We start from the raw sequence: 45359 nt of genomic DNA, 5'->3' as shown, positions 1-45359 counted from the left end.
CGTAGCCACCTACCGCTATTTCAAGGACATCGAGAAGGACAATCTGATCTCGAAGTAGCCGGAGTTAAGGGGGGGGGTCCTCCTTCCGGAAGGGAGCCAAACGCTCCTCTCCGAAGCATCCAGCCACAGAAAAACCCCGCAAGGCATCAAGCCTCGCGGGGTTTTCGTTTGCAATCAAACGGATGACGCTACTCCTTCACCAGTTCGATGTGGTCCAGACAGAAATAGGCGGGATCAAAGTCCTTCAAAGGATCAATGCCCTGCGGAGTAAACGTCAGTTTGTCGACACTGCCCAGCGAGGAGAGATCCACCTTGACCCAACCGGCTTCAACCGTGCCGTTCTTCACCAACGTCACATCCACCGTGCCGGTCGAGGCATTGTCCAACGAGCCGGTGATCCGATAGCTGAACGTACGATCCTTGACCGCCGAGGAATCGTACTTGTAGTAGGTATCCAGCAGTGTCGAGGGCGCCATGTAGAGATATGCCACCTTGCGGGGTGAAATGAATTCGATCGTGGGAGTCGTGTGGAGGTAGCCGGGCATGCTGCTGTAACTGTAATAAGCCACAGCAAACGTCTCGGTCGAGCAGGCTCCCGATTCCGCATAAACTGAGAATTGATTGGCGAAATCGTGCGAGGTCGCCGTCGTATTATAGTTCTGCGACAGCACGAAACCGGCCCAGGTATCCCACTTATAGCTGCCGCCATCCGAATAATAGGATCCGAACCAGACATTGTCATCGGGCGTGCCGAAGAGCGGAAGATCGATGTACGTGGAGCCGGACTGATCCTGCTGGCCGTAGAACGAAACATACGACTTGCCCCAGAAGACGTTTTTGTGGGTCGCGGCCGCATCGCCTCCGACCACCTCGACATCACCCAGAACGAGCAATTTGCCTTTGATATCTATCAACCCTTCGGACGTCTCGAACGAAATGACATCATACTCCTGATAGGGGTCAATAACCCGTACGACACACGAAGCCGAAACCGTGCCGCATACCGCCTCGACGGTTGCCGTTCCCGCAGCCACGGCCTTGACCAAGCCCGTTTCCGAAACCGTTGCGACCGACTCCTTGTCGGAACGCCAAACCACACGATCCGTCGTATTGACCGGAGCGGGGGTTGCCGTCAACTGAAGCGTCTGGCCGATATCAAGCGTCTGCTCCGTAACATCCAACGATACACCCGTAGCCGGAACCTGCGCAGTTCCCTCCTTGTCGTCATCCGAACAGCCGACAAAGACCATCGAAGCCATCAGTGCGACAGCCGATGCCAATAGAATTCTTTTCATGTTGTTGAGTGAATTAAATATGTGCATAAAATAAAAAATCCGATCCCGGACCTCCCCGAAATCGAATCTCTATCCATACACAGCTTGAAACACACGCTTCCTGCGCCCCTCAGCCGATTTGCACGATGTTCCGTTCTCCGCAGATACACCCCGATAAGATTCAATCCCCGACGGGAAGTGCAAGGCAGGTCTTCTGGCTCGTCCCGGTTGCAACGCCTTCCCGGTCCTGCGGGACCAGTGGCCAAAGCGTGTCGCAACCTCCTTACGGGACTTACAGCAGCGGGAACTGCTGCCGATTTTCACGGCATTCCCTTTTCATCACGCCGGGTCTGCCCGACCCTTTGTGAACCTTTGCGGTGCAAAGTTACAAAATAAATTCGTATCTTTGCCCCGCAAACCTAAAAAACATGAAATCATGAAGCACGCTTACGTGTTCCCGGGCCAGGGCGCCCAGGCCGTCGGGATGGGCAAGGACCTCTACGACAACGTTCCCGAAGCAAAGGAACTCTTCGAGAAAGCCAACGAAATACTTGGATTCCGCATCACGGACATCATGTTCGCCGGAACCGACGAGGAGCTCAAACAGACCAAGGTTACCCAACCGGCCGTATTCCTCCACTCGGTGATCATGGCCAAGGCCCTCGGCGTAAAACCCGATGCCGTTGCCGGACACTCGCTCGGCGAGTTCTCGGCACTGGTCGTTGCCGGAGCCCTTTCGTTCGAGGACGGTCTGAAACTCGTCTCCAAACGTGCCATGGCCATGCAGGCCGCCTGCGAGGCTCAGCCCGGTACGATGGCTGCCATCCTCGGTCTGGAGGACAAGGTCGTCGAGGAGATCTGCGCTTCGACCGACGGTGTGGTCGTTGCCGCCAACTACAACTGCCCGGGACAGTTGGTAATCTCGGGAGCCGTCGAGGCTGTCGAGGCCGCCTGCGAGAAGGCCAAGGCTGCCGGCGCCCGCCGCGCCCTGCGTCTGCCCGTCGGCGGTGCGTTCCACTCGCCGCTGATGGAGCCCGCCAAGCAGGAGCTCGAAAAGGCCATCCACGAGGCTCCGTTCCAGACCCCCTCGTGCCCGATCTACCAGAACGTAGACGCAAAACCCTATACCGATCCGGCCGCCATCAAGGCCAATCTGATCGCCCAGCTGACGGCCCCCGTGCGCTGGACCTACATCGTCAAGAACATGCTGGCCGACGGCGTGACGGAGTTCACCGAACTCGGCCCCGGCACGGTGCTCCAGGGTCTGATCCGCAAGGTCGACGCCAACGCCACCGTCGAGTCGAAATCGACGCTGTAGTGCCTCCGCGGTTGAGATCCGCGCAAGACAAGAAAATAACGACCTGTAATTCAGGTCGTTATTTTTTTATTGTCCCAAAAGGCGAAAACTTTATTAAATTTATTAAAAACTTTGCATTATTTAAATATTCTTATTACATTTGCATAATTACTAAAAAACAGCCTGAAAGGATGACATCACTCACCGAATTTTTCAACAAACACGAAGACGAGGCCCTGAAGGGCATTTCTCACAAAAACAGCATCATCAAGCGCAATATCATCGCGCACATGGCCGTCAACGGCGAATGTACGCTCTCGGAGCTGACCAAGGAGCTGCACATCAGCGTCCCCACGATCACCAAACTGGTTCAGGAGCTCGTCGAGGAGAACATCGTCACCGATCTGGGCAAAGTCGAAACCCCCGGAGGCCGCCGTCCCAACATCTTCGGTCTGGCCAATTCGGCCATCTACTTCGCCGGAGTCAACGTCGGCCGCGACAACATGCGCTTCCTGATCACCGACCTGCAGAACAACATCATCAAGGAGGAGAACGACTTCACGTTCGAACTCATCGACCGCCCGCAGTGCATCGACCGCATCTGCTCGAACATCGAAAACTTCATCGCCAACTGCGGCATCGACCGCGGCAAGATCCTCGGACTGGGCGTCTGCATGACCGGCCGCGTCAACCCTGCCACGGGCCGCAGCTACAAATACTTCACCTCGAGCGAGCAGTCGCTGCGTGACATCATCGAACAGCGGGTCGGCATCCGCGTGCTGCTCGAAAACGACACCCGCGCCCGCTGCTACGCCGAGTACACCTGCGGCAAATCGAAGGACGAAAGCAACGTCCTCTACCTCCACATGGGCCGGGGCGTGGCCATCGGCATCGTTGTCGACGGACAACTCTACTACGGCAAGAGCGGGTTCGCCGGCGAATTCGGCCACATCCCCTTCTTCGACAACGAGATCATCTGCTCGTGCGGCAAAAAGGGCTGCCTCGAGACCGAGGTCTCGGGTATCGCCATCGAGAACAAAATGTGCCAGCTGATCGAGAAGGGGGTCAACACGATCCTCAAGGAGAAATACGACCAGCAGAAGAGCATCCACATCGACGACATCATCAATGCCGCCAAAAACGACGACAACCTCTCGATCGAACTCATCGAGGAGGCCGGTGAGAAGGTCGGCAAGGCCGTGGCATTCCTCATCAACACGTTCAACCCCGAGACGGTGATCGTCGGCGGAAACCTCGCCGCGGCAGGCGATTACATCATGCTGCCGCTGAAGTCCGCCACGAACAAATACTCGCTAAATCTGGTCTACAAGGATACGAAGTTCCGCGTCTCGAAGATGAGCGAAAACGCCAATGCCTGGGGTGTGGCCATGCTCATCCGCAACAAGGTCATCGGACTGCGATGACGCTCGAGGGGGAGCTGATCCGGCTGCGGGCCGTCGAACCCGAGGATGCCGAACTGATCCACACGTGGGAGAACGACCCGGACGTCTGGGCCGTCAGCGGCACCACGGAACCCTTCTCGCATGAACAGATCCGGCAATTCGTTGAGCGGCAACTCCGGGGCGAAGATCTCTTCCGCTCGGGTCAGTTGCGCCTGATGATCGAGGTACCGGAGAGGTCCCGCACGATCGGGACGCTCGACCTGTTCGAATACGACCCGTTGCACGGACGCGCCGGACTGGGAATCCTGATCTACGACGCAGAGCAACGGGGCAGAGGGTATGCAGCCGATGCCGTAGAGACATTCTGCCGTTATGCACGCGAGGGGTTGCGGATGCACCAGTTGTGGTGCAACGTCGGAGCCGACAACGCGGCAAGCCTCGGACTCTTCCGCAAACTGGGATTCCGGGAGGTTGGCACGAAACGCGACTGGCTCTGGACGCCCGACGGCTACCGCGATGAGATCCTCTTCCAGAAAATCCTCGACTGACCGGAGGGAGGGGAAGTGGAGCGGCAGAACTCGCGGTCCCGGACGACGGCAGAGCGGATGCGGCCGACAGCATCAGAAACAGACGCGGCCGACAGCATCAGAAACAGACGCGGCCGACAAAATCGGGAACAGACGCGGCCGACAGCGGCACATGGAGTTCCGAAACCGATGACAGATATACAGCGAGACAAAAAAATCCCGACCCTTGTGAGGTCGGGATTTTTCATTGCCACACGGCGCAGGACTACTCCAGGCGACGCGAACCGTCGGAGATCACCACGTCGTAGATCTTCGGTTCATGCCCGTACTTGGCATTAAACTTCTCTTTGGCCGTAGCGATGAAATGGTCGTAGAGCGAGTTCTTCACCAGATTGATCGTGCAACCGCCGAATCCGCCGCCCATGATGCGCGAACCCGTCACACCGCACTCCTCGGCCACCTCAACCAGGAAATCCAGCTCTTCGCACGACACTTCGTAATCCTTCGACATGCCCCAGTGGGTCTCGTACATGCGTTTGCCTACGGTCTCGTAGTCGCCCTTCTCCAGCGCATCGCAGACATCCAGCACACGACGCTCCTCCCCGATCACGTAGCGGGCCCGCTTGTAATCCTCTTCGGAGATCTGCCCCTTGATGGCATCAAGCTGCTCCATCGTGGCACCGCGCAGGAACTCCTGCCCCAGGGCCTTGGCCACCCGCTCGCACGAAGCCCGGCGATCGTTGTAGGGCGACCCCACAAGTTCGTGTTTCACACGCGAATCCACCAGCACGAGGCGGTAATCCTTCGGATCGAACGGGAAATAGGCATACTCAAGCGAACGGCAGTCCAGACGGATCAGATTGCCCTTCTTGCCGAAGACCGAGGCAAACTGGTCCATGATGCCGCAGTTCACACCGCAATAGTTATGCTCGGTAGCCTGGCCGATCTTGGCCAGTTCGAACTTGTCGATGCCGCAGTGGAAAAGGTCGTTCAGCGCAAAGGCGAAGGTCGACTCCAAAGCCGCCGACGACGACATGCCGGCACCCAGAGGCACATCTCCGGCAAACACCGTGTCGAAACCGCCGATTACGCCGCCGCGTTTCTGCACCTCGCGGCAAACGCCGAAGATATAGTGAGCCCAGCTTTCGGCCGGTTTGTCCTCCTCGCGGAGTCCGAATTCGGAGCGCTCGTTCAGGTCAAGGGCAAAGGCGCGCACCTTGTCCGTTCCGTTGAGGCGGATGGCGGCCACGATCCCCTTGTCGACAGCTCCCGGGAAAACGAAACCTCCGTTGTAGTCGGTATGCTCGCCGATGAGGTTGATACGTCCGGGCGAGGTGAAGAGAATGGCTCCGTCGCCGAACAGTTCGCTGAACTTGCTGCTTACTTTTTCTTTCATGCTCATGGTTCTATCGTAGTTTTAAGTGATTCGAATTGTACGAAGATAGTAAAAAATCTGCAGTTTCGTATATTTCCCCTACCAAATAATCATAAACGAGATTCAACCCGAAGACGGAGCAACAGCCGGGGAGAGTGACAAAGGTGTGAAAAAGCGGCGAACAGCAGGTTTCGACTTGTAATTCCGGAAATATTCGTTACCTTTGTATATATTTCATTTCAAAAGCACCAACCTTAACTTTTCTGCGATATGCTCAAAACTCTTGCCCTGACCGCCGCCCTGCTGTTTGCCGGGGGCGTCGCTGCAGCCCAACCCAAAGTCATTGCCCACCGGGGCTACTGGACCCTCCCGGGTTCGGCTCAGAATTCGCTGGCTTCGTTCAGCAAAGCCGATTCGGTCGGAGTCTTCGGTTCGGAGATCGACGTCTGGCTCACCTCCGACAACCGTCTGATCGTCAACCACGACCGCATCTACAAGGGGACCGACATCGACATGGAACGCGACAAGGCCAACCTGATCACGCAGGTGGTTCTGCCCAACGGTGAACGCATCCCGACGCTGGACGCCTATCTCAAACTGGTCGCCTCGAAGCCCGACACTCGGCTGATTCTCGAGATGAAGTCGCTTTCGGACCTCAACCGCGAGGATCTGGCCGCCCGGAAGATCGCCCAGGCGCTGCGCAAACACAACCTGCTGGAGCGCACCGACATCATTGCCTTCTCGATCAACGCCTGTCTGGCCTTCAAGAAGCTGCTCCCCGATACGAAAATCTACTACCTGAACGGCGATCTGCCGCCCAAGAGCATCAAGGCGCTGGGGCTGGCCGGCATCGACTACTCAATGGGGGCGCTGCGCCGGAATCCCCAATGGATCAAGCAGGCCCACGACCTCGGGCTGGAGGTCAACGTTTGGACGGTGGACTCGGAAGAGGATCTGAAATACTTCATCGAACAGGGCGTGGACTACATCACGACAAACTACCCCGAACGGCTGCAGGCCCTGCTGAAGGAGTAGAACAACCGGAATTCAAAATAAGAGCGGCTGATGCGGCCGCTCTTTTTCATATCCTGTCCGTCCTGTGCCGGGCAAAGGCCGACGCCCGGGATTCCGACCGTCAAGGCTCCACAACCCGGGATTGCGACCGTCTCAAGGCCCCACAATCCGGAATCCCGACCGTCAAGGCTCCACAACCGTCACCTCCACCCCGCGCTCACGCAACCGGTCCAGATAGAGCGGTTGAATGCCGCTGTCGGTGATGATCCGGTCGACGGCCTCCAGATCGCAGATCTTGCTGAAGCCCCGACGCCCGAACTTCGAACTGTCGGCCAGCACAACGACCTTCTGTGCCGCCTGAATCATGGCGTTGTTGAGCGAAGCCTCGAGCATGTTGGTGGTCGTCAGTCCGAATTCGAGGTCCAGTCCGTCGACCCCGATGAAGAGTTTGCTGCAGTTGAAATTGCGCAGCATCGACTCGGCAAAGGGCCCGACCACCGAAACCGAACTGCTGCGGGTGATGCCGCCCAGCTGGATAACGTCGACATCGGGTTCCTGCGAGAGGATCCGCGTCACGGGCACGGCGGCCGTAATGACCGTCAAATGGCCCTTGGGACGAATCTCCCGGGCCAGGAAGGCCATGGTCGTTCCCGAGGCGATGATGATCGAATCGTCGGGGGAGATCAACGCGGCGGCCGCGGCGCCGATGGCCCGTTTCTCGGCCACGTTCTTCTTCTCCTTCTCATTGACGTGACGATCGCTGATATAGGGGCTGATCAGAATGGCACTGCCATGCGTTCGATAGAGCTTCTTCTGTTGCTCGAGATAGGAGAGGTCCTTGCGGATGGTCACCTCCGACACGCGGAAGAGTTCGGAGAGCTGGGTCACCGAAATCGATCCGTTCTGCTGCAGAAGGGCCAGAATCCGGCTGTGACGCTCCGGCAGGCTCAACAAGGGTTCTTCACCAGGTTTATTCATGGGTGATGGTCTGTTTTATGAGACAATATACAAAAAATATCCCGAAAAACATGCACAAAATCGAGAAAACGGCCAATACAACTGACGTTGAAGACCATCCGGATGATTTCAAAATAAAAGACACTTCGTTTTGATATTGCGAAAAACATTTGTATTTTTGTTGCGAAACGAAATAACCCCGGCGGCCGAACTTCCCGTCCCGCTGCCACCCGAACCTTAACTACCATGTGGAAACTGCTGCAACCGCCTGCCTATAAGGCGGAAATGCCTGCCGACCAGATCGACCGCAAATACCACAAGCTGCGTCTGCAGGTCTTCATCGGCATCTTTATCGGTTATGCGGGATTCTATCTCGTCCGCAAAAACTTCTCGATGGCCATTCCCGAGTTGGCCGCCCTGGGCTTCGACACCAGCGAGCTGAGCATCGTCCTGTCGATGAACGCCGTGGCCTATGCCCTGTCGAAATTCCTCATGGGCAGCGTCTCCGACCGCAGCAATGCGCGGGTCTTCCTGCCGCTCGGACTGATCCTCACGGCCCTCTCGATGATGTTCATGATCGTCCCGGTGACGCTGCTCGGTCCCGAGCACAAACAGCTCGCCATCATCATCATGGCCATTCTGAACTTCCTGGTCGGATGGTTCAACGGCATGGGCTGGCCCCCGTGCGGACGGGTCATGACCCACTGGTTCTCGCAGAACGAACGCGGCACGAAGATGTCCATCTGGAACTGCGCCCACAACGTCGGCGGAGCCCTCGTCGGACCGATGGCCGTCTACGGAGCGCTGTGGTTCGGGTCGTGGTTCTACGGCGCGCAGTCGGAGCTCTACTTCCTGATCGGCACCTATCTCTTCCCGGCCGTCGTGGCCATCTTCATCGCCCTGCTGGCCTACGTCATGATCCGCGATACGCCGCAGTCGTGCAGCCTGCCCTCCGTGGAGAAGTGGCGCAACGACTTCCCGAAAAACTACAGTGCCAAGCAGGAGGAGGTGCTCACCACCCGGGAGATCTTCTTCAAATACGTTCTGAACAACCGCCTGCTGTGGTTCATCGCCATCGCCAACGCCTTCGTCTACATGGTGCGCTACGGCTGTCTGGACTGGGCCCCGACCTATCTGCGCGAAGCCCAGGGCTACGACATCAAGCAGGCCGGCTGGGCCTACTTCGCCTATGAGTTCGCCGCCATTCCCGGAACGCTAATCTGCGGCTGGATGAGCGACCGCTTCTTCCACGGACGCCGCGCCCTGCCCACGATCCTCTTCATGGCCATCGTCGCGGTCTTCATCTTCCTCTACTGGCAGTTCTCGTCGAACTATGTCATCGTCACCATGTCGCTCATCGCCATCGGCTTCTTCATCTACGGCCCGGTGATGCTCATCGGCGTGCAGGCCCTCGACCTGGCACCGAAAAATGCCGCCGGGACCGCAGCCGGATTGACCGGATTCTTCGGATACTTCCTCGGAACGGCCATTCTGGCCAACATCGTGCTGGGAACGGTGGCCGACCGGGCCGGCTGGGACTGGACCTTCGTGCTGCTGATCGGCGCCTGTCTGCTGGCCATTCTCTTCATGGCCTTCACCTACCGCAAGGAGAAAGAGCGCGACAAAAACCGCTGACACGGCCGCCGCACAACACGTCTCCGGCAAACCGACTGATACGCGAAAGCCTCCCGACGGTGCGTCGGGAGGCTTTTTCGTCTTTTTTTTGGGGGGGGGTGAATCGGCGGGGAAACTCGGCAAGAAAGAGACGAGAGGACAAACGGAAAGGAGCCGGCAGGAGTTGGCAGGGAGAAACAGACAGGGCCGAGCCGGTGGAAAGAACCGGCGGATCAGAGGATCGTATAGCGCCGCAACTCACGGCTGAGTTCCTTCTCGCGGCCGCCGGTCAGACGGTCGAGCAGAGCGTGGAAACGCGGCGAATGGTTGTGGTGGACCGTATGGCAAAGCTCATGCAGGATGACAAAATCCCGCAGCACCTCGGGCAGCGTCATCAGGTAGAGGCTCAACGAGATGTGGTTCTGTCCCGAACAACTCCCCCACTTCGTGCGCGAAGCGCGGATCGTGAGCTTCTCACAGCGCAGGCCGGTCGCCTCCGTCAGGCGGGCCATGCGGCCCGGGAGATCCGCCTTGGCGGCCCGCCGTAACTCCTCGATGCGGGTTTTCTGCTCCGCGGGCGGGAGTTGCGGCGGCAGGGCGGCACGTCTGCGGGCCAGCCGCTCCCGGGTGGCGAGAATCCAGTCGGCCTTCTCGTCGAGGAACGCCAGCGCCCGCCGCCGCGACACCCCGAAGGGGTAGGCGAGCCGCACGGCTCCCGTGGCCCGCACGCGAATCGAAACCCGCCGGGCCCGGGGTGACTGCGCAAGGGTCACCTCTCCCAGACGCGGATGGTCGATCACCTCGGTTATTTCAACCCATCCGGCGCGCCCTGCCGCCCCGCTCTTCCGGCCCCAACCGATCATCGCAACCACAGGGAATGCACCGAGAGCGAGTTAATGACATCAACCGAGTCGCGACGCTCTACCGAAAGCTGTTCGAAGAGGATCCGGCACCGTTCGTCGCGATAATCCAACAGCCGCAGCGTCTGTTCGCGGGTCAGCGCCACACCCGCCGCAGGGTCGAATCCGCTTGCCGACAGCTGCTTTTGCAGCAGTTCCGCCAACGGAATCTCCACGACAGGCTGCCGCTCCCCGACCCGGAAGCGCAGCGTATCGTTCTCGATGATGCAGCTCTCGGGATTCCAGACGGACAGATTGACATAACAGCGCGTGTAACGACCGTCGATATCGAACCGGGCGTTGTGGGGCAGATAGGCATCCACGGAGGAGGATGGCGAGATGGTCTCCGCAACAACCTGCGTCCACCCCCACTGCACGTAGTCGCGCATCGACTCGGGAAGAGTAGCCACCCAGTCGTCCGTGGAGCGAAGACCGAAGCGGGCAAACGTGGCGCTGTCGCGTTCGACATACTGCAGCGCCTCATACAGCTCGCGGAACTCCTTGCGGCGGGCCGTATCGGCCATCGCGACGGGAGCGAGCGAGAGGTGTCCCCGTTCGTCGAGACGCCCCAGCGCGGAGGCAAGGCGTTCGACGCGCCGCGTCTGCGACTGCAGGGCCATGCGTTCGGGCTTCAGAGCCGGAATGTAGGCCACCGCGGCAAAGACCGCCATGGCGAAGAGCACCACCCAGAGGTAACGCCCCGCACGGCGCCAGAGAAAGAGTCCGATGCAGAAGGTCATCACCACGCCGCAGGCCACAAGATAGATGCGCGGCACGGTCAGTCCGTACTCACCGACACGCCGCACCACCCCGACCCAGAACAGCACGAGAATGGGCAGCGACACGAGGCTGAAACGGTCGTAGAACCAGTCGAAGGTGCGTTTGGCCAGAGGCAGCCGCAGCGCCTTGACCAACAGGGTCGCTATCGTGAATCCGAAGACCAGATAGGCCACCCCGCCCTCGGGCAGCGACCACGTCACGAGGATCTTCAACAGATAGAGGTAGAGGACGGCGGCATAGATGACGACGGCCGGCGTGATGATTCCGTTCATCAGCACCTCCAGGACGCGCGACGAGCCCATGCGGGCCTCCTCCCAGCGGTCGAGCATCATCAGGAAGAGGGCCGGGACGGCGAAGAACTGCACGACGAAAAAGAGATCCGTCGTCAGGTGCATGACCCAGCGGGCTTCGGCGAATCCGAAGATGTAGGCCGCCGACCAGAGGATCGCCTCGAAGAGTCCGTAGGCGACATAGGCGAAGAGCATGGCCAGCACCGCCGCCCGCAGACAGACCAGCGCGTCGGCTACGAAACGGTCGTTTGCCGCGGCCCGGCGCGAGGCCAGCAGCGCCAACGGCGTGAGGATGAACAGCGTGATGACCGCCTGCGCCGAGTCCAGCCATCCGGCGAGCCCCGACCAGAGGTACAACGGCACCAGCGGGACCCATGCTACCCAGTAGATGCGGCGCCATACGGTCTGCCCGACCAGCCGGTTGACCACCAACAGCAACAGGGCGCCCCATTCCATCACCACCAGACGCGCGACAGGGGGTTCGTGCCTGGTTTCATAGCTGACGATCAGCGTCACGGTGAGAGCCAGCAGCAGAAGCAGCTCCAACGGATGACGGTGCACAACGGTTTGAAGCCCCTCGCGGAGCTCCTTCAATCGGGTACGGAAATTCCATTTCATGGCTATGTTTTTTATGATGGCACGAAATGAGGCCCCCAACGGGGCGACCGGTCCGCAGCCGAACGTCGGCAAATCACGGCTCCCGACACGGCGCGGCTCACGGCGGGCCGTAGTCTACTCGCCGATGCGCTGACGTACGACCTCGAACAACATCACGGCCGCTGCGGCCGAAACGTTCAGCGACTCGATATGACCGATCATCGGGATGGCCAGCTGTTCGTCGCAGAGTTTGAGCACCTCGCGCGAGATGCCCGTATCCTCAGCCCCCATGACCAGCACGGTCGGGCGGCGGAAGTCGGCGTCGTAAAGCAGCTTGCGGCTCTTTTCGGTGGCGGCGACCACCTGGAAACCCTCCGCCTGCAGCTGTTTGAGCGTGTTGCGGACCGACCCCACGCGGCAGACCGGAATCGTCGTCAGCGCCCCGGCCGACGAACGGATCGCCTCGGCATTGACCGGTGCGGAGTTCTTCAGGGGCGTGATGAGGCCGTGGGCCCCGGCACACTCGGCCGAACGAGCGATGGCCCCGAAGTTGCGTACGTCGGTCACCCCGTCGAAGAGGACCACCAGCGGCGTCTCATCCTCGGGAACCCGTTCGAGAATGTCCGACAGTTCGACATACTCGATGGCGGCCGTCTGAGCAACGACCCCCTGATGGTTGCCGCGCGTCAGGCGGTTCAGCTTCTCGACGGGCACCTCCTGCCAGCGGATGCGGTGGCGGATGCACAAGTCGCGGAACTCCTGCATCAACGGCCCCTCGGCCCCCTTGCGGATGTAGAGTTTTTCGATCTGCCGGCCGGCTTCGATCGCCTCGGCCACGGGACGGATCCCGAAAATCAGATTATCCATTGTATTGTTCTTCGGTGATTTCCAATTCATAGGAGGCCTTCTCCCACTCGTGCATCTGGTGGTCGTAGCGGGCCTTCAGATCGTTGTATGCCTTGTAGTCGGCCTCGTTGTAGTCGGTTGCCGCAGCGAATTTCGCATCCCACGCGGCGATCTGCTTCTCCAGATCGCCCAGCTCCGTCTCGATCGTCTCGACCGCCTTGCGCAGTTTGCGCAGCAGCTTCTCCTGCTCTTTCTTCTGTTCGTAGGAGGCCTTGCCGGAGAGGGCCGCCGGTTTCGCATCCGCGGCGCTTGCCCCCTTTGCCGCCTCTGACGCCGCACCCGTACCGGATGCACCTGCCGGAGCAGCTTTCGGCGTCGTTTTCGGCGTTCCCTTGGCTCCCTTGGCCGGTGTATCGCGCCGCTCAAGCTCCTGCAGCGACTCCAGCTTGCGCTTTTCCAGAAAATAGTAGATACCCCCGAGATACTCCTTGACGCCGCCGTCGCGGAATTCATAGACCTTGTCGACCATACCGTCGAGGAACTCACGGTCGTGCGAAACGACAACCACCGTGCCGTCGTACTTCAGAATGGCATTTTTGAGGATATCCTTCGAGCGCATGTCCATGTGGTTCGTGGGCTCGTCCAGCACCAGCAGGTTGCGCGGCTCGAGCATCATGCGGGCCATGGCCAGACGCGCCCGTTCGCCGCCCGAGAGGACCTTGACCTTCTTGTCGATATCCTCGCCGCGGAAAAGGAAGGCCCCCAGGATGTCGCGCAGCCGCGTGCGGATGTCGCCCACGGCCACCCGGTCCAGCGTGTCGTAGACCGTAAATTCGCCGTCCATCAGGTCGTCCTGATTCTGGGCGTAGTAGCCGATGTTGACGTTGGCGCCGATGCGGACCGACCCCTCGGTCGGGGTCAGCTGCCCAATCAGAATCCGGGCCATCGTGGTCTTACCCTCACCGTTGCGCCCGACAAAGGCGATGCGGTCGCCCTTCTCGATGGTGAAGTTCGCCCCGCTGAAGACGTGTTTCGCGCCGAACGACATGCCGACGTCGTTGATCTCGGCAACGATCTGTCCCGAACGCGGCGCGGGCGGGAACTTGATGTTGAGCGTCGCCAGATCCTCGTCCTCGATCTCGAGCCGCTCGAGACGTTCGAGCTGTTTGATGCGCGACTGCACCTGGTTCGACTTCGTGGGCTTGTAGCGGAACTTCTCGATGAACTCCTCGGTCTTCTCGATCATCCGCTGCTGATTCTCGTAGGCGGCCAGCTGCTGCGCCCGGCGCTCGGCCCGCAGCACGACGTATTTCGAATAGGACACCTTGTAGTCGGTGATCTTGCCCAGCGAGAGTTCGATCGTACGGTTGGTGACGTTGTCCAGGAAGGCACGGTCGTGCGAGATGAGCAGCACCGCCCCGTTGTAGTTTTTGAGGTACTCTTCGAGCCACTGGATCGACTCGATGTCGAGGTGGTTCGTAGGCTCGTCCAGCAGGAAGATCGACGGCCGCCGCAGCAGCAGTTTGGCCAACTCGATGCGCATGCGCCAGCCGCCCGAGAACTCACTCGTCGCACGGTTGAAATCCTCACGCTTGAATCCCAGTCCGAGCAGCGTCTTCTCGATGTCGGCGTCACGCGTCTCGCCGCCGAGGATATGGTACTGATCCTGTGCGTCGTTCAGACGGTGCAGCAGCTGTTCGTAGGCGGGCGATTCGTAGTCGGTGCGTTCGGTGATCTGGCGCGTGAGATCCTCGATCTCGGCCTCGAGGCGCAGCACCTCCTCGAAGGCCTTGGCCGTCTCCTGGACCAGGGTCGTGGTATCGGCCACACGCATCGTCTGCGGCAGGTAGCCGATCGTGCAGTCGCCGTTGAGGGTCACCGCACCCGACGTGGGCTGTTGTTCGCCGGTGATGATGCGCAGCAGCGTGGTCTTGCCCGCACCGTTCTTGCCCACCAGACCGAAGCGGTCCTTCGGATTGATCAGAAATGAAATATGGTCGAAGAGGGTCCAGCCCCCGTAACTGACGGTCAGATTGTCGATGGATATCATACGTTACACACTATCTGGGGCGAAGCCGCACGGAGCCGCTCCGCAAATCACCGCAAAGGTAACGATTTTCCGGGAATTCCGGCAACGACAGTTGCAGGGCTCCCCTTTTTCGGGCAAATATTCCGCCAAGCAACGCATGCGTCGTCCCGTCTGACCTCATCGGTTTGCGTCGGCGCCGAACTCCGGAATCCGTCGTCTCCCGGACACCCGGTGATTCCCTGTTCCCGGGCAATTTTAGCCCCTGCGGGCATCTTTTAGTCTCGATCTGTGATCCGATCAGTGTCGGCCCCCGCTCCCAACCCGCTCCCGGTCAGGCCTTTGCCCCGGTCGGCACCGGTCTGGCGATGGGTTTCCGCTTCCGGTCCCCGCTCCCCAGCCCGCTCCCGGTCAGACTCCGGTCAGGCCCCAAGAATCCGACGGATCTCGGCCTCCGGGTCCCCGGCCTTGAAGACGGCACTCCCGGCCACCAACACCTCGGCCCCGGCCTCGAAAACCTCGCGGGCATTCGCCGCCGAAATACCGCCGTCGACCTCGATGACGGTATCGAGCCCCAGCTCGCGGACCAGTGCCCGCAGCCGGCGGATCTTCTCAAGCGACCCCTCGATGAAGGACTGCCCGCCGAATCCCGGCTCGACACTCATCACCAGCACCAGATCCACCGCCGGCAGCACCTCGCGCAGCGCCTCGACCGGCGTGGCGGGTTTGATCGAGACGCCGACCTTCGCCCCGGCACGGCGGATCAGCGCCGCACAAGCCGCCGGATCCTCCGCCGCCTCCAGGTGGAAAGTGACCAGATCGGCCCCCGCCTCGACAAAACGTTCGACATACCGCTCCGGGGAGACGATCATCAGATGCACGTCGAGGAACTTCGACGTCGCCTTCCGGATGGCCTTCAGCACGGGGAATCCGAACGAGATGTTCGGGACGAAGACGCCGTCCATGACGTCGATATGAACCCATTCGGCGGCGCTGCGGTCGATCATCCGCGTGTCGCGGTCCAGATGGCCGAAATCGGCCGAAAGCATCGAAGGTGCTACTATGCGTTGCATGGAATCGTTTTTCAGGGATCGCGGCGGAGGGCTTCCCTCCCCGCGGCCGCATTTTCAAACAAAGATAGAAAAATTTCCGCAGTTCCGCAGAAAATCCTACCTTTGTAGATATGAATTCCACCCTGCTTTTTCTTGCCATCCTGCTCGGACTGCTTGCCGCCGTTCTCGGAGTCCTTCTTTCCCGCCAACACCGCCAAAACACCCGGCTGGCCCGGGAGAAGGCTGCCTCGGACGAGGCGCTGGCCGATGCGCGCCAACGGCTGACGGCCGCCGAAACCCTCCGGAATCAACTTACGCAAAGCCGCGACGAGGCTCAGAACGAGCTGCGCACCCTGCGCGAGGAGCACCTCCGCACGCAGACCTCGCTGGCCGCCCTGCGCGCCTCCTCCGAGGCCGAAATCGCCGCCCTGCGGACGAAAAATGCCGAAGAACGCGAAGCCGAACGTACGGAACGCGAGAAACTCGAGGAGCGTTTCCGGCTGGAATTCAAGAATCTGGCCACGGAGATTCTCGGCGAACAGTCGCGCGAGTTCAAACAGACCAACAAGGAGTCGCTCGACATCCTGCTCAAACCCTTCCGCGACAACATCACCGAATTCCGCGAACGGGTCGAGCGCATCTACTCCCACGAAAACGAACAGCGCGGCGAACTGAAAAACGAACTCAAGCGCCTCATGGAGCTCAACCAGCACATCTCGGCCGATGCCCGCAATCTGACCGATGCGCTGAAGGGCAACTCGAAGGTGCAGGGTGACTGGGGCGAGATGCTGCTGGAGACGATTCTCGACAGCTCGTCGCTCTCGAAGGGCATCCACTACGAGACGCAGTACAACCTCAAGGACGAGGAGGGTCGCAACCTGCGTCCCGACGTGGTGCTCCATCTGCCCGAGGGCAAACACATCATCATCGACTCGAAGGTCTCGCTCACGGCCTTCGTCAACTACACCGCAGCCCAGAGCGAGGAGGAGCGCCAGCGATACATGGCGGCCCACGTCGCCTCGGTGCGGCAGCACGTCAAGGAGCTGGGAGCCAAAGAATATCAACTGCATCTGAGCCGCATGTACAATCGACAGACCCTGCCCGATTTCGTCATCCTGTTCATCCCCAACGAGCCGGCCTTTCTGGCCGCCCTGCAGAGCGACCCGAAGATCTGGTCCGACGCCTACGACCGCAAGGTGATCATTTCGTCGCCGACGAACCTCTTCGCGCTGCTCAAACTCGTGGCCGACCTCTGGAAATACAACGATCAGGACAAGAACACACGTGAAATCGCCACCTGCGGGCTGAAGCTCTACGAACAACTGGTGGCCTTCACCGCATCGCTCGAAAACGTGGGTGCCTCCCTCGGCAAGGCGCGCGACGCCTACGAGGATGCCTACAAGCGGCTCTGCACGGGCAACGACAACATCATCCGCGTGGGCGAACGGCTGCGCCGGACGGCCCGCCTGCAGACCAAACGCCACCACGCGGCCCGCACGCTCGAACTCGCCGGCAGCGAGGACGTCGAACCGGAAACCGGACAAGACGCCGCTCCGTCGGACAGCGGCGCCCTGCCGCCTAGGGAGGACACGAACGAATAACCGCCCGAGGAGGACGTGAACAAATGCCCCCGAGGAGGACGTGAACAAATGCCCCCGAGGAGGACGTAAACAAATAGCCGCCCGCAGAACGGACTCTCCGCCGCCGGGAAGATCCGAAACACACGACGCGGCCCCTGTAACGAACCCCAACTCAAATCATTTATATATGAAACGTTTTACCACATTCCTGGCGGCCCTGACGCTGATGCTTCCGGCCGCCGCGGCCAATCCGAAGGCCGATCCGCAGGCGGTCGTCACGACCGGAAACGCCCGTTTCACCGTGCTCACTCCGCAACTCATCCGCATGGAGTGGAGCCAGGACGGGCGCTTCGAAGATCGTGCGACCCTGACGTTCATCAACCGGGAACTCCCCGTTCCCGAATTCCGGGTGCGCGACAGCCGCTCGAAACTGACCATCGAGACCTCGGCCCTGACGCTCACCTACCTCAAGCAGGGGCGGTTCACGGAGCAGAACCTGAAGGTGACCTTCCGCCTCAACGGCCGCGACGTAACGTGGACTCCGGGCATGGAGGATCCGCAGAACCTCATGGGTACGACCCGCACGCTGGACGGCTGCGACGGCGACAAACTCGGACGCGAGCCCATGGAACCGGGCCTGCTCTCGCGCTCGGGCTGGGCCGTGGTCGACGACAGCAGCCGCCATCTGTTCGTCGCCGACAACTCTCCGTGGGGAGAGTGGGTTGCCCCGCGCCCCGCAGGCGACCGTCAGGACCTCTACCTGTTCGCCTACGGCCACAACTACAAACAGGCGCTGGCCGATTTCCAGCAGATTGCCGGACGGGCTCCCCTGCCGCCGAAATACACCTTCGGATACTGGTGGAGCCGCTACTGGCAATACTCCGACAATGAATTCCGCGATCTGATTGCGAAGCTCCGTTCGATGGACATACCCATCGACGTGCTGATCGTCGACATGGACTGGCACGAGACCTGGAGCCTGCGCAAGAAAAATCCGCCGAAGGACGAGTACGGACAACGCATCGGCTGGACGGGTTACACCTGGCAGAAGGAGCTGTTCCCCTCGCCGGAGAACTTCCTCCGCTGGGCCAAAACCGAGGATCTGAAGGTGGCCCTGAACCTCCACCCGGCATCGGGCATCCAGCCCTACGAGGATGTCTACGAACCCTTCACCCGCGAGTACGGCTGGAAAGAGACGGGCAAAAGCGTCCCCTTCCAGATCGACGAACGCAAATGGGCCGACGCCTATTTCAACACCGTACTCGGACCGATGGAGAAGCAGGGTGTCGACTTCTGGTGGCTCGACTGGCAGCAGTGGCGCGAATCGAAGTTCACCCCCGGGCTTTCGAACACCTTCTGGCTGAACCACACCTTCTTCCGGCATGCCGAGATGATCAGTCCCGACAACCGGCCCTTCATCTACCACCGCTGGGGCGGACTGGGTTCGCACCGCTATCCGCTGGCCTTCTCGGGCGACACCTACGCCACGTGGGCGACGCTGGCCTTCCTGCCCTGGTTCACGTCCACCTCGTCGAACGTCAACTACGGCTATTGGGGTCATGACATCGGCGGCCACATGTTCCACAACGACCAGAAAAAGACCGATCCCGAACTCTACACGCGCTGGCTGCAGTACGGCGTCTTCACCCCGATCTTCAAGACCCACTCCACGAAGGATCCGCGCATCGAACGCTACATCTGGGCCTTCCCCGACCAGATGTTCTACATGCGCGACGCCATCCGCCTGCGCTACACGCTGGCCCCCTACATCTACAACGCCGCCCGCGAGAACTACGACTCGGGAATCGGCATCTGCCGTCCGCTCTACTACGAATATCCCGAGACCGACGAAGCCTACACCAGCAAAGAGGAGTATCTCTTCGGCAACGATATTCTGGCCACGGCCATCACCCAGCCCGTCGATTCGCTGTCGGGGCTTGCCGAGCGGAAGATCTGGTTCCCGCAGGGCCGCTGGTACGACATGGCGACGGGGGCGATGTACGAGGGCGGCACCGTCCGCCGGCTCCACTATACGCTGGCCGAGAATCCCTGGTACGTCCGCGCCGGAGCCATCCTGCCGATGAACCCCGAACAGATCAGCAACCTCCAGCAGGCGTGCGACACGCTGGTTCTGACCTTCGTCCCGGGCGGCGACGGAGAGCTCCGCCACTACGAGGACGACGGCACAAGCCAGCGCTACACCACCGAATATGCCACCACGCTGATCACCAAACGGCAGACGGGCAACGTCATCCGGGCCGAAATCGCCGCCCGTCAGGGCAGCTACGCCGGCGCTCCGCAGAGCCGCAGCTACGAACTGCGCTTTCCGGCCACCTTCCCGCCCCGCCGCATCACGATCAACGGCGAGGAGATCCCCTATGCGCGTTTCCCGAAGGCCGGCGAGTGGACCTACGACGCCTACACGTTGGCCCCGGTGATCCACACGCGGGCCATGGCGTGCGACCGGCCGATCGTCGTGGAGCTGACGCTCGACGACGAGGCCCTGACGAAACAGGAACTGCTCTACGGCAAAAGCGGGATTTTCAAGCGCTGCGTGGATCTGACCGTGGAGTTCAAGCTCGAACAGGGGCGCTTCGGCGAGACCTACCTGCTGCTTCCGCGCGAGTATCTCCGCGTATCGCAGTGTCCGAACTTCATCCTCGAGTACCCGGAAACGGCTCTGGAGCGGATCACGGAGTTCGACGAGGCGCTGCAGCGGATGTTCGAGACCACCGACCGCATGGAGATCATCGGGCCGTCGTTCAAGGAGAAGCTCCACCGCCAGCTCGGCAGCAACCGCGACGCCGAATAGCCTTCCGCACCGGTCGCCGGACCGTCATCAAAAAGGCTCCTGACCGAATTCGGTCAGGAGCCTTTCTTGTTCACCCCGTCATGTGGCTCACGCCTCGGCGTCGCGGTCAGCCCGCCAGCTGCGGCGCATCCGGCTCTCGATCCCGGGCGTAGCCCCGGCGGACTGCAACTCCAGCAGATCGTTCCAAACCTCTTCGACCCACGCCACACGCCCGCGGCAGCGTTTCAACACCTCCACGGCCCAGATCCGCACGGCGATCTTCGTCGACGGATCCGCGGCCCATCCGGCGGCCGTTTCGGCTATGCGGTCCAACGTCGGTGCATCGGGGCCGGCATGCTCCAGCAGGTCGACCATGATCTTGCCGAAGTGACGCCGGGCACTCGGGTCCGTACACGCCGGGAAGGCCGAGCAGCAAAAATCCTCCGCATGGGGGCCAAAGGCGCCTCGATCGCGGAAATAGATCCGTTCCAACACATAGGCGCCCCGGAAGAGCAGCTTGTGCCGGAGGGGTTTAGGAATCTCCGACAACGGAGAGGTGACCAGCCCGTAGAGATCTCCCACGGCTCCCGCATCCAGGACCCGGGAGGCCGCCTCGTCGGCGAAATGCTCCTGCCAACGCTCCGACAGCAGCGTAATCAACTCATCCCGGGTCATTGCGACAGGCGGCTGCGATCCGTCAGAAGAGCTTCTTCCGGGAGGTCATGACGACGAAATCCTTCAGATAGAAGGGTTCGAAATAGGCGATATCCTCCGTGCGTCCCTCGTCGAGGGCCTTCTGGGCCAGCCGGGCCAGGCCGCGAGCCGAAGGGGTCACCTCCACGAGCGTTGCGCCCTTGAGCACCCCGGCACACTTGCGGGCCCCGTTTCCGAAAATGACGAACGGACGTCCGTCGTTGCGATACGACGCGAAACTCTCCTCCGTGATCACCTCGGCCGAAACCTCCGTCAGCGGTTCACCCTGCGTATCGAAGAGCTGGGCATAGACCTCCATGCGGCGGGCGTCGACCATCGGACACAGCCGCGCCTCGTTCCACCGGTCGACCGAGATGATGCCGGCCTCGTAATCCTCGCGGGCCACCTCGACCAGCGCATCGAGCGATCCGACGGCCAGCAACGGTTTCTGCAGTCCGTAGCACAACCCCTTGGCAAACGAGACGCCGATACGCAGTCCGGTGTAGGAGCCGGGGCCCTTGCCGACGGCCACGGCATCCAGATCGTCGGGGGCAATGCCCGTTTCGCGCAACAGTTCGTCGACAAAAACACCCACCTTGCGGGCGTGGTCACGCCCCTCGTCGCTCTCGCGCAGCGACAGCAGCACGCCGTCGCGGGCGATTCCTACGGAGCAGATGTCCGTGCCGGTTTCAATACAGAGAATCAAAGACATACTCTTATCGTTTTTAGCTGTTTACAAATTCATTAATCGGGTCGGTCCCGGCCCGTGGATCACCCCCGGCTTCTTTCTCTCCCGTCCGGTCCCGTACGGACCGGCGGATCACTCCGCCCCGGGCCCGGCGATCACGCCGAAATGCTCCAGCGCCCGGCGGATTCCGTCGTCGTCGACCGACGCGGTCACCCAGTCGGCCGCCTCCAGGGCTTCGGCGCAGCCGTTGCCCATCGCCACCCCGATTCCGGCCGCACGCAACATCGGCACGTCATTGCCTCCGTCGCCGAAGGTCATGACCTCCGACAGGGCAATGCCGAAACGCCCGGCCAATTCGGTCACACCGGTCGCCTTGTCGATTCCGCGCAGATTCACATCGGCGAAAATCGGGCACCAGCGGCTGGACGAGAGCGACGGCAACTGCTCCATCACCCGCTTCTCGAGTTCCGGATCGATGTAGAAACACATCTGGCAGCAGTCACCGCGGTCGAACAGCCGCCGCAGGTCGACCGCCTGCGGAACCGGATGGGCAATCAGCCGGGACAACTCCTCGACAACGGGGGTTACGCGGTTGACGAAGATGCCGTCGTTCAACTCCAGCGCCATCGGGAAATCCCACGCCTCGGAGAGCTCCATGGCCCGTTCGAACGCCTGGCGCGGGATCGGATGGCGCGTCACCACCTCGCCGTCGTTCATCACGCACTCGCAACCGTTCAGGGCCACCACCCCGTCATACGGAATCGGGGCCAACGGTTCGAGATCGGTCACGGCGCGTCCCGTCGCGATGAAGAGGCGCACCCCGCCATCGTGCGCCCGAAGGAGCGCCTCGACGGCCGACGCCGGCACCTCGTGCGTGCGGAAACTGATCAGCGTCCCGTCGACATCCAGAAAGACGGCCCGGATCATCGGCGGAAGTTTTTCATCGCCTTGTCCATCTCGCGGCGGGCGTCGTTCTCCTTCAGATACTCGCGTTTGTCGTACGACTTGCGGCCGCGGGCCAGCCCGATGACCACCTTCACCAGTCCGCGCTCGTTCAGGAAGAGCCGCAGCCCGACGATCGTCAGTCCGCGGTCCTGTGAGGCGCGCTGAAGTTTCAACAGTTCGCGGCGTGTGAGCAGCAGCTTGCGATCGCGGCGCGGCACGTGGTTGTTGCACGTGCCCCAGGCATACTCGGCGATGTTGACGCCGCGGATCCACAGTTCGCCCTTGTCGAAATAGCAGAACGAGTCCACCATCGAAACCTTGCCCGCACGGATCGACTTGATCTCCGTGCCGACGAGCACGATACCCGCAACGTACTCTTCGAGAATCTCATAGTCGAACGTTGCGCGCTTGTTCCGGATATTTATCTTCTTCTGTTCGTTCATATACTCAAAAACGGCATACAAATTGCGAAATCTCTCCGCGGGGGTGGGTAACGGTCAAGGTAACCAATTCTTTTATCTTTGATATGTTTTTACACATCTTTCTGTTTATTTTCTGTTTGCACACGGTATGCGCAGTGATGCGTGTACATTCCGCGGCCCGCCCCCTTTTTTCATAAAATCAGTCGGTCCAGTTTTTTGGCCATGGTGGCCTTCACCTGGTTGTAGTTGTTCATCCGCTGGAGGATGTCGTTCATCTCCGCCTCGGGGAGGGTCTCGTCTTTCAATCGGTCCGAGAGCTCCTTGATCAACGCCTGGACGACCTTCGACTTGTAGAGCGTCACGGCCTTCGGGACCCCGACAGCCAGCATCTCGGCTTCGCTCTCGACGTGGATCTCCTTGCGCTTCCACAATTCGCTGGGAACGTAGTTGTCGTCCGAGGTGAGGATGTCCACCGCCGCCGAGCAGACCTGCGGGTCGATGTGGTTCAGGAAGAGGTGCGCCGGCACCTCAACACCCGGACCCGACACCTCCCACTGTTCGCGGTAGACGGCCATGATCTTGGCATAGACCGGATTGCGGAAGACGATCTGGTCGTCGCTCAATTCGGAAAAGATCACCTCGGCAACGTTGCACGACACCATCGTGCGCCCCTCCTTGAAATCGAACGAGCAATGGCCGTACTTGAGCAGATACTTGACGATCTCGCGCTCCAGCGCCTCGAAACTGCTCCCCGCCTCAACCTTCTGCGCATACTCCGCCTCGGGACGCTGGGGCTGCACCGTTTCACGCTGCCGGGCCGCGGCCTGACGCCGCAGGAAGTCGTCCGTCTCGCGGTCGCCCGACGTCGTGAGCCGTTTGCGGGCCACCTCGCCGATGAGGATCTGTTCGTCGATGTCCATGATCCGCGAACACTCCTTGATATAGACCGAACGCTGGATCGAATCGGGAATCTGCGCGATGGACTGCACCATGTCACCGATCAGGGCCGCCTTGCGGATCGGATCGCCCTGCGCATCCTGGAGCAGCAGCCGCGCCTTGAATTCGAGGAAATCCTGTTCGTTGGCGCGAATGTACTCCTGCACCTCGGCGGCCGTATGGCTGCGGGCGAACGAGTCGGGGTCCTCGGGTTCGGGCAGCAGCACCACCCGCACGTTCATCCCCTCCTTGAGGATCATATCGATACCGCGCAGCGAGGCGTGGATGCCGGCCGAATCACCGTCGTAAATCACCGTGATGTTCTTCGTGAAGCGCCCCAGCAGGCGGATCTGCTCCGTCGTGAGCGACGTGCCCGACGAGGCGACGACATTCTCGATCCCGGCCTGGTGCATCGAGATCACGTCGAGATACCCCTCGACCATGATGGCGAAGTTCTGCTGCTGGATGGCCTTCTTGGCGAAGTAGAGGCCGTAGAGTTCGCGTTTCTTGCTGTAGATCTCGCTCTCGGGCGAGTTCTGGTACTTGGCCACCTGCTTGTCGGTGCGCAGCGTGCGGCCGCCGAAGGCGACGATCCGGCCCGAGATATTGTGCACGGGGAAGATCACCCGGTCGCGGAAGCGGTCGTAGAGCCCGCCGTTTCGCTCGCTCACCAGCGAGAGACCCGTCGAGAGGAGGAACTCCCGCTTGTAACCGGCCGCCAGGGCATCCTGCGACATCCGGTCACCCTTCGAGGGGCAGAATCCGAGACCAAACTTCTTGATCGTGGCATCGGTCAAACCGCGCTTCTGCCGGAAGTAGGCCAGACCGACGTTGATTCCTTCGGAGTCGCGGTGGAGGTAGTTGGCGAAGTATTCCGCGGCCCAGCCGTTGAGCACGAACATCGACTCGCGGTCGTCGTTGCGGCGGAGCTCCTCTTCGGTCATCGCCTCCTCCTTGACCTCGATCCCGTAGCGTTTGGCCACCATCTTCAGCGCCTCGGGGTAGCTCACCCCCTCCTGCTCCATGACGAACGTCACGGCATTGCCGCCCTTCCCGCAACCGAAACACTTGTACACGCCCTTCGAGGGGGAAACGACGAACGACGGGGTCTTCTCGTTGTGGAACGGACAGCAGGCGACATAGTTCACGCCCTTGCGTTTGAGCGTGACGTAGTCGCCGACGATATCGACGATATTGGCGGCGGCGTAGATGCGGTCAACTGTTTCGCGGTCGATCATAGCCCACAAAGGTACGAATAATCGGCCGAAAGCGGAGCGATTGCCGGCTAAAAATTACGCGCGGCACCCGCCCGGGCGTTACCGGAAAGCCGCCGCGACCCGCTCCCAGGAGGCGGATCCTCCCCACAAAAGCACCCCGCAGAGGCGCACTTTCGCCATTTTATCCCTATCTTTGCGGCATGGACTTCAAACTCGTATCGGACTACGCCCCGATGGGCGACCAGCCGGAAGCGATCTCGCAGCTTGTCGGTTCGATCCGCCACGGCTCGAAACACAACGTCCTGCTCGGCGTCACGGGCTCGGGCAAGACCTTCACCGTGGCCAACGTCATCGCGCAGCTCAACCGCCCGACGTTGGTCCTGAGCCACAACAAGACCCTCGCGGCGCAGCTCTACGGCGAATTCCGCAACTTCTTTCCCGAGAATGCCGTCGAGTATTTCGTCTCCTACTACGACTACTACCAGCCCGAAGCCTATCTCCCCGCCTCGGACACCTACATCGAAAAGGATCTCTCGATCAACGCCGACATCGAGAAGCTGCGGCTGCAGACCGTGGCCACCCTGCTCTCGGGACGCCGCGACGTGGTGGTCGTCTCGAGCGTCTCGTGCCTCTACGGCGCGGGCAACCCGGCCGATTTCCATGCCACGGCCATCCACATCGAGGTGGGACAGGTCGTCAGCTACAAACAGTTCCTCTACAAGCTGGTCGAGGCACTCTACACCCGCACGGAACGCGATCTGGAGCCCGCGACCTTCCGCGTCAACGGCGACACGGTCGATATCATGGCGGCCTTCGGCGAATTCGGCAACCAGTGCTTCCGGGTGATGTTCTTCGACAACGAGATCGAGGCCATCCAGTCGATCGATCCCGTCACGGGACAGCGCATCCAGACGCTCGACTCGCTGACGCTCTACCCCACGAACCTCTTCGTGACCACCAAGGAGCGCATCAATACGGCCGTACAGCAGATCTACCTCGACCTGGGCAAGCAGATCGAGTTCTTCGAGAGCCAGGGGCGCATGGTCGAGGCGCAGCGCATCAAGCAGCGCGTGGAGTACGACCTGGAGATGATCAAGGAGCTGGGCTACTGCCCCGGCATCGAGAACTACTCGCGCTACTTCGACGGCCGCGCCGCCGGAACGCGCCCCTTCTGCCTGCTGGACTACTTCCCGAAGGATTACCTGATGGTCATCGACGAGAGCCACGTCACGCTGCCGCAGGTCCACGCCATGTACGGCGGCGACCGCGCCCGCAAGGAGAATCTCGTGGAGTACGGCTTCCGCCTGCCGGCCGCCAAGGACAACCGCCCGCTGACCTTCGCCGAGTTCGAGCAGCTGCAGGGGACGACGATCTACGTCAGCGCCACGCCGGCCGACTGGGAGCTGATGAAGAGCGAAGGGGTGATTGCCGAACAGCTGATCCGACCCACGGGACTCGTCGACCCGCCGCTGGAGGTGCGCGTGACGCTCAACCAGATCGACGACCTGATCGAGGAGATCGACAAGCGGGTCAGGAACGACGACAAGGTGCTCGTGACGACCATCACCAAACGCATGGCCGAGGAGCTTTCGAAATATTTCGACCGCGTGGGGGTGCGCAACCGCTACATCCATTCGGACGTCGACACGCTCGAACGCATCCAGATTCTCGAGGATCTGCGCAACGGGCTGTTCGACGTGCTGGTGGGCGTGAACCTGCTGCGCGAGGGACTGGACCTTCCCGAGGTGGCGCTGGTGGCGATACTCGACGCCGACAAGGAGGGCTTCCTGCGCAACGTGCGGTCGCTGACGCAGATTGCCGGACGTGCCGCACGCCACTCGCAGGGCAACGTGATCCTCTACGCCGACACCTGCACCGAGTCGATGCGCTACGCCATCGAACAGAGCAACCGCCGCCGCGAAAAACAGGTCCGCTTCAACATGGAACACGAGATGCTGCCGCGGCGCGCCCAGAAGAGCGGCGCGGGGCCGAGCAATCTGCTGGCCGGGCGCGAGACGGCCGAAGGCAACATCCCGACGGCCTACCCCATCATGGAGGAGCACTACGCCGTGGCCTCCGACGTGCAGAAGGGCTACACGGCCGGCTCGCCGACACCCGCTCTGGGCGAGAATCTCGACGAACTGATTGCCCGTGCCCGCGAGGACATGGAACGGGCGGCCAAATCGCTCGACTTCCTGGCCGCCGCGAAGTTCCGCGACCGGATGTACGAACTGCAGAAACTGCGCGAGGAGAACCGTCGGTGATCGACTGCGAACCGATTCACTGACCCGGCAATCCCGTCACCGCACGGCCGAACAGAAGCGGAGCGGGGGCTACGGACGGGTCTCGGCGTGGCGGAAGGTGAAATACTTGGCCGCCAGAAAGCTGTATACCGTCGTAAGAAGCGTCGTGAGCACCTTGGCCGGGGTGGGCCAGATGCCGCACACCTCGACAAAGAATTTCAAGCCGGCATAGGTCAGCAGGATCGACCCCGCGATCGACAACAGATAGCGGAAGAGTTGCGTCCCCGCCCCTACGGGCGAGCGGCGGAAGGCCACGTAACGGTTAAGCCAGAATCCCACGAAAAAGGTGCAGGGAAAGACAAGGATCATCGCCGCAATGTGGGGCGAAAGGACGACGAAGCCCAGATCGAAATAGCGGTATCCGACCAGAAAGTTGTAGAGCAGCGAATAGCAGACCGGGTCGAAGACCAGGTAGGTGAAGCCTCCGCAAACGGCATAATGGAAGACCTGCCGGGGCAGGATGGCCGCGACGGGACGAATGTAGAAGCGGTCGATGCCGCGAATGATCCACTCCGAGAGACGCATTACCGGGCGGTATAGGTCCACATGCCGGGGAAACGCTCTTCGTGGGCACGGATATAGAGACGACACGCCTCCGCGTCATCCGATTCGAAGGGCGAGACCATGAATTTCGAACCGAAGCGGTAGATGCCGCACGTTACGGCCGGCTCCTTGGCCGAGGCTTCGGCCGCCGCCCGCCGCGCATTCCGTTCCGAACTGAAAACCCCCATCACGACATAGTTCCGGCCCGACACCAGACGGGAGGGCCCCGCCTCCGGCATCGGACGGCTGTCGTTGCGGACGGTCGTCTGCGGAGCTTCCGGCGTTTGCGAAGTTGCCGTCGGGGTTTGCACCGGGTGCGCAGCCGTCGCCGGGGCTTGTTCCGCCGGACTCTGCAGCGCGGCCTGCTCCGACCCCGAGGCCGGCACGACGCTCTCCGACGAGGCAATCCCCGTCGTGGAGTCCGTCCCGGCCGAGGCTGCGGACAACGAATCGGCATCCGTCCTCACCGCCGCGTCCCGACGCTCTACGGCCCGATCCGCCACGGCACTCCGTATCTCCTGCCGCATCTCCCGTTCACCGAGCCACCACCAGGCCGTGAAACCCGCCACACAGACGATCGCCGCCACGCCGATCCACAGCACGGCATCGAACCGTCGCGGCGCCCGTACACGAACCGCCTCATGCCCCTGGGGGTTGAGCCGGCGGTCGAACGCCTCGTCGAGTTTGAAATTCTTGAACTGCAACACCCCGACGCCGACGATGGTCAACCGATCCTCCTCCCGGACCTGAGCCAGCCAGCGGTCGTAGACCTTCTGCGCCTCGGGACGCGGATCCTCGGGCCGTACGCCGTTGACCCGCAGCACGCGGCCGATCTCCTCGACGAGCGACACGCCGCACTCCTGCGACGAGAACTGCACCGTCCGACAAGGCGGCACGACATGCCGGCGGTCGATCCGCCGGGCCGGTTGACGCTCGACGCGCAGCGAACCGACGCCGGGCAGGCAGATCGTTGTACCCCCGGCCAGCAGATTGCCCACAAGTCGGGCGACCTGTTCGGTCATCGGATTAGTGTTCATTTCCTGATCTTTTTATGATTCTTGCGGCTTTTCGCAACGGGACTCTCCTGTGCAGCGGGCTCCGCGGCCGAGTGCTGTTTTTCGGCCGGATGCCGTTTTGCGGCGGCAGCCGACGCGGCATGCTGCCCCGGGATGGAGGCTGCCGCAGCCGAGTGCTTCGCTCCCCGCCAGATCATGCAGACACCCAGCACGATGAAGGGAATGCTCAGCCACTGTCCCATGTCGAGGGCCCAGCCGACTTCGAACGACTCCTGCTCGGTCTTGATGAATTCGAGGAAGAAGCGCGTCAGGAAGACGCCGATCAGGCCGATGCCGAACAGTACGCCCGGATGGCGACGGGCCATGTCCTTGCGGTAATAGAGCCAGCAGAGGATGGCGAAGGTCACCACGTAGCAGAGCGCCTCGTAGATCTGCGTGGGATGGACGGCCGCCGGGGCATACTCGGTGACCCACTTATGCGAGCGGACGAATTCGAAGCCCCAGGGCAGCGTGGTGGCGCGTCCGAAGATCTCCGAATTGAAGAGGTTGCCCATGCGGACGATTGCGCCGCCGATGCCGACCGGGATCATGATGCGGTCGAGCGACCAGACGTACGGAAGCCGGTTCTTGCGCGAGAAGAGCCACAGCCCGATCAGCAGACCGATGGCGGCGCCGTGGCTGGCCATACCGCCGTCGCGGAAGCCCGTGATGATGGTCCACGGTTTGGAGAGATACTCCACGGGATCGTAAAAGAGGCAGTGGCCGAGACGGGCGCCGAGGATCGTGGCGATCGTGCCGTAGACGAAGATCGACTCCGAAACCTTCGACGGAAGGCCCTCGCGTTTGCAGAAGTTGTCGAAGAATTTGGCGCCGATCAGGATGGCCAGCGCCCACATCAGTCCGTAATAGCGGATATCGAACGTGCCGATCCGGAACAACACCGGATCGAAATCCCATACGACGGTAAGCGGTTGTATCATCAAAGGTATCTGTAACATCTATTCAAGTCATGATTGGTTCTCCGCCGCCCGGAGGTCGAGCCGATCCCGACCGACGGGCGGATGGTCCGGCAGACTATTTGATATCCTGCAGGTTGACCTTCTTGAGCGTGAAGGAGAAAGTGCTGCCCACACCCGGTTCGCTGCGCACGGTGATGCGTTCGCCGTGAGCCTCGATGATGTGTTTGACGATGGCCAGACCGAGTCCCGTACCGCCCTGTTCGCGCGAACGTCCCTTGTCCGTGCGGTAGAAGCGCTCGAAGACGCGCGGCAGATCCTCCTTGCCGATGCCCAGACCGTTGTCTTCGACCTCGACGAGGATCTTGTCCAGCATGTCGCGGAAACGGATGCGCGTCAGACCGCCCTCCTTGCCGTAGCGGATCGAGTTGATAATCAGGTTGACGAAGACCTGGCCGATGTAGTGTTTGTCGGCCATGACCCAGAAGGGCGACGGCAGGTTGTCGGCCCCCTTGACCGAGATCTTGATCCCCTTCTTGTCGGCCTCCATCTCGGCCTGATCGGCAATCTCCTTGGCCAGCGCCACAACGTCGAACTTCTCCATGTCGAGCTTGTTCATGCTGCTCTCGAGTTTCGAGATCGTATCCAGGTCGTTGACGATATTGATCAGCCGGTCGATGCTCTTTTCGGCGCGTTCGAGGTACTTGCGGTTGATGAGTTCATCCTCCAGACCGCCGTCCAGCAGCGTCGAGATGTAGCCCTGCACGTTGAAGATCGGGGTCTTCAGTTCGTGGGCCACGTTGCCCAGATACTGCTTGCGGAACTGCTCGGCCTCCTTCAGGCGGGCGATCTCCCGGTCGTTGGTATCGGCCCAGGCGGTGAGCTCCTCGCCGATGTTCTCGACCTTCTTGTCCTGCAGTTCGGAGAAGATCTCCCGGGTATGGACATCGCGCGAAAGAACGATCGAGTAGATGGGTTTGAGCTTGTAAGCCACATACTTGCGGATGATGAACAGCGCCGCCAGCGCCACGACGACAAAGACGCCGGCCGCCACACAGAGCGTCAGCCACCATACGACGTCGAGCAGAATCATGACCACGGCCACCAGAACCGCAGCCAGCAGGGCGATCCACAACGAGGCGCCCTCCTTAGTCTTGATGGTTACCATAGGCTTACTTCATGTAGTTTTGCATCAGTCGGGCGATGTACTTGCCGATGATGTCGAATTCGAGATTGACGACCGTTCCCACCTCGATGCGGCAGAAATTGGTGTGCTCGAAGGTGTAGGGGATGATGGCCACGCGGAACGAGTCGGGCGTGGGGTCGCAGACCGTCAGGCTCACGCCATTGACCGTCACCGAGCCCTTCTCCACGGTGCAGAGCCCTCCGCCGCGGGGGTCGTAGCGGAAGGTGAAGTACCAGCTGCCGTCGGCATCCTCCTTGGCCGTGCAGAGGGCCGTCTGGTCGACATGTCCCTGGACGATATGGCCGTCGAGCAGTGCGTCGGGTTTCATCGAGCGTTCGACATTGACCAGATCGCCCACCTTGAGCAGTCCGAGGTTGCTCCGGTCGAGGGTCTCCTTCATGGCCGTGACGGTATAGGTATCCCCGGCGATGTCCACTACCGTCAAACATACGCCGTTATGTGCTATGCTCTGATCGATTTTAAGCTCCTTGCAGAAAGGAACCCGCAGGGTAAAATCCTTGTTCTGACGGTCCGAGCGGATGGCGACTACCTCCGCCGTACCTTCCACGATACCTGAAAACATACGTTCAACTGTTGATTATCAATTTACCTTTTACCTTGTACACGGAGACTATGTCGCTCGTATCCAGCAGGATATCGTCATAATTCTCCCGATCGCCGGCCACCAGGCGGACTTTTCCCGCCTCTTCGGCGGACCGAACTATGCGCAAAGTTACAATTTTTCGGCTGACAATCACATACTCTTCGCCCGGAATAATTGCATCGGGGTCGACGGTCTTGAGCAGCACGACGGTTCCGGGAGGAACGCAGGCCCCCATGGCGCGGCCCGAATAGGACATGGCCAGATCGCACTCCCCGACAGGTGGAACGACCAGATTGCATTGTGCCTCGAGCCGGTCGAGATTAGCAATTCCCCGTTCGACATCGACGCCGTAATAGGGAATCTGAGGGCCCCGCAACCGTTCGTCGGCAAACATTTGTCCTTCGCCGGTCAGCAGCCAGAGTTTGTCGATCTGAGGGAATTTGGCGACGATACGGTCCGCCACATCGAGCGAAATACCGTTGTTGCCGCGTTTGATCTGATAGAGGTTTTCGCCTCGTGCAAGGCCGATATAGCGTGCAAAATAGTTGGTCGACATATTCGCCCATTTGATCACCGCCTCAATCCTGAGCCAATTATTCTGCTTTTCTCGCATTTTTTTTCGTTAATTTAATTTTTTTTGTATCTTTGCAGTCCCGGTCCCGTAGTTCAATGGATAGAATACAAGATTCCGGTTCTTACGATATGGGTTCGATTCCCGTCGGGACTACCAGGCACAGATGTGAAGCAATTCGCATCTGTGCTTTTTTTGTTGTGAAGTCCGCATGCTTTAGTTTTGGAATTCAGGCATATTCAACATCTATGGCAACCTAACAACTAATTTACAAATTTAATAACAAATTTCTTACCAACAATAAAAAATAGCACATTTGATCGCGTAAGTAGCACGTTCAAACACGCATTCCGGCAGGAAGTGCACCCTGGCTGCCGGTTTCGGAGAGGCTCTCCTATAAAATATACAAACAATCGGGGAAGGATTCCACACATCCACATCTGCCGCCTCATCCCGCGACGTTCCGAATGCGCCGGGATGCGGGAGAATTCAGCATCTAAAAAAGCACCCGCACACCCAGACGCAGCGTCAGGGACAACGGGGCATCGGAGCGCGACGTGCGCAACTCCGTATCGGTCAGATACCAGGAGACCTCCGGTTCGAAATAGAGTCCGACATAGTCGGCCAGACGATACTGGGCGCCGACAGCGGCCAGCAGCGACCATTGCAGGGCAGCCTCATCGACGGTCTGGCTGCCGAATTTTGCCGCGATGCACTTTTCAGCCATTCCGCCGGCTCCGAGATAGGCCGTCAGAGGCCCCCGCTCAACGAACTGCCAGTTCATGCGGAGCGGGATTCCGACGAAGTGCAGCTTCTGGCTCACATCGTCCGACGAATAGGGCAGCCGCACGCCCGAGCGCAACAGCGTGTAGACTACCCCGCTCTCGAGTGAGAAGCGGTGCGGAAGTTCCTTGCGGACGGTCAGTCCGAAACTCAGCGGGAGGTGGTGCCGGAAGGAACTCTTGTCGTAATCGCGGCGCTGCATGGGCTGCAGGTTGTTGCCGTTGCCGACGACCGACACGGCATCATTGGCCATAATGGAGGAGTAGCTCCGCAGCGGTGAGCCCTGCAATCCGTTTCCACCCGACGTACCGCCCCCGGCAAAGAGCGAGAGTGACGTCCGCGATTCGCGGGGCCGCTCCCCGGCAAAGCTCTCCGCAAAGGCGACGAACGAGCCGGCATCGCGACGCGCCGCCGTCTTGTTCCGCCCCGCTCCCCGGGCTGCGCGGGGCTTCGAGTCGGATGCGGCCGAATTTATGCGGGATTGCACCGCCTCGCCGTTTCGGGCGTCGGCACCGTTTCGGGCCTCAACGCCCCCCTGCGCACCGGTCGGGCTCTGTGCATCGGTCCGGGTCTGCGCATTAGTCCGAGTCTGCGCTTCGGCCCGGGTCTGCGCAGAAACACGGCCCCGGGAATCCGCTCCGGTGTCCCCGTCCATCCGGGAACTCCCGACGGACGAATCGCCGGTCATCCCGGCAAGAGACTCCGTCGTTTCGGAATCGCCGCCCTGCGGATCCACCCCGCCGAAGACGGATGCGGGATCCCCCTCCAAGGGTTTGCCGACTCCGTTTTCCGACTCCTGCATCGGGGAGTTCCGGTCCGCCGCCGATTCCGACCGGAGCGCCAGCAACGCTGCTGCAGACTTCTGCCCGGTCGTTTGATCCGGTCCCTGCGACCACCCCGTGGCGCGGGCAACCGTCTCCCGCAGCGACTCCGATTCATGCGGGCGGTTCTCCGCCACCGCATCGGATCCAAACGCCGGTTGCCGGGAGATTCCGTACTCCCCCGACGCCGACAACTGTTTCCCGGCCGCCGACCCCGAGGCCGACAATCGGGACCGATCGACCGCAGAGTCGCCCGCCACCGTCATCGAGGCCAGAAGCGGATCCTCGAAGTCCCCCAACTCCCTGCTTCCGGAGCGCCACAGGAGCTCTCCCGCGACGACGGCAATCAGTACGACGGCGGCCGCGGCGGCAATCCGCGGTCCATGGATCCTCCATCCGTTTTTGCGGGGCAGCGGCATGCCGGGCTCCGGCACGTGCGGTTCATGCCCCTCGAGTTCGCGTTGCAGACGCTCCCAACTCCCTTCCGAAGGGGAGATTTCGGCGTCGCGCAGCGTACTGCGCAGGACATCGGTCCAATCGGTATTTCGTTTCATCTTCATCATTCGTGCGTCTCCAAATAGGTTCTGATCCGGCGGGCCAGCAGGCTCCGGGCCCGGAACAGCTGCGACGAGGAGCTCTTCTCGTTGATTCCCAGCAGGCGGGCGATCTCGCGATGCGGCAGTCCCTCGATGCAGTAGAGGTTGAACACCGTGCGGTAGCCGTCCGGGAGCTCCGCGACGAACTCCATCAGCACCTCGCGCGGCACGCGGGCCACCTCTGCGGCCTGCGGTTCGGCCAGCGTATCGGCAACACGCCCCTCGTCGAGGGGGAGTGTCCCGAGGCGGTTGCGCGTACGGAGCCACTCGAGGGCCACGTTGACCGTGATGCGTTCGATCCAGGCCCTCAGCGACCCCTTGCCGCGAAACGTAAAGCGGTCGAACGCGCCGTAGATCTTCAGGAAGGCATCGTGCATGAGATCCTCGCCCGTCGCACGGTCGCCGACGTATCGCACGCAGATGGCCAGCAACCGGCCCGCATAGCGATCATACAGCTCTCTGCGAGCCGCATTATCGCCCCGTCTGCACCCTTCGGCCAGTATCTCTTCGTCCATCTGCATCGGTCGTTCCACCTTTTAAATGCGGCGGCGGGGAAAAGACTGCGCCGGAGCATGAAAAAAAATATTTCCGACATGCAGTATTCGGCCGTCGCGCCGTTTTAAGAGCGAAAGATAACACAAAATAGAGAAATTATGAAAAAATTCGGTTTATTCCTGCTGGGAGCGCTGACGATGCTGGGTGTCACCTCCTGCAACGACGATGACGGCGACTACCCGCGCAACACCCCGCTGATCACGACCGTCTGCCCGCTCGAGGGCGGTGACTACTGTTTCGAGCGCGACAACGGCGACCGTCTCTACCCGAGCGACAAGTCGCGCGTGCCGGGCTACAAACCCGACGGGGATCAGAAACAGCGCGCCATCATCTGGTTCTCGCTGCTCGACCAGACCATCCCGGGCTATCGCTACAACATCGCCCTCTACGCCGTGGAGGAGATCTACACGGGCACCTCGGAGGTGGTCAGCGATGCCGCACGCCTGGCCGAACTGGGCGATGCCAAAACGGGTTATACCGTGGGGACGTTCAATCTCTCGGAGTCGTGGCTGACCTTCTACGCCCTCTATTCGTGCCGCTACAACTCGAAGCACACCTTCACGCTGGCCGTGGACAAGAGCGGCACGATGGAGTTCAAGGAGAGCAAGGAGGGTTACCTCGACGTCGTGGTGCTGCACGATGACCAGGACGATCAGGGCGGCCCCGACTGCGGATTCTACATTTCGTTCGACCTCACGCCCCTGGCCGCCGAGCTCGAGGGCAAGAAGGGTATCAACCTGCTGATCCCGACGCGCGAAAACGGCAACCGGGAGATCAAGCTTCGATTCGATGCCTCGCGCGGGGAGTAGCCACTTCGCCGCGGCAGCCGATCCGGTCCGTCAGCCCTCGGGGCCGACGGGCCGGATTTTTTAGCACCCGCACCCTCCCGGATTCGTCGAAAAAGCGTATATTTGCATCATGTCCATCGTACGCAACACCGAAAGCGATCTCGATTTCGAGAACAAGATCCGTCCGCAGGAGCTGGAGAACTTCTCCGGACAGGACAAGATTGTCGACAACCTGCGGGTCTTCATCAAGGCGGCGCTCATGCGCGGCGATTCGCTCGACCACGTTCTGCTGCACGGACCTCCGGGTCTGGGCAAGACCACCCTTGCAAACATCATCGCCAACGAGATGGGGGCGCAGCTGCGCGTGACCTCGGGACCCGTGCTGGACAAGCCGGGCGACCTGGCCGGCCTGCTGACGAACCTCAATCCGGGCGACGTGCTCTTCATCGACGAGATCCACCGCCTGAGCCCCATCGTCGAGGAGTATCTCTACTCGGCCATGGAGGATTTCAAGATCGACATCGTGCTCGACAAGGGCCCCTCGGCCCGCTCGATCCAGATCGAACTGGCCCCCTTCACGCTCATCGGCGCCACGACGCGCAGCGGCCTGCTGACCTCGCCGCTCCGGGCGCGTTTCGGCATCCAATGCCATCTGGAGTACTACGACGTCCCTGTTCTGGCCGGCATCGTACGGCGTTCGGCGCGGATTCTCGACGTCTCGATCGACGACGATGCCGCCCGTGAGGTGGCCTTGCGTTCGCGCGGCACGCCGCGTATCGCCAACGCCCTGCTGCGCCGCGTGAGGGACTTCGCCATGGTCAAGGGCGAGGGACACATAGACCTGGAGATCACGCGCATTGCCCTCTCGGCGCTGAACATCGACTCGCGGGGTCTGGACCAGATGGACAACAAGATTCTGGGGACGATCATCGAGAAATTCAACGGCGGGCCGGTCGGACTGAACACCGTGGCAACGGCCGTCGGTGAGGAGGCCGGCACGATCGAGGAGGTCTACGAGCCGTTCCTCATCAAGGAGGGTTTTCTCAAACGCACGCCGCGAGGTCGTGAGGCGACACCGCTGGCATGGGAGCATCTGGGCTTCACGCCGCCCGGCAGCGGAGACTCCACCCTCTTCTGACTGCCTCCGACCGGACGAAAACAGCCCCGGACACCATGCCGGCCCCGAACTGCCGCGTCGCCGGCTCGACAGACCCCGAACAAGACTGAAAACCGATCTGACCGCAAAATGGACCTTCGACACCTCCACCTGCACCGGATCCACCTCATCGCATCCGTCGGGCTGCTGCTGGGCACTCCCGCCCTGCTGCACGCCGCGCCCGGCTATCCGAAATCGGCAACCCCGCCGCCCGCCGCCGAAACCCGGGCCACAACAACGGCCTCCACCGCAGTCTCCGCCGCCACCTCCAACGGACAGCAAATCCTCGCGGAGTCGGTCTCCGAGGCGCCGGTTCAGCGGCCCTGGCTGGTTCCACGCAACCGCCCGCAGCACACCTTTTTTGTCGATGCCGGCTATCTGGCCCTGCTATTTACCCTTCATTTCCAGACCTTTGACTCGGGTTCGCTCAACGAGGGGCTGAGCCTCACGGCCGGCTACAACTGGACCTCGCGCCGGGGTCTGGGCGTGGGCGTAATCTACTCCGGAGGCTTCTTCTCGGCCCGACGCAGCGGCCTCCTCAGCACGGGCCGTCTGCTCTACGTCGCTCCGGAATTCGTGGCCCGGCAACGGGCCGGACGCCGCTGGCTTTTCCGCGAGGCGGTCGGCATCGGATATGGACGCTACGTGCGCAGCTACGACGGAAATCGCGCCGGACGCGGCGGCGTCGGGCTGCACGAACGGGCGTCGGTCGAATTCATGGCAACACGCTGGCTGGGCCTGTCGCTCGGATTCGGCGGCGAATGGATCCTTACCGGCGCCCCGGATGTGGGCGACGGCGTGGAGTTCAATCTGGTGGGATTGCTCACCTTTCATGTCGGAGGCGGCGTGCGTTTTTATTTCTAAAAAAATTGCCCAAAAATCTAAAAAAATTTACATTCTGCGCGATAATTGTTATATTTGCCGTTAACCGAATTGAAAACAAAGACTCAGAACGGTAAACAGATGGATACCAAATCGAAACTCGACGAAGCAGCGCTGCGCTACCACAGCGAAGGGCAACCCGGCAAGATCGGTGTCGTGCCCACCAAACCCTATCAAACCCCCTACGATCTGTCGCTGGCCTACTCGCCGGGCGTTGCAGCCCCCTCGCGAGCCATTGCGGCCAATCCCGACGACGTCTATACCTACACCGGCAAGGGCAACCTCGTGGCCGTGATCTCGAATGGAACGGCCGTACTCGGACTGGGCAACATCGGCCCGCTGGCCGGAAAGCCCGTCATGGAGGGCAAGTGCATGCTCTTCAAGACCTACGCCGGCATCAACGCCTTCGACATCGAGGTCGATGCCACCGATCCCGACGAGTTCGTGCGTGCGGTGAAGGCCATCGCCCCCACCTTCGGCGGCATCAACCTCGAGGATATCAAGGCCCCGGAGTGCTTCGAGATCGAGACCCGCCTGCGCGAGGAGCTCGACATCCCGCTCATGCACGACGACCAGCACGGTACGGCCATCATCACCTCGGCGGCCCTGATCAACGGCGCCAAGATCGCCGGCAAGGAGATTTCGCAGCTGCGCGTGGTAGTCAACGGCGCAGGAGCCGCCGCCATCGCCTGCGCGAAACTCTTCATCGCCCTGGGCGTCCGTCATCAGAACGTGACGCTCTGCGACAGCCACGGCGTAGTGACGATCTACCGCGAAGACCTCAACCGCATGAAACGCGAATTCGCCACCACACGCCGCATCTCGACGCTGGCCGAAGCGGTCGAGGGGGCCGACGTCTTCCTGGGCGTCTCGAAGGCCGACACGCTGAAGCCCGAAATGCTGCGGACGATGGCCGAGAACCCGATCGTCATGGCGCTGGCCAACCCCGATCCGGAGATCGCCTACGAAACGGCCATGGCCTCGCGTCCGGACATCATCTTCGCCACGGGACGTTCCGACTATCCCAATCAGGTGAACAACGTGCTGGGATTCCCCTACATCTTCCGCGGAGCGCTCGACGTCCGGGCCACGAAGATCAACGAGGCAATGAAGCTGGCCGCCGCCCATGCGCTGGCCGAACTGACCCGCGAACCCGTTCCGGAGTCGGTGCTCAAGGCCTACGGAGTGGAGAGTCTGGAGTTCGGACGCAGCTACCTGATTCCCAAGCCGCTGGATCCGAGGCTGCTGCCGCGCATCTCGACGGCCGTGGCGCGTGCTGCCGTCGAATCGGGCGTCGCACGCCGTCCGATCACCGACTGGGAAGCCTATGCCGAGGAGTTGCGCAAACGGGTCGAAAGATAGTCCGACCGACAAACAGAAAAGGCAGGAATCCGTTGGATTCCTGCCTTTTTCATCTCCTCCGCACCGGGAGTCCCTGCACCGGGAGAGGGTCAGTTCTTCGCGTGGGCAGACCCGTCCGCCGGCGACTGCTCCGGAGCCTGAACGGTGGATGGAGCCGGAGCGGTGGATGGAGCCGGAGCGGTGGATGGAGCCGGAGCGGCCGTTCCCGCCGCGGTGAGCGAATTGCGTCCGGAGGCAACAACCGCCATGCGGTCGCGATAGAGGTCGGCCACGGTCGTGGCGGCATCGTCGATCGAGACGCGGGAGGTGTTCACCGTCAGGTCGTAGCGGTGCGGATCGCCCCAGCGTTCGCCGGTATAGTATTCATAGTGGGTCCTTCGGTTACGATTCACGCGCCGCACCTCGGCTTCGGCCGCGTCTGGGGCGATTCCATACTCCTCGACGCATCGCCGGCAGGCACTCTCCAGATCGGTGCAGCAGAAAACCCGCACGGCACGAGGTTCGTCGCGCAGCACAAAGTCGGCGCAGCGCCCGACAAGGACGCACGATTCGCGCGCGGCCAGCTCCTGGACGATCCGGCTCTCGGCCACGAACAGCACGTCGTCGGGCGAGAGGCTGTGATCCATCCGCGCGCCGTTCGACTGGGCGAAGATGCACTTGAGCCAGAACGACGGAATCGACTGCTCGTTGTGGAGGATATACGCCTCGTCCATACCGCTCTTCTGCGCTGCCAGGCGGATAAACTGATTGTCGTAGAGGGGAATATGCAGCATCGAGGCCAGTTTTTCGCCCAACTGATGTCCGCCGCTGCCATACTCGCGGGCGATTGTGATGACGACCGGCTGCGGGGAGTCGGCCGCCGGGGCTGCGGATTCTCTCTCCGGAGCCGTTCCTTCACCTCCGATCCAACGGTCGAAGATGCGGTAGAAGGGGGTGATGAAGTGGACGATCGGGCCGACGATCAGTGCGGCGGTGACCGTACCCTCGCGCACGCCCGAGATGTTGGAGAGGAAGACGAGCGAAAGGAGACAGGCCAGAATCACGAGCGTGACGTCAAAGGCCAGCTTGACATAGCCGAATTCGCGGCGCAGCCGTCGCGAGATGGCCCGCACGAAGTACTCGCCGGCGGCCATGGCGATGTTGACCTTCACCTCGAGGGCGATGCCGACGGCCAGCACGACGCAGCCGATGAGCAGGCTGACGATCTTGGCCGCATAGGCTTCGGGCGTGAGCCAGAAGAGGGCCGACATCGAACAGTCGATGAACGTACCGAAGAAGAGCGTGACGGGAATCTGCAGCAGGAAGATCCGCCGATCGGTCTTCAGGTCGGCTCGCGTCATGAAGGGGAGTTCGAGAAGCATGAACACCAGATTGAGGATAATGGTCCACTGGCCCATGGTCATCGGGGTGAACATGCTCAGAACGTAGGTAACGCTCGTAATGGGGGAGGTTCCCAGCAGGGCTTTGGTGATCAGCGCAATACCGAAGGCGTTGATGAACAATGCCACGACGAAGAGCAGATAGCGCCGAAAAAGCAGTCGGGTTTGGGTTTTCATGTCTGGACTTGAATGATATCAAGGCGCAAAATTCGTCTTTTCTTCCGAAATTCGGATCGGAAAGGAGCGACCGAAACTGGTATAATCCGAAACAAAAGCGTACCTTTGAGGTCGAAAACCGCTTGAACCATGCCACGCCCTGCCACCCATACCCATTCAACCGCCGATCCTGCCCGGGAGAGCTGCGAGGAGGTTTTCTACCGCGAAATACGCCCCGCCGACCTCTCGCACGGAGCGATGCGCCTTGAGCGGGGCTTCCTCTTCGGAATGGTCACAAACGGCACACTCCGCGAGGAGGACTCGTCGGGTGAGCGGACGCTGGAAAAGGGCGATCTGCTCATCCTGACACCGAGCCGCAGCTGTACGCTGCAATCCGCCGGCGGAGATTTCCGGATGGTCGGCATCGGCCTGGATCCCGACTTTTTCGACACGCTGCCCGACGGACAGCCGATGTACAGCCAGCTGGCCCGGTATCCCGATCCGAACGGAGCCATTCGCCTGCGGCCGGAGGAGGCGGCGTGGCGCCATCTGCTCCGCACGGCGGAACTGCTGGCCGACCGGCCCTCGCCCTACACCCTCTTCCACCGGGGAATCCTCCGCCACTGGTGCGGGCTCTTCCTGCTCGAAATCACGGACATGCTGCACCGCGACAACGAATCGAACCGCACGCCGGTCTGCATGAAACGGGCCGACCTGCTCTTCCGCCAGTTCAAGAAGCTCTCGGTCGAAAACTACCTCGGCCATCACGACATCGGATTCTACGCCGATGCGCTGCACATCTCGACCACCTACCTCTCGCGGATCGTCAAACGTACCACCGGCCACACGGTCTATGCCCATCTGGCGGGGTTGCTGGCGGCCGAGGCACGGCGCTGTCTGGAGAGTACGGACAAGGATGTCAAGGAGATCGCCTATCGGCTGGGGTTTTCGGATCAGTCCTCGTTCGGGAAATTCTTCAAGGCGCAGAGCGGGCTCTCACCGCGCCACTATCGCCAACGTTTCGGACGGGGAGGCGACGACCGGGACGGCGGCAGCCCGCGGGAAGCCGAGTCCTCCCCCGCCGAGACCGATCTCACAAAATAAACCCGGGCGAATCCATCACCCGGGAAAGACCAATCTATTAATAAAAAAGAGGAATCCGGCGCCACGGCCGCGAGCCGTCAGACAAAGAGTGCCGAGAACTCCGGAAGCGACATCTTCCGCACCTGACAGTCTCCGATTCCGACGGGCAGTACGATGCGCAGCATCCCCTCGGCGTTCTTCTTGTCCTTGCCGACCTCCTTGAGCAGGCGTTTCATCTCGACCGGCGGCGTGAGTTCGAAACCCAGCCGCGAAAGCAGATCGACGATCCGCTGCCGATCCTCCTCGCCGAGCACCCCCAACCGTACGGCGGCCCCGGCAATCAGCGCCGTTCCGACGGCTACGGCCTCACCGTGGTTCATGCGGTTCGAGGACTTCTCGATGGCGTGCGCCAGCGTATGGCCGAGGTTGAGTTTGCGGCGTTCGCCCGCTTCGCGTTCGTCGCGTTCGACGATGTCGGCCTTGACCCGGATGGCCGCCGAGATGATGTCGGAGAGCAGGTCCGTATCCTGACGCAGCGCCTCGAACGAGGTCTGCTCCAGACGGGCAAACAGCTCCGGATCGGCAATGACGGCTGCCTTGACCACTTCGGCCAGTCCGGCGCGGAACTCACGGTCGGGGAGCGAACGCAGCAACGAGGGGTCGCAGATGACGAACTGCGGCTGGGTGAAGGTTCCGGCCATGTTCTTGTAGCCGTCGACATTGACGCCGTTCTTGCCGCCTACCGAGGCGTCGACCTGTCCCAGAAGGGTTGTGGAGACAAATCCGAACTTCACCCCGCGCATGTAGGTCGAGGCGGCAAAACCCGCCACGTCGGAGACAATGCCGCCGCCGATGGCCAGTACGAAGGTCGAACGGTCGACGCCCAGCTCGATGAAGCGGCGGTAGAGGGTCTCGACCGTCTGCAGCGTCTTGATGCTTTCGCCCAAACCGATGAGCACCGCATCGTAAGGGGCCACGAACGAGTGGTAGAGCCGGTCGATCGTGGCATCCGAAACGACGACCACTCGCCCCTCGGGAAGAAGTTCGGGGAGCAACTCGACGGCCGAACCGATATATACCTGACTGCTGCGAAGGTTAAAAGCGGGTTCCATTATTTAACTTTTTTAAGAAGTAAGCAAATGTAGTACATTTTCCGGAGAAATTGTTACCTTTGCACGACAAAATACAGATTTATGCAAAAACTGCGCAATATCGCGATCATAGCCCACGTCGACCACGGCAAGACGACGCTGGTCGACAAGATGATCCTGGCAGGCCACGTGCTGCGTGACAACCAGCAGACGGGCGACCTGATTCTGGACAACAACGACCTGGAGCGCGAACGGGGAATCACGATTCTCTCAAAGAACGTTTCGGTGATCTACAAGGACTACAAGATCAACATCATCGACACCCCGGGCCACGCCGATTTCGGCGGCGAAGTGGAGCGCGTGCTCAACATGTGCGACGGTGTGCTGTTGCTGGTCGACGCCTTCGAAGGGACGATGCCCCAGACGCGGTTCGTGCTGCAGAAGGCCCTGGCGCTGGGCAAGAAGCCCATCGTGGTGATCAACAAGGTGGACAAGCCCAACTGCCGCCCCGAAGTGGTCAACGAACAGGTCTTTGACCTGATGTTCTCGCTCAACGCCACCGAGGAGCAGCTCGACTACAAGACCATCTACGGCTCGGCCAAGCAGGGGTGGATGTCGCACAAGTGGAACGAACGCACCAATTCGATCGTCCCGCTGCTCGATACGATCATCGACGAGATCCCCGAACCGGCCCAGGTCGAGGGTACGCCGCAGCTGCTGATCACCTCGCTCGAGTACTCTTCCTACACGGGGCGTATCGCCGTGGGCAAGCTCACGCGCGGCACGCTGCACGCCGGCGAGAACGTCACGCTGGCCAAGCGCGACGGCGTGACGATGCAGAAGTGCAAGATCAAGGATCTGATGGTCTTCGAGGGGTTGGGCAAGAAGAAGGTCGACGAGGTTCCGTGCGGCGAGATCTGCGCCATCATGGGTATCGACGGCTTCGAGATCGGCGACACGATCTGCGACTACGACAACCCCGAGCCGCTGCCCCCGATCGCCATCGACGAACCGACGATGTCGATGCTCTTCACGATCAACAACTCGCCCTTCTTCGGCAAGGACGGCAAATATGTCACCTCACGCCACATCAAGGAGCGTCTGGACCGCGAGCTGGAGAAGAACCTGGCGCTGCGCGTGACGCCCGGTCCGTCGGCCGATTCGTTCAACGTCTTCGGCCGCGGCGTGCTGCACCTCTCGGTGCTGATCGAGACGATGCGCCGCGAGGGCTACGAACTGCAGGTCGGCCAGCCGCAGGTCATCACCAAGATCATCGACGGCAAGAAGTGCGAACCGGTCGAGGAGCTGACGGTCGACTGTCCCGAGGAGCACTCCGGCACGGTGATCGACATGACGACGCGCCGCAAGGGTACGCTGCGTGACATGTCTTCGGACGGCGAACGTGTGCGGCTGCTGTTCGACATTCCGTCGCGCGGCATCATCGGACTGCGTTCGAACATGCTGACGGCTACGGCCGGCGAGGCGATCATGACCCACCGCTTCAAGGATTTCGAGCCCTGGGCCGGCGACATCGAGATGCGCACCAACGGCTCGATCATCTCGGGCGAGACCGGCACGGCCTACGCCTACTCGATCGACAAGCTGCAGGATCGCGGCCGCTTCTTCATCAGCCCGATGGATCAGGTCTACGAAGGTCAGGTCATCGGCGAGCACACGCGCCAGAACGACATCACGGTCAACGTCACCAAGGCCAAACAGCTGACCAACATGCGTGCTTCGGGGTCGGACGACAAGGCGGTGATCGTTCCGCCGAAGGTCTTCACGCTGGAGGAGGCCCTCGAATACATCAAGGAGGACGAATACGTCGAGGTAACGCCACACGCCATCCGTCTGCGCAAGATCCTGCTCCACGAAACCGACCGCAAGCGCGCCGCCAAATAATCCGGAGCCGGAGACTGAAAGCTGCAAGCCGAAAACCCGATTGCAAAGATACCTCACGATGAATCACTTCACCCTGTCACTGGCCGCAGGAGCCATTGCCGGAGCCCTGGTCGTCATTCCGATGATCTTCCAGCGATTCTCGGCGCGCAGCTGCATCGCCTCGTTTCTGATCTACCTCTTCGCCGGGGTGATCATTTTCTACGGCAACCTGCCCTACCTGCCCTGGTGGGCCGACGGCATGGGCATAACGGTCATGCTGACCGTGCCGACGCTCTTCGCCGCCTCGGGCAAGGAGCAGAAGTCGATTCCGCTGATTCTGTTCAATGCCCTGCTCTTCGGATTTCTCCTGAGCATGGCCGAACACTATCTGGCCTGACCGGGGGGGGGGAGAGGGAGGGGGCAG

At 61.2% G+C, this 45359-nt stretch carries 38 protein-coding genes, 1 tRNA gene and 1 riboswitch; of the genes, 16 read left to right on the top strand and 23 right to left on the bottom strand.

From position 1 onward, the window contains the following. Positions 1-188 precede the first annotated feature (188 nt). The gene (locus PUQ42_RS02600; RefSeq protein ID WP_273370685.1) at positions 189-1295 is read right to left on the bottom strand and encodes an Ig-like domain-containing protein; all 1107 of its coding nucleotides are present in this window, start codon (positions 1293-1295) and stop codon (positions 189-191) included. A gap of 167 nt (positions 1296-1462) precedes the next feature. Next, positions 1463-1663, bottom strand: a riboswitch (cobalamin riboswitch). Positions 1664-1710: 47 nt separating this feature from the next. On the opposite strand from PUQ42_RS02600, the gene fabD reads away from it, so the two are divergent. The 3 genes from fabD (at position 1711) to PUQ42_RS02585 (ending at position 4522) form a co-directional block, all read left to right on the top strand. Further along, a complete protein-coding gene (gene fabD, locus PUQ42_RS02595) occupies positions 1711-2592 on the top strand; it encodes an ACP S-malonyltransferase (RefSeq protein ID WP_273370684.1) in 882 nt (293 codons plus the stop codon). Between the two features lie 170 nt (positions 2593-2762). Beyond that, a complete protein-coding gene (locus PUQ42_RS02590; RefSeq protein ID WP_087403619.1) occupies positions 2763-3995 on the top strand; it encodes an ROK family transcriptional regulator in 1233 nt (410 codons plus the stop codon). Further along, positions 3992-4522, top strand: coding sequence for a GNAT family N-acetyltransferase (locus PUQ42_RS02585; RefSeq protein ID WP_273370680.1), 531 nt, complete (start codon positions 3992-3994; stop codon positions 4520-4522). The genes PUQ42_RS02590 and PUQ42_RS02585 overlap by 4 nt, the downstream gene beginning before the upstream one ends. Before the next feature lie 244 nt (positions 4523-4766). On the opposite strand, the gene galK is transcribed toward PUQ42_RS02585, so the two are convergent. Further along, a complete protein-coding gene (galK, locus tag PUQ42_RS02580) occupies positions 4767-5897 on the bottom strand; it encodes a galactokinase (RefSeq protein ID WP_273370692.1) in 1131 nt (376 codons plus the stop codon). Positions 5898-6146: 249 nt separating this feature from the next. Between galK and PUQ42_RS02575 the strand changes: the two genes are divergently transcribed. Continuing rightward, positions 6147-6911 (top strand): glycerophosphodiester phosphodiesterase family protein, encoded by a 765-nt coding sequence (locus PUQ42_RS02575; RefSeq protein WP_273370678.1) that lies wholly within the window; start codon positions 6147-6149, stop codon positions 6909-6911. A gap of 162 nt (positions 6912-7073) precedes the next feature. Here the strand turns inward: PUQ42_RS02575 and PUQ42_RS02570 are convergent, their stop codons facing one another. Next, positions 7074-7868 (bottom strand): DeoR/GlpR family DNA-binding transcription regulator, encoded by a 795-nt coding sequence (locus PUQ42_RS02570; RefSeq protein WP_087308916.1) that lies wholly within the window; start codon positions 7866-7868, stop codon positions 7074-7076. A gap of 225 nt (positions 7869-8093) precedes the next feature. On the opposite strand from PUQ42_RS02570, the gene pgtP reads away from it, so the two are divergent. Continuing rightward, positions 8094-9482, top strand: a complete 1389-nt coding sequence (pgtP, locus tag PUQ42_RS02565; protein ID WP_273370676.1) for a phosphoglycerate transporter protein PgtP — start codon at positions 8094-8096, stop codon at positions 9480-9482. A 212-nt stretch (positions 9483-9694) separates the two neighbouring features. Here the strand turns inward: pgtP and PUQ42_RS02560 are convergent, their stop codons facing one another. The 5 genes from PUQ42_RS02560 to rpe all read right to left on the bottom strand — a co-directional run bounded on the left by PUQ42_RS02560 (position 9695) and on the right by rpe (position 15972). Then, on the bottom strand, positions 9695-10270 hold the full coding sequence (locus PUQ42_RS02560) for a M48 family metallopeptidase (RefSeq protein ID WP_337956014.1): 576 nt from the start codon (positions 10268-10270) through the stop codon (positions 9695-9697). Between the two features lie 50 nt (positions 10271-10320). Further along, complete coding sequence (locus PUQ42_RS02555) at positions 10321-12048, bottom strand: DUF4153 domain-containing protein (RefSeq protein WP_273370671.1); 1728 nt, start codon at positions 12046-12048, stop codon at positions 10321-10323. 114 nt (positions 12049-12162) lie between these two features. Further along, positions 12163-12894 carry a 23S rRNA (guanosine(2251)-2'-O)-methyltransferase RlmB gene (gene rlmB, locus PUQ42_RS02550; protein WP_087308905.1) on the bottom strand — a complete coding sequence of 244 codons (732 nt, stop codon included), beginning with the start codon at positions 12892-12894 and terminating at the stop codon, positions 12163-12165. Further along, positions 12887-14923 (bottom strand): ABC-F family ATP-binding cassette domain-containing protein, encoded by a 2037-nt coding sequence (locus PUQ42_RS02545; protein ID WP_273370670.1) that lies wholly within the window; start codon positions 14921-14923, stop codon positions 12887-12889. The genes rlmB and PUQ42_RS02545 overlap by 8 nt, the downstream gene beginning before the upstream one ends. Positions 14924-15321: 398 nt before the next feature. After that, positions 15322-15972 carry a ribulose-phosphate 3-epimerase gene (gene rpe / locus PUQ42_RS02540; RefSeq protein ID WP_273370668.1) on the bottom strand — a complete coding sequence of 217 codons (651 nt, stop codon included), beginning with the start codon at positions 15970-15972 and terminating at the stop codon, positions 15322-15324. 110 nt (positions 15973-16082) lie between these two features. Between rpe and PUQ42_RS02535 the strand changes: the two genes are divergently transcribed. Both PUQ42_RS02535 and PUQ42_RS02530 read left to right on the top strand, forming a co-directional pair. Next, positions 16083-17552, top strand: coding sequence for a DNA recombination protein RmuC (locus PUQ42_RS02535; protein WP_273370666.1), 1470 nt, complete (start codon positions 16083-16085; stop codon positions 17550-17552). 166 nt (positions 17553-17718) lie between these two features. Next, positions 17719-20343 (top strand): glycoside hydrolase family 31 protein, encoded by a 2625-nt coding sequence (locus PUQ42_RS02530; protein WP_122119494.1) that lies wholly within the window; start codon positions 17719-17721, stop codon positions 20341-20343. Positions 20344-20430: 87 nt separating this feature from the next. On the opposite strand, the gene PUQ42_RS02525 is transcribed toward PUQ42_RS02530, so the two are convergent. From PUQ42_RS02525 to dnaG, 5 genes are all read right to left on the bottom strand, one after another. After that, the gene (locus PUQ42_RS02525) at positions 20431-20997 is read right to left on the bottom strand and encodes a hypothetical protein (protein ID WP_273370663.1); all 567 of its coding nucleotides are present in this window, start codon (positions 20995-20997) and stop codon (positions 20431-20433) included. A gap of 22 nt (positions 20998-21019) precedes the next feature. Beyond that, positions 21020-21727, bottom strand: coding sequence for a tRNA (adenosine(37)-N6)-threonylcarbamoyltransferase complex dimerization subunit type 1 TsaB (gene tsaB / locus PUQ42_RS02520; protein WP_087308899.1), 708 nt, complete (start codon positions 21725-21727; stop codon positions 21020-21022). A gap of 108 nt (positions 21728-21835) precedes the next feature. Beyond that, positions 21836-22630 carry a Cof-type HAD-IIB family hydrolase gene (locus PUQ42_RS02515; protein WP_273370662.1) on the bottom strand — a complete coding sequence of 265 codons (795 nt, stop codon included), beginning with the start codon at positions 22628-22630 and terminating at the stop codon, positions 21836-21838. Then, positions 22627-23091 carry an SsrA-binding protein SmpB gene (gene smpB, locus PUQ42_RS02510; protein WP_273370660.1) on the bottom strand — a complete coding sequence of 155 codons (465 nt, stop codon included), beginning with the start codon at positions 23089-23091 and terminating at the stop codon, positions 22627-22629. Before smpB ends, PUQ42_RS02515 begins: the two co-directional genes overlap by 4 nt. Positions 23092-23261: 170 nt before the next feature. After that, positions 23262-25244, bottom strand: a complete 1983-nt coding sequence (dnaG, locus tag PUQ42_RS02505) for a DNA primase (protein ID WP_273370658.1) — start codon at positions 25242-25244, stop codon at positions 23262-23264. Between the two features lie 179 nt (positions 25245-25423). Here dnaG and uvrB point away from each other — a divergent pair, with 179 nt between their 5' ends. After that, the gene (uvrB, locus tag PUQ42_RS02500) at positions 25424-27487 is read left to right on the top strand and encodes an excinuclease ABC subunit UvrB (RefSeq protein ID WP_273370655.1); all 2064 of its coding nucleotides are present in this window, start codon (positions 25424-25426) and stop codon (positions 27485-27487) included. A gap of 69 nt (positions 27488-27556) precedes the next feature. Here uvrB and PUQ42_RS02495 read toward each other — a convergent pair whose 3' ends face one another. The 6 genes from PUQ42_RS02495 to PUQ42_RS02470 all read right to left on the bottom strand — a co-directional run bounded on the left by PUQ42_RS02495 (position 27557) and on the right by PUQ42_RS02470 (position 32444). Further along, a complete protein-coding gene (locus tag PUQ42_RS02495; RefSeq protein ID WP_273370653.1) occupies positions 27557-28051 on the bottom strand; it encodes a GtrA family protein in 495 nt (164 codons plus the stop codon). Then, complete coding sequence (locus PUQ42_RS02490) at positions 28051-29106, bottom strand: hypothetical protein (protein WP_232009077.1); 1056 nt, start codon at positions 29104-29106, stop codon at positions 28051-28053. The genes PUQ42_RS02495 and PUQ42_RS02490 overlap by 1 nt, the downstream gene beginning before the upstream one ends. Continuing rightward, complete coding sequence (gene lgt, locus PUQ42_RS02485) at positions 29103-30065, bottom strand: prolipoprotein diacylglyceryl transferase (protein WP_273370651.1); 963 nt, start codon at positions 30063-30065, stop codon at positions 29103-29105. The genes PUQ42_RS02490 and lgt overlap by 4 nt, the downstream gene beginning before the upstream one ends. 94 nt (positions 30066-30159) lie before the next feature. Next, positions 30160-31209, bottom strand: coding sequence for a sensor histidine kinase (locus PUQ42_RS02480; protein ID WP_087403633.1), 1050 nt, complete (start codon positions 31207-31209; stop codon positions 30160-30162). A 4-nt stretch (positions 31210-31213) separates the two neighbouring features. Further along, positions 31214-31810, bottom strand: coding sequence for a riboflavin synthase (locus tag PUQ42_RS02475; RefSeq protein WP_087308890.1), 597 nt, complete (start codon positions 31808-31810; stop codon positions 31214-31216). Positions 31811-31814: 4 nt separating this feature from the next. After that, positions 31815-32444 (bottom strand): hypothetical protein, encoded by a 630-nt coding sequence (locus PUQ42_RS02470; RefSeq protein ID WP_122119501.1) that lies wholly within the window; start codon positions 32442-32444, stop codon positions 31815-31817. A gap of 42 nt (positions 32445-32486) precedes the next feature. Here PUQ42_RS02470 and PUQ42_RS02465 point away from each other — a divergent pair. Further along, positions 32487-32561: transfer RNA gene (locus PUQ42_RS02465), tRNA-Arg, on the top strand. 337 nt (positions 32562-32898) lie between these two features. Here the strand turns inward: PUQ42_RS02465 and PUQ42_RS02460 are convergent. Then, positions 32899-34560: a hypothetical protein gene (locus PUQ42_RS02460; RefSeq protein ID WP_273370645.1), complete on the bottom strand. Its 1662-nt coding sequence runs from the start codon at positions 34558-34560 to the stop codon at positions 32899-32901. Positions 34561-34565: 5 nt separating this feature from the next. After that, positions 34566-35117, bottom strand: coding sequence for an RNA polymerase sigma factor (locus PUQ42_RS02455; protein WP_087309071.1), 552 nt, complete (start codon positions 35115-35117; stop codon positions 34566-34568). A gap of 138 nt (positions 35118-35255) precedes the next feature. Between PUQ42_RS02455 and PUQ42_RS02450 the strand changes: the two genes are divergently transcribed. From PUQ42_RS02450 to PUQ42_RS02435, 4 genes are all read left to right on the top strand, one after another. After that, positions 35256-35966, top strand: a complete 711-nt coding sequence (locus PUQ42_RS02450; protein ID WP_273370642.1) for a NigD1/NigD2 family lipoprotein — start codon at positions 35256-35258, stop codon at positions 35964-35966. A gap of 109 nt (positions 35967-36075) precedes the next feature. After that, on the top strand, positions 36076-37083 hold the full coding sequence (gene ruvB / locus PUQ42_RS02445; RefSeq protein WP_087308886.1) for a Holliday junction branch migration DNA helicase RuvB: 1008 nt from the start codon (positions 36076-36078) through the stop codon (positions 37081-37083). Between the two features lie 108 nt (positions 37084-37191). Next, entirely contained in the window at positions 37192-37965 is a 774-nt protein-coding gene (locus PUQ42_RS02440) for a porin family protein (RefSeq protein ID WP_273370639.1), read from the top strand. Positions 37966-38064: 99 nt separating this feature from the next. Then, the gene (locus tag PUQ42_RS02435; RefSeq protein WP_122119505.1) at positions 38065-39345 is read left to right on the top strand and encodes a malic enzyme-like NAD(P)-binding protein; all 1281 of its coding nucleotides are present in this window, start codon (positions 38065-38067) and stop codon (positions 39343-39345) included. Between the two features lie 89 nt (positions 39346-39434). On the opposite strand, the gene PUQ42_RS02430 is transcribed toward PUQ42_RS02435, so the two are convergent. Then, a complete protein-coding gene (locus tag PUQ42_RS02430) occupies positions 39435-40901 on the bottom strand; it encodes a cytidylate kinase family protein (RefSeq protein ID WP_273370635.1) in 1467 nt (488 codons plus the stop codon). A 129-nt stretch (positions 40902-41030) separates the two neighbouring features. Between PUQ42_RS02430 and PUQ42_RS02425 the strand changes: the two genes are divergently transcribed. Further along, positions 41031-41984, top strand: a complete 954-nt coding sequence (locus tag PUQ42_RS02425; RefSeq protein ID WP_273370633.1) for an AraC family transcriptional regulator — start codon at positions 41031-41033, stop codon at positions 41982-41984. 77 nt (positions 41985-42061) lie between these two features. Here PUQ42_RS02425 and aroB read toward each other — a convergent pair whose 3' ends face one another. Then, positions 42062-43075: a 3-dehydroquinate synthase gene (gene aroB / locus PUQ42_RS02420; protein ID WP_273370630.1), complete on the bottom strand. Its 1014-nt coding sequence runs from the start codon at positions 43073-43075 to the stop codon at positions 42062-42064. An 81-nt stretch (positions 43076-43156) separates the two neighbouring features. Between aroB and typA the strand changes: the two genes are divergently transcribed. Together typA and PUQ42_RS02410 are read left to right on the top strand one after the other, a co-directional pair. Further along, positions 43157-44956 (top strand): translational GTPase TypA, encoded by a 1800-nt coding sequence (typA, locus tag PUQ42_RS02415; protein ID WP_087308882.1) that lies wholly within the window; start codon positions 43157-43159, stop codon positions 44954-44956. Positions 44957-45014: 58 nt separating this feature from the next. Next, complete coding sequence (locus PUQ42_RS02410) at positions 45015-45332, top strand: hypothetical protein (protein WP_087403640.1); 318 nt, start codon at positions 45015-45017, stop codon at positions 45330-45332. Positions 45333-45359: the final 27 nt, after the last annotated feature.

Origin of the sequence: Alistipes megaguti (genome assembly GCF_944320325.1) — a bacterium.
In the GTDB taxonomy this organism is placed as follows: domain Bacteria; phylum Bacteroidota; class Bacteroidia; order Bacteroidales; family Rikenellaceae; genus Alistipes; species Alistipes megaguti.
Note: the sequence above shows the minus strand (reverse complement) of the source record. Positions and strands in the feature narration are given on the sequence as shown.

Excerpts from the sequence above, each read along its gene's own strand:
- PUQ42_RS02600 (WP_273370685.1), bottom strand. The coding sequence starts at position 1,295 with ATGAAAAGAATTCTATTGGCATCGGCTGTCGCACTGATGGCTTCGATG.
- fabD (WP_273370684.1), top strand. The coding sequence starts at position 1,711 with ATGAAGCACGCTTACGTGTTCCCGGGCCAGGGCGCCCAGGCCGTCGGG.
- PUQ42_RS02590 (WP_087403619.1), top strand. The coding sequence starts at position 2,763 with ATGACATCACTCACCGAATTTTTCAACAAACACGAAGACGAGGCCCTG.
- PUQ42_RS02585 (WP_273370680.1), top strand. The coding sequence starts at position 3,992 with ATGACGCTCGAGGGGGAGCTGATCCGGCTGCGGGCCGTCGAACCCGAG.
- galK (WP_273370692.1), bottom strand. The coding sequence starts at position 5,897 with ATGAAAGAAAAAGTAAGCAGCAAGTTCAGCGAACTGTTCGGCGACGGA.
- PUQ42_RS02575 (WP_273370678.1), top strand. The coding sequence starts at position 6,147 with ATGCTCAAAACTCTTGCCCTGACCGCCGCCCTGCTGTTTGCCGGGGGC.
- PUQ42_RS02570 (WP_087308916.1), bottom strand. The coding sequence starts at position 7,868 with ATGAATAAACCTGGTGAAGAACCCTTGTTGAGCCTGCCGGAGCGTCAC.
- pgtP (WP_273370676.1), top strand. The coding sequence starts at position 8,094 with ATGTGGAAACTGCTGCAACCGCCTGCCTATAAGGCGGAAATGCCTGCC.
- PUQ42_RS02555 (WP_273370671.1), bottom strand. The coding sequence starts at position 12,048 with ATGAAATGGAATTTCCGTACCCGATTGAAGGAGCTCCGCGAGGGGCTT.
- rlmB (WP_087308905.1), bottom strand. The coding sequence starts at position 12,894 with ATGGATAATCTGATTTTCGGGATCCGTCCCGTGGCCGAGGCGATCGAA.
- PUQ42_RS02545 (WP_273370670.1), bottom strand. The coding sequence starts at position 14,923 with ATGATATCCATCGACAATCTGACCGTCAGTTACGGGGGCTGGACCCTC.
- rpe (WP_273370668.1), bottom strand. The coding sequence starts at position 15,972 with ATGCAACGCATAGTAGCACCTTCGATGCTTTCGGCCGATTTCGGCCAT.
- PUQ42_RS02535 (WP_273370666.1), top strand. The coding sequence starts at position 16,083 with ATGAATTCCACCCTGCTTTTTCTTGCCATCCTGCTCGGACTGCTTGCC.
- PUQ42_RS02530 (WP_122119494.1), top strand. The coding sequence starts at position 17,719 with ATGAAACGTTTTACCACATTCCTGGCGGCCCTGACGCTGATGCTTCCG.
- PUQ42_RS02525 (WP_273370663.1), bottom strand. The coding sequence starts at position 20,997 with ATGACCCGGGATGAGTTGATTACGCTGCTGTCGGAGCGTTGGCAGGAG.
- tsaB (WP_087308899.1), bottom strand. The coding sequence starts at position 21,727 with ATGTCTTTGATTCTCTGTATTGAAACCGGCACGGACATCTGCTCCGTA.
- PUQ42_RS02515 (WP_273370662.1), bottom strand. The coding sequence starts at position 22,630 with ATGATCCGGGCCGTCTTTCTGGATGTCGACGGGACGCTGATCAGTTTC.
- smpB (WP_273370660.1), bottom strand. The coding sequence starts at position 23,091 with ATGAACGAACAGAAGAAGATAAATATCCGGAACAAGCGCGCAACGTTC.
- dnaG (WP_273370658.1), bottom strand. The coding sequence starts at position 25,244 with ATGATCGACCGCGAAACAGTTGACCGCATCTACGCCGCCGCCAATATC.
- uvrB (WP_273370655.1), top strand. The coding sequence starts at position 25,424 with ATGGACTTCAAACTCGTATCGGACTACGCCCCGATGGGCGACCAGCCG.
- PUQ42_RS02495 (WP_273370653.1), bottom strand. The coding sequence starts at position 28,051 with ATGCGTCTCTCGGAGTGGATCATTCGCGGCATCGACCGCTTCTACATT.
- PUQ42_RS02490 (WP_232009077.1), bottom strand. The coding sequence starts at position 29,106 with ATGAACACTAATCCGATGACCGAACAGGTCGCCCGACTTGTGGGCAAT.
- lgt (WP_273370651.1), bottom strand. The coding sequence starts at position 30,065 with ATGATACAACCGCTTACCGTCGTATGGGATTTCGATCCGGTGTTGTTC.
- PUQ42_RS02480 (WP_087403633.1), bottom strand. The coding sequence starts at position 31,209 with ATGGTAACCATCAAGACTAAGGAGGGCGCCTCGTTGTGGATCGCCCTG.
- PUQ42_RS02475 (WP_087308890.1), bottom strand. The coding sequence starts at position 31,810 with ATGTTTTCAGGTATCGTGGAAGGTACGGCGGAGGTAGTCGCCATCCGC.
- PUQ42_RS02470 (WP_122119501.1), bottom strand. The coding sequence starts at position 32,444 with ATGCGAGAAAAGCAGAATAATTGGCTCAGGATTGAGGCGGTGATCAAA.
- PUQ42_RS02460 (WP_273370645.1), bottom strand. The coding sequence starts at position 34,560 with ATGAAACGAAATACCGATTGGACCGATGTCCTGCGCAGTACGCTGCGC.
- PUQ42_RS02455 (WP_087309071.1), bottom strand. The coding sequence starts at position 35,117 with ATGGACGAAGAGATACTGGCCGAAGGGTGCAGACGGGGCGATAATGCG.
- PUQ42_RS02450 (WP_273370642.1), top strand. The coding sequence starts at position 35,256 with ATGAAAAAATTCGGTTTATTCCTGCTGGGAGCGCTGACGATGCTGGGT.
- ruvB (WP_087308886.1), top strand. The coding sequence starts at position 36,076 with ATGTCCATCGTACGCAACACCGAAAGCGATCTCGATTTCGAGAACAAG.
- PUQ42_RS02440 (WP_273370639.1), top strand. The coding sequence starts at position 37,192 with ATGGACCTTCGACACCTCCACCTGCACCGGATCCACCTCATCGCATCC.
- PUQ42_RS02435 (WP_122119505.1), top strand. The coding sequence starts at position 38,065 with ATGGATACCAAATCGAAACTCGACGAAGCAGCGCTGCGCTACCACAGC.
- PUQ42_RS02430 (WP_273370635.1), bottom strand. The coding sequence starts at position 40,901 with ATGAAAACCCAAACCCGACTGCTTTTTCGGCGCTATCTGCTCTTCGTC.
- PUQ42_RS02425 (WP_273370633.1), top strand. The coding sequence starts at position 41,031 with ATGCCACGCCCTGCCACCCATACCCATTCAACCGCCGATCCTGCCCGG.
- aroB (WP_273370630.1), bottom strand. The coding sequence starts at position 43,075 with ATGGAACCCGCTTTTAACCTTCGCAGCAGTCAGGTATATATCGGTTCG.
- typA (WP_087308882.1), top strand. The coding sequence starts at position 43,157 with ATGCAAAAACTGCGCAATATCGCGATCATAGCCCACGTCGACCACGGC.
- PUQ42_RS02410 (WP_087403640.1), top strand. The coding sequence starts at position 45,015 with ATGAATCACTTCACCCTGTCACTGGCCGCAGGAGCCATTGCCGGAGCC.